Below are 55,739 nucleotides of genomic sequence, written 5' to 3'. Positions count from 1 at the left end.
AGCGGCATCAGCCAGGCCGCCGTACGCCAGGCCGCCGACTACACGTCGGGCCGTGAGCAGTTCGGTGTGCCGATCGCGACCTTCCAGGCCGTCGCCCACCAGCTCGCCGACTGCCACATCGACACCGAGGCGATGGAGGTCACGTACCTCAACGCGCTCTGGCGCGAGACGACCGGGCGGCCGTCCCGCGCGGCGGCGCACGTCGCGAAGTACTGGGCCGCCGAGGCGGGCGACCGCGTCGCGCGCACCGTGCAGCACGTGCACGGCGGCATGGGCGCCGACGTCACCTATCCGGTCCACCGCTACATGCTCTGGACCACGCAACTGGCCAACACCGCCGGCTCGGGGGCCTGGCACCTGCAGCAGCTGGCGGACCTCGTCGGCGAGGGGGAGCAGCTGTGAGCGGCACGCAGATCACCATCGAGCAGGTGAGCCTCGGCGACACGCTGCCGGCGCTCGAGATCCCGCTGACCCGGACCGTCATCGTCGCCGGCGCCCTCGCGACCCGCGACTACGAGGACGTGCACCACGACCCGGCCCAGGCCGAGCGTCGCGGCACCCCCGACACGTACATGAGCATCAACCACACCAACGGGCTCGTCGGCCGCTACGTCACCGACTGGGCCGGCCCCGCCGCGCGCATGGTGCGCCTGAGCACCCGCCTCGGCGTGCCGAACTTCCCGGGTGACGTGATGCGGCTGACCGGTGAGGTCGTCGGCGTCGAGGAGGACACCGTGCGCGTCGCGGTGCGTGGCATGAACAGCAAGGGTGGGCACGCCATCTCCGAGGTGACCGTGCGCCTGCCCCGCGGATCGGAGCAGTGACGTGACGTCCAACTTCCTGTCGGGTCGCACCGCGGTCGTCGGCATCGGCGCGACGGAGTTCTCGAAGGACTCCGGCCGCAGCGAGCTGCAACTGGCCGTCGAGGCCGTCTCGGCGGCCCTGGCCGACGCGGGCCTGAGCGCCGCCGACGTCGACGGCATGACGAGCTTCACCATGGAGACCAACCCGGAGAACATGATCGCCCGCAGCCTGGGCATCCCCGAGCTGAAGTTCTTCTCCCGGATCCCCTACGGCGGCGGCGGCGCCTGCGCCCCCGTCCAGCAGGCCGCCATGGCCGTCGCGAGCGGGGTCGCCGACGTCGTCGTGGCGTACCGCGCCTTCAACGAGCGCTCCGGCGTCCGCTTCGGGCAGGGACCTCCGCCGGCGAAGACCCAGGCCACCTCGGACAACGAGTACCGCTCCTGGATCAACCCGTACGGCCTGCTCACCCCGGCCCAGCACACCGCGATGTTCGCCCGTCGCTACATGCACAGGTACGGCGCGACCAGCGAGGACTACGGACGGGTGGCGGTGCTCGCCCGCAAGCACGCCGCGAACAACCCCAAGGCGTGGTTCTACGGCAAGCCGCTCACGCTCGAGGAGCACCAGGCCTCCCGCTGGATCGCCGAGCCGCTGCACCTGTTCGACTGCTGCCAGGAGACCGACGGCGGCCAGGCGATGGTCGTGGTCAGCGCCGAGCGTGCCAAGGACCTGCCCTCCACCCCGGTCTACATCCGGGGCGCGGCCCAGGGCCTGGGGCCCGACCAGTACCAGATGGTCAGCTACTACCGCGACGACCTGACCCGGATCCCCGAGGTCGAGCTCTGCGCCCGGCAGTTGTGGGCCCAGTCGGGGCTCGGCCCCGCCGACATGGACGCGGCGATCCTCTACGACCACTTCACGCCGTACGTGCTCAACCAGCTGGAGGAGTACGGCTTCTGCGGTCGCGGTGAGGCCAAGGACTTCATCGCCGACGGCAACCTGGAGGTCACCGGCTCGCTGCCGACCAACACCCACGGCGGCCAGATCGGCGAGGCGTACCTGCACGGCACGAACGGTGTCGCGGAGGGCGTCCGTCTCGTCCGGGGGACCTCGACCAACCAGCCCGACGGCGTCCGCAACGTCCTCGTGACCGCGGGCGTCGGGGTTCCCACCAGTGCACTGATCCTCTCCGCGGAGGGCTGAGACGCCGGCCACCACCACAGACCCGAAGGCCGTCAGCGACCCACGGATCCCGTCCGGCAGCCGTCGAACGGGACAACACCACCTCTGATCAGCCGGAGCGATTCGGCTCATGTTTAGGAAGGATGAGAATGGGCGTCAACATAAGGGCCCGCAAACGTGTGGTCGCGTTGATCAGCATCGGGGCTCTCGCGCTGGCCGGCTGCAGCTCGCCGGACAACTCCGGCAGCAGCAGCAGCGCCGCACAGGGCGAGATCGACACGTCGGCCGTGCTCAAGTTCGCGTCGGCGGGTCCGTTGCGTGACCTCGACCCGGCCGTCCAGACGAGCTACGGCGCCTGGGGCTACCTGTTCCTCGTCTGGGACCGGCTGACCATGCTCGACAAGGACGACAAGATCGTCCCGGGCCTGGCCAAGGAGTGGAACTTCGTCGAGGACGGCAGCGTCCTGGAACTCAAGCTCCGGGACGACGTGAAGTTCCACGACGGCACGCCGTTCGACGCCGAGGCCGTCAAGGTCAACATCGAGCGCGGCAAGACCCTCGAGGGCTCGACCCTCAAGAGCGACCTCGCCGACATCGAGTCCGTCGAGGTCGTCGACGCGACGACCGCGCGCCTCAAGCTGGTCAAGGGCAAGGGCGTCCAGTTGCCCGCGTCCTTCACCGGCACGGCCGGCATGATGGTCAGCCCGAAGGCGATCAAGGACGGCGCCGACATCAAGAACAATCCCGGGACTGCCGGTTCCGGCCCGTACATCGCCACCCAGCTCGTCCCCCAGGAGAAGCTCGTCCTCAAGCGGGCCGACAACTACTGGGACCCGAACGTCGGCCGTCTCGGCGGCATCGAGCTGCAGCGCGTGCCCGACGCCGCCGCCCGCCTCAACGGCCTGCAGAGCGGTCAGGTCGACCTGGCCCCGCTCAGCTCGGCCGGCGAGATCGCGACGGTGGAGAAGATCGTCACCCCGGGTAGCGGTCTCCAGCAGCACCAGGTGAAGTTCAAGAACGTCGTCGGCGTCTACATGCGCGCCAACAAGGGCGCGGTCGCCAAGCCCGAGGTCCGCCAGGCGATCGCCCACGCGGTCGACCCGGAGGCGATCAGCGCGCTCTTCAGCGGCTACTGCACGCCGACGCGCCAGGTCGTGCCCGAGACGGACCCGAGCCGCATCCCGAACTACACCTACCCGTACGAGTTCAGCGTGGACAAGGCCAAGGCCCTCGTGCAGCAGGCCGGCGGCGCCAAGGTGTCCGTCACCTTCGCGGCGGGCACGAACGCCGAGCAGCCGGCCAACGTCGTGCAGGCGTCCCTGCGGGCCGTCGGCATCGACGCGACGCTCAACCCCGTGCCCAACACCGAGAACGAGCCGCGCTTCATCGCCGGCGACTTCGAGCTGATGGTCGGCACGTCGTGGAGCCCGAAGGCCGACCCGGCGGCGACTGTGAACACCTACCTGCTGAACACGTACAAGCTCGCCGCGGACCCCTCGCTCATCGCGGACAAGGCGGCCGAGGCCGCCAACCCCACGCTGTCGATGGACAAGCGCGCCCCGCTGTACCAGGACATCTGGAAGACGACGCTCGAACAGGCCTGGTTCCTGCCGCTGTGCAACCAGACCAACGCGAACGTCTCGAAGGCGAACATCGTCGGCACCGACAACATCCCGATGTCGAACATCGGCATCTGGGACCTGCGCCACGTCGCCGTGAAGAAGTAACCGGTCGCTCCTGACCACCGGTGGCGTCGCCGCCGGACCACCCGCTGCGGCGGGGGCCGGCGGCGACACCACCGGCCTTGCCGGCACCAGGCCGTGTGAGGCGCAGTCCCAGGCACACGCTCAGAGTCGAGGTAGGACATGATCCGCTACGCCAGCAGGCGTCTACTCGCGGCAATACCCCTGCTGTTCGTCGTCCCGCTGCTCGTCTTCGCCCTGATCGAACTCGCCCCGGGCGACCCGGCCGTCGTGCTGGCCGGCGACGAGCCGACCCCGGATCGGGTCGAGGCGATCCGCGAGGAACTCAACCTCAACGCTCCGGTCCTGGTGCGCTACGCCATGTGGGTCGGCGACGTCCTGCGCGGCGACCTCGGCACGTCCTTCCTCTCCGATCAGACCGTCATCGAGCTGCTGACGCGGCGGATGGCCACCACGATGTCGCTGGTGCTCGTCGCGATGATCTTCGCCGTCGTGCTCGGTGCCACCCTCGCCCTCGTGGCCACGCTGCGCTCCGGCGGCATCGTCGACCGGGTCGTCAACGGGCTCGCCTCGGTCGCGATCGCCATCCCGGGCTTCTGGTTCGGCCTGGTGCTCGCCTCGGTCTTCGCGGTGGGGCTGCAGATGTTCCCGGCATTCGGCTACCAACCGCTGGCCGACGGCTTCTGGCCGTGGCTCTCGCACCTCGTCCTGCCGGGCATCGCCCTCGGTCTGCTCCCCGCGGCCGAGGTGACACTGCAACTCCGCTCGGCGCTCGGGCAGGTCATGAAGACCGACTACGTCCTCAACGCCGAGGCCAAGGGGCTGTCGCGCGCCAGCGTGGTGTTCAAGCACTCCCTGAAGAACGCGTGCATCCCCGTCGTCACCGTCCTCGGCTTCCGCGTCGCGGAGGTCCTCGCCGGATCGGTGACCATCGAGATGATCTACAACATGCCGGGCCTCGGCCGTACCGCCATCGAGGCGGTGCAGGGGCGTGACATCCCGGTGCTGCTCGGCTTCGTCCTGTTCAGCACGACCGTCGTCGTGCTCGTCAACCTCATCGTCGACATCTCCTACGGCTACTTCAACCCGAAGGTGCGGTCATGAGCACGAACCAGACCCCCTCGGCGCCGGCGCCGGGGAACGACCCGCACGACTCCGGCAGCCTCGCCGACACCGTCCGCGCCGAGGTGCCGACGGCAGCCATCGGCACGGGCGACCCGGAGCCGGTCGCCGCCCCCGGCATCCTCAAGAGCATCGTGCGTCGCCCCGCGACGATCGTGGCCGGCGTCTTCCTGCTCGTGCTGACCTTCATCGCGATCTTCGCCCCGGCCCTGGCGCCGTACGACCCCGACGTGCAGAACCTGTTGCTGCGGCTCCGGCCCCCGAACGCCGAGCACTGGCTGGGGACCGACGACTACGGCCGGGACGTGCTGAGCCGGCTCATCTTCGGGGCGCGGGTCTCGCTCTGGGCGGCGCTGCAGGCCGCGGCCGTCGCGCTCGTGCTCGGTCTGCCGCTCGGCATGGTCGCGGGCTACCGCGGCGGCTGGGTCGACGCGATCCTGACCCGCATCATGGACGCGCTCATGAGCGCCCCGTCGCTCGTGCTGGCGATCACCATCGTCGCGGTGCTCGGCGCCGGCATCACCAACGCGATGCTCGCCATCGGCCTGGTCATGGCCCCGCGCTTCTTCCGGGTGGCCCGCGCCGGCACGATGGACGTGCGGCACGAGACCTACATCGAGGCCTCGATCGCCCTGGGCTGCAGCACCGTACGTACCGCGGTGCGGCACGTGCTGCCCAACGTGCTGCCGCCGATCATCCTCGTCATCTCGGTGTCGCTGGGCACCGCCGTCGCGGCCGAGGCGAGCCTGAGCTTCCTCGGGCTCGGCGTCCAGGCCCCCGCGGCCAGTTGGGGCTCGATGCTCTCGACTGCTTCGTCGAACATGCGCCTCGCGCCGTACCTCGTTTGGCCGCCCGGCGTGATGATCTTCCTCGCCGTCCTCGCCTTCACCTACGTCGGTGACGGCGTCCGTCGCGCCCTCGTGCGCACCCGCTCGGGCAACTGACCGCCCGGCAACCACCAGGAGCTGACATGGCACGTGAAACGGCGTCCGGCGGTACCGCCGGCACCAGGACCGACGCCACCGGCGGGGCGGCGGACCTGCTGCGCGTGGAGAACCTGAACGTCGAGTTCCCCTCGCCCTCGGGCGGGTGGCAGACGACCGTCCAGGACGTCTCGTTCTCGCTCAAGCCGGGAGGGTCGATGGCCCTGGTCGGCGAGTCCGGGTCGGGCAAGACGGTGACCTCCATCGCGGTGATGGGCCTGACCGGGGCGACCGGAGGGCGGATCGCCTCGGGCCGGATCGTCTTCGACGGCGTGGATCTCACCGCGGGAACCCAGAAGCAGTGGCGGGACCTGCGCGGCCCGGGCATGGGCATGATCTTCCAACAACCGATCCGCAGCCTGAACCCGGCGTACACCGTCGGGGACCAGATCGCGGAATCGGTGCGCAAGCACCTGGGGATGAGCCGCAAGCAGGCCCGGGCCCGCGCCGTCGAGATGCTCGAGATGGTGCAGATCCCACGGGCGGCGCAGCGGGTCGACGACTACCCGCACGCGTTCTCCGGCGGCATGTGCCAGCGCGTGATGATCGCGATGGTCATGGCGTGCAACCCGCGCCTGCTCATCGCCGACGAGCCGACGACAGCGCTCGACGTGACGGTGCAGGAACGGATCCTGGAGCTGCTGCGCGACCTGCAGGAGCAGACCGGAGTGGCGCTTCTGTTCGTCAGCCACGACCTCGCGGTGGTGGCCGAGCTGTGCCGGGAGGTCGTGGTCATGTACGCCGGTGAGGTGGCCGAGAACGCGCCCTCGGAGCAGCTGTTCTTCAACCCGCGGCACCCATACACGTCCGGCCTGATCGGCTCGATCCCGAAGCCGGGCCTGAGCACCGACCGGCGGCTGCGCGCGATCCCCGGTGGCATCCCGGCGCCGGGCGCCTGGCCGCACGGGTGCCGGTTCACCAGCCGGTGCGAGTTCGCCGTGCCGGGGCGGTGCGACGTGGCCCACCCCGACCTGGTCCGGCTCGACGGCGCCGCCGAGCACCGTGCGCGGTGCGTGCGGGCCGCGGAGCTCTCTCTGGATGGAGTGACGGTCTGATGAGCCTGCTCGAAGTCGAGAACCTCACGAAGTCGTTCAGTTCCGGCCGGGACTGGCTCGGCCGGCGTACGAAACTGGTGCACGCGGTCAAGGGGGTGAGCTTCACCCTGGAGCGCGGTGAGTGCCTCGCGGTCGTCGGCGAGTCCGGCGCGGGCAAGTCGACGGTGGGGCGCATGGTGCTGCGCCTCATCGAGCCGAATTCCGGCTCGGTGACCTTCGACGGGGTCGACGTGCTGGCCACGAAGCCGAAGCAGCTGCGCGCGCTGCGCCAGCGGATGCAGATGATCTTCCAGGACCCGTACAGCTCGCTCGACCCGCGGATGACGATCAAGGACGCGGTCGCCGAGCCGCTCCTCGTGCACACCGACAAGGGCCGGAGCACGCGGGAGAAGGAAGCCGTCGAGCTGCTCGACAAGGTCGGCATCGGCTCGCGCTACCTGGAGCGCTATCCGGCCGAGCTGTCCGGCGGCCAGTTGCAGCGGGTCGCGATCGCCCGGGCGCTGACGATGAAGCCGAGCCTCATCGTCTGCGACGAGCCGGTCGCGGCGCTGGACGTGTCGGTGCGGGCGCAGGTGCTCAACCTGCTCCGGGACCTGCAGGAGGAGCTGGGTCTGGCGTACCTGTTCGTCTGTCACGACCTGGCTCTCGTCGAGGTCATCGCCGACCGGGTCATGGTGATGGCCTCCGGTGAGGTCGTGGAGACGGACACGACGGATCAGATCTTCGCCAACCCGCGGCAGGAGTACACGAAGAAGCTGCTCGCGGCGATCCCCGTGCCGCTGCCGCGCGATGCGCAGGGCAACCGGCTCGTCGCGCCCGGAAAGGTGGGCTGAACGGTGACCGGTACGACGGGACCGACCCGGACGCAACTGCTGGCGCAGTTCGCGACGACGCGCGACGAGGAGATCCCCGAGTCGGTACGCGACTACGGCAAGCTCGTCCTGCTCGACTCGCTCGTCTGCGGGCTGGCGGCGGTGCGGCTGCGGCGCAGCCGCATGGTCCAGCAGGTCGCCGCCCGGTTCGGCGGCCCGGCCGAGGCGACGGTGTTCGGGCTGGAGCAGCGGGTCGCGGCGATCAACGCCGCGCACGCCAACGCGGACATGATGAACGCGCTGGACGCGGACGACACCTTCTTCAACTCGGCGCACTTCGCGGTGTTCGGCGTCGCGGCCGGGCTGGCGGAGGCCGAGCGGCTGCACGCCGACGGGGCGAGCCTGCTGCGCGCGAGCATCATCGCCTTCGAGATCAACGCGCGGCTGAACCTGTCGACCTCGCTCATGGCCTTCGAGGACGGCCAGTTCCGCTGGTCGCCGCTGTCGTCGCACGGGTACGCCTCGATGGGTACGGCCGCGGCATGCGCTGTCGTCGGCGGCTGGGAGCCGGAGCGGCTGGCCCACGCGCTGGGCCTGGTCGCCTGGCTGGCCCCGCCGGCGAAGAACTCCTACATGGCCGAGCGGCGCTCGTTCAACGCGTTCAAGTACGGCCCGTACGGCGCGATCGCGCACGCCGGGATGCTCGGCGCGGCGCTGGCCGAGGAGGGCTACACCGGCGACCTGGACGTGCTGGACCGCACCCCGGGCTTCATCGAGGCGATGGGCTTCCTCGGCGGCGAGCGGCACGAGATGGTCGCCGGGCTGGGTTCGAAGTGGTGGATCAGCGAGACGTCGCTCAAGCCGTACCCGACGTGCCGTTTCACCCACGCGGCGCTCGACGCGATCCGCGCGTTCCCGAGCACCCACGGGGTGCCGGTGTCGCAGATCGAGTCGATGGAGATCCGGCTGAGCCCGGCGGCCTACCGGACGTTGCAGTTCCGGGAGCCGGCCCCGGCGATCCCGGACACGGTCGCCGCGCCGCTGGACGGCGCCTTCAACATGCCGTACGCCGCGGCGCTGGCGCTGCTCGGGCACGCCCCGGGGCCGCAGTGGTACGACCCCGAACGACTGGCCGACCCGGCCGTGTGGGACCTGGCGCGCCGGATCACGACGGCGCCCGACCCGGTGCTCGACGCGGAGTGGGAGGCCGACCTCCGGGAACACCCGGGCGGCCAGATCCGCCGGACCCGGGGCGCGCTGACGATCCGGGCCGGTGGCCGGGAGTACGTCGTCGAGTCGGACTTCGCCCAGGGCGACCCGTGGGACGACACGACGCGGGCGGACTGGGACTTCGTGGCCGGCAAGCTGGCCTCGTTCTGCGACGGGATCCTCGACGCGGGCACGCAGGAGCGGCTCGTCGAGGTGGTCCGGGGCATCGACGACGTCGCCGACGTCGCCGAGACGCTGTCCCCGCTGCTGGCGCGTGCGCGATGAGCCGACCGGACCGGATCGGCGCGGAGACGAGGTCGTTCGCCTCGTACGGGCGGTCGTGGCTGATCGTCATCCGCGGGCCGCGCGGGATGGCGTTCGACCGGTTTCTCGTGCGACGGACCGGGTTCTCGCTCGTGTCGTTGCAGTACGCGCTGGCGGGCCGGTTCCCGTACAACCCCACGCTGCTGCTGACGACTGTGGGCCGGCGTTCCGCCGAGCTGCGCGACGCGGCGCTGCCCTACGTGCCGTACGGGAAGGATCTGGTGGTCGTCGGCTCCAAGGGCGGCGGCCCCAAGGACCCGGCCTGGGTGGTCAACGCGCGTCATCACGAACTCTGCTGGATCGTGCTGCGGCGCAGGACGATCCCGGTCCGGGCGCGGGTGACCGACGGCGAGCGCGACCCGGAGCTGTTCGCGCACGTCGTGGCGCGCAAGCCGAACGTGGGACGCTACGCCGAACGGGCTGCGGGCTTCGGGCGGCAGATCCCGCTCGTCGTCCTGACCGCCGTCTCGGGGGAGTCGCTCACCTGAGCGGCTCAGCCGGTCGTGAGGACGATCCGCCCGACGAACTCGGACGCCTCCAGCCGGTCGTGCGCGACCGCTGCCTGCTCGAGCGGGTACGTCGCGGCGACCGCTGGGGCGGCGGTGACGGCGGAGAGGGTGAGGGCCTCGCGTAGCTGGCGTGCCACCGCCTCGGGCCCGGGCCGGCCGATGCCGCGCAGCGTCCAGCCCTTGACCATGAGGCGACCCAGGTGCAGGTGGGCGTGGCTGTCGGCGGTGACGCCGCAGGTGACCAGCCGGCCGCCGGGGGCGAGGACCTTGAGCACGTCGGACCAGAGGGTGCCGCCGACCGACTCGACGATGACGTCGACCTCGCCGCCGGGCAGGGCGGCACGCAGGGACTCGACGACGTCGGGGCGGTAGTGGTCCACGACGTCGAGAGCGCCGAGGGCGCGTACCGCGTCGGCCTTCGCCGGGGCACTGGTGCCGAAGACGCGCGCGCCCAGGTGGTGGGCGTACTGGACGGCGAAGGTGCCGACGGCGCCCGCGGCGGCGACGACGAGGACCCGTTCGCCGGGGCGTACGCCGGCGAGGTTGACGACCGCGTCGTAGGCGGTGCGTCCGGCGGTGGGCACCGCCGCGGCGCTGACGGCGTCGAGCGCGGCCGGTCGCGGGAAGCAGTGTGTGGCCGGGACGACGGCGAGCTCGGCGTGGGTGCCGGTGGTCAGCCCGACGACCGCGTCGCCGGGAGTGAAGCCGGTGACGCCGGGACCGGTCCGCACGACGGTGCCGGCGACGTCCCGGCCGAGGATCGTGGGGCCGGTGACCGCCATTCCGTGGGTGCCGCGACGGATGTAGGTGTCGACCCGGTCCAGGCTGGCCGCCTGGACCCGCACGAGCACGTGACCGGGGCCGGGCGCCGGGGCCTCGAGCCGGCCGAGACGCAGGCTGTCGGGGGATCCGGAGTCGACGACGTAGCTGGCGAGCACGCGATTCCTCTCAGGGCAGGGCGATGGTGGCGGAGGCGATGACGTGGTCGCCGAGGCTGTTGGCGCCGCGGACGTCGACGGTGACGAGCGTTTCGCCGGATGTCTCGTGCGCCGGCTTCAGGCCGGTGACGACGCCGTCGAGGGTGCAGGTGTCGCCGGGGTGGTTCTGCGCGGCGAGGCGGGTGCGGAAGTCGACGACGCGGGCCTCCGGTCCGGCCCAGTCGGTGAGGTAGCAGTTGACCAGGGCACTGGAGCCGAGGATGTTCATGTAGACGTCGCGGGCGCCTCGTTCGACTGCTGCGTCGCGGTCGAGGTGCACGTCGTTGAAGTCGAAGGTCGCGGTCGCCAGCGCCGCGATGGACAGCTGGGTGACGGGGATCGGCCAGGGGGCGAGGCGTTGCCCGATGCTCACCTCGGCCCCGGTGCGGGTGCTCGTGCGGCGCTCGGGCCGGGGCGCGGTGAGCACCGGCAGGACCTGTCCGTCGCGGGTGCGCTGGTGCGCCACGACGACCGGCATGCCGTCGTGCACGAGGTCGGGGCGCAGGTACACGACGTCTCCGCTGAAGCGGGTCCCGTCGGCGAGTTCGGCGCTGCCGACGAGGTAGGGGCGCTCGTCGAGGGGTGCGGCCGCGTAGCCGGGTTGCAGGTGCGCGGTCAGGGTGCCGGTGGTGCCGGCGGGCGGCGGGTCGACCGGGGCGGCGGCGACCGGGCGTACGGGGCGGGCGAGGCGGTCCCCTGATGTCGCCGCGCTCTCGGTCCGGGTCGCCGGGTTCCAGCGGAGCATCCGCAGGACGACGCGCCCGACCGGCTCGCCCTCGACGGTGCGGTAGTCGCTGACGAGGTCGACGAAGTGGCCCCGGCCGAGCCGGGTGGACTTCTCGGGGGAGACCGCGCCGATGGAGGGGAACTGTTCCAGGTGGTCGCCGGGGCGCAGCGGGCGTACGTAGGTGTGCTCCGTCTGCACCGCGGCCACCGAGGTGAACCCGCGCGTGGCGAGGACTTCGTTGACCCGGTCGAGGCTCTCGGCGTGGCGGTGACTGCGCCTGTTGCCGGGCAGGGTCCACATGTTCAGCGAGGTCGCCGGGGCCACGATGCCGCCCCAGACGGAGCGGGTGGCCCACTGTGGGTCCTGGTACGCGGGGTTCTCGTCGCCGACGGCGTCGCACCAGATGCGGATGGCCGCCTCGGTGATCGCGTCCTTGGCCCGGCGGGGCGGGTCGGTGAGGCCGATCAGAGCGTCGAGTCGGGCGCGGAAATCCGCGTCACTGCCGGTCATGGGGCTCCTCTTGCGGACAACGGTGTCAACCAAGCGCTTGCTTGACCATATGAGGGCGCTGCCCTAGGGTCAAGGCTCATAACACCGGCCGCGCCCGGCGGCGACACCGGACCGATCGTGCGTCACCAGCGCCCCGACCCGCGAAGAGGGCCGAGATGCTCCCGAGCACCCCAGCGACAGCCACCCGAGCCTTCTTCTCGTTTCCGAAGGTGACCGACCCCGCCCGCCATCGCGACTACAACGCGTGGCATCAGCTCGACCACCGCCCCGAGAACCTCGCCCTGCCCGGCGTCGTGCACGGCGACCGCTGGGTGCGTACCCCCGCGTGCGAGCGGCTCGGCAGCTACCCTGATCCCGCCCTCGCCGGCAGCCAGTACATGGCGATGTACTGGTTCGCCGAGCCGGCCGCGGACTCGGTCGCCGAGTGGAAGGATCTCGGCGACCGGGCGATCCACCAGGGCCGGCGTCCGGAGCTGGCCTGGACCGAACGGCCGATGACCCGCATGTTCCGGCCGGTCCAGGGCCACGTCGCCCCCCGGGCCCTCGTCACCCTCGCCGCGCTGCCGTTCCGGCCCCACCGCGGGGTGTACGTCGAGGTGAGCCAGGTCGAGACGTCCCAGCGCCCCGACGTGGCCGACCTGTCCCGGTTCGAGCACGAGACCCAGGTGCCCGACCTGCTCGCGCGCGACGGCGTCGCGGGCGTGTGGACCTTCCGTAGCGCCCCGAGCCGCAGCCGTCCCGACGGACCCGTCGTGCGGATCCGGCTCACCTACCTCGAAGCCGACCCGGTCGAGTTCACGCGGGCCCTGTCCGCGGACCCGCTGGTGGCCCCGCCCGCGGCGCTCGCCGGCACGGCCACCCCGCTGTTCACCGGGCCCCTGGCCACCATTACGCCCTGGGAGTGGGACTGGTTCGACGAGGCCGCCCCGGCGCCGGACCGCGGGGCATGACCGAGGCCACCGGCCTGCTCGGGCGCTACGGGCCCTGGGCCCTGGTCGTCGGCGGTTCCGAGGGGGTCGGCGCCGCGTTCGCCGAGCAGCTGGCCCGGGCCGGTCTCGGCATCGTGCTCGTCGCCCGCAAGCCCGCGCCGCTCGGGGAGGCCGCCGACCGGGTCCGGGCGCACGGGGTCCCGTGCCGCGTGCTCGCCCTGGACCTGCTCGACGCGGACGCGACCGCCCGGATCGTCGAGGCGGTCGCCGACCTCGACCTCGGCCTGCTCGTCCTCAACGCCGGCGCGAACACCTACCGCAGCCGCTTCGTCGAGGCGGACCTCGCCCGGGTCCGGGCCGTCATCGATCTCAACGTCACCCGCCCGCTCGAACTCTGCCGGGAGCTCGGCGCCCGGCTCGCCGCACGCGGCCGCGGCGGCATCCTCGTCGTCGGCTCCTCGGCCGGCTACCTCGGCCACGCCGACATCGGTGTCTACGCCGCCGCCAAGGCCTTCACCCGGATCTTCACCGAGGGACTGTGGCTCGAACTGGGACAGGTCGGTGTCGACGTGCTGCACCTGGTGCTGGGGCTCACGGCCACCCCCGCCATGGAGCGCGCCGGCCTCGACCTGACCGGCGCGGCCGACCCGGCCGACGTCGCCGCCCAAGGGCTGGCGGCCCTGGGCTCCGGCCCGGTACACGTCGTGCGCCAGCAGGCCGAGGTCGCCGCGCGGCGCTCCGGCCCGGACCGGGCCGCACTCGTCGCCGGCAACCACGGCGGGATGCGGGCGATGCTCGGCGGGCCGGGCCCCGACCCGCGCTGACCACCCGAGCCCGGTGGCCCGTGCGGAGGCTTCCGCTCACTGCGTGACGGTCCACCCGCCGTCGACGACGAGCAGCGCCCCGTTGACGTACGAGGCCAGCGGCGAGAGCAGGAAGAGGATCGGCCAGGCGATCTCGTCCGGCGTGGCCATCCGGTGGCTCGGCACCCGGGCCAGCACGGACTGCCCCGTCGGAGACCCGGCGAAGCCCCGCAGCCTCGGGGTGTCCACCATGCCGGGGGCGACCGCGTTGGCCCGTACGGCGTCGGCCCGGTGCGCGGCCAGGTGCCGGGTGTAGCCGACGATCGCGGCCTTCGCCGCGCTGTACCAGTCGGAGGCGGTGCCCACGACGTTGCCGGCGACCGAAGCGGTGTTCACGAGGGTCGCCCCGGGCGGGGCCTGTTCGAGCCAGGCCCGGGTCACCGACCGCACGCTGCCGACACACAGCCGCACGGCGTGGTCGAAGTCGAGCTCGGTCGCCGAGGACGGGCCGGCGTTGTTGACGAGGTGGCGCACCGGCCCGTACGCCGAGCAGGTCCCGGCGAGGGCCGCGCGCACGGCCGCCTCGTCGGCGACGTCGACCACGTGGGGGTCGACCACCCCGCCCGCCGCGCGGACGGCGGCGCTCACCGCCGTGAGGGCGGCGGCGTCGCGGTCCCACGCGGACACCACGAGCCCTTGCGCGGCGGCGGCCGCCGCGGTCGCCGCTCCGATCCCGCTGCCGGCCCCGGTCACGACGACGACGTCGCCCGTGCGGAAGCCGAGCCGTGGCGCGCCCGCGCCGGCCGCCGGCCGCGGGTCACTCATGGGGGCGCCCGGGGTCGCTGTCCGGGTCCGGCCCGGCCTCCGCAGCCGGACCGCCGGGCGGCCACGGGCGGCTGATCGGGTCGGACGCGTCGCGGGCTCCGCGCAGCGACGCCTCGGGGATCGGCCACTGGCCGGCGAGGTCGTCGACCCGCTGCCACTCCGAGACGGTGAGACGTTCCTGCACCCGCCACTCGCCCGCGCGCCGGGTGACGAGGTCGACGTAACGGAACCCGCTGATGATGTTGCCGCGCGGCGGCTCGGACGTGCTGCGCTGCAACGCGATGCCGTACGTCTCGGCCCGGGCCCGGTCCGGGTCGGTCGGGTCCAGCTCGACCAGGATGTTCGTCAGGTAGTGCATCGTCATGGTGCGCCGCGCCACGAGCGCGAAGACCATGTCCAGCGTCGCGTCCCGTTCGGCCACGGTCCCGCCGAGGGTGATCCGGGCGTCCGGGTGGAAGGCGCTCGCGGCCAGGTCCCGGTCCATGCGGTCGATCCCTCGCGCGTAGCGCAGCAGGGCCCGCTCGATGGCCCGCTCGGCGAGCAGCGCGTGCAGCTCGACCGGGCCGGCCGGGAGGGAGCGCGACGGGTCAGACACCGAAGCCTCCGTCGACGTCGAGCTTCTGCCCGGAGATGAAGCCGGCCCGGTCGCTGGCCAGGAAGCAGGCGGCCTCGGCGATGTCGAGGGCGCTGCCGAAGCGCCGCAGCGGAGTCGAGGACCGGGCGACGGCCAGGGCGCGTTCGTCGAGGTCCCCCGAGGAGATCAGCCGCTCGGCCATCCCGTCGGTGAGCATGCCCGGCCCGACGCTGTTGAACCGGATGCCGAAGCGGCCCTCCTCGTTGGCGAAGGCCCGTACGAGCGCCTCGACCGCCGCCTTCGGCGCGGCGGATAGGCCGTCCCGGGCGGGGTAGCGCGTCGTCGCCGCGGTCGTGATCGCCACGACGTTGCCACGGCTCTGGCGCAGGGCCGGGAGACAGGCCGAGACCAGCGTGAAGAAGGCGGTCGCGTCGTTGGCCACCTGCGTGGCGAACTGCTCGGTACGCACTGTGGACAGGTGCCGCATGGGCACGTGCGGTCCGGCCGCGTGCACGACCGTGTGCAGCGGCCCGGGGCCTGCGGTGAGCTCGGCCACGAGCGCGGCGGTGGCCTCGGCGTCGGTGAGATCGAGGTGGTGCGCCGAGTGCGTGCCGGACGCGACGGGCGGCAGCTCGTCGAGCACCTGCCGGGCGGCCGCGGCGTCGCTGCGGTAGGTGATCGCCACCGTCGAACCCCGGCGCGCCAGTTCGCGGGCGATGACCCGGCCGAGGCCGCCGGTGCCGCCGGTGACGAGCGCGACACCGGCGCGGTGGACGAAGTCGGCGGGCACGGGCAGCGCCGCCGGGGGTGCGGTCGGGGAGGACTGGTCGGTCACGACGAACTCCTGAGGAAGTGGGAGGGCCGGGAGAGTCAGGTCGCGGGGAGGGGGTCGGCGCGTCCGCGACGCAGCCACACGAGCACCGTGGCGGCCGTGGCCAGGCACGCGGCGGCGTACAGCATGAAGGCGGCGCTGGAGCCGAACCACGTGCTCAGCCCGCCGAGCAGGAGGGCGCCGAACGGCATGCCACCCCAGCCGAGGAAGTAGAGGCTCATCACCCGGCCGCGCTGCGCGTCGTCGACGACCTTCTGGACCACCGTCTGCAGGATCACCATGGCGCCGATGCTGAACATGCCGCACAGCAGCGCGGCCGCCGCGAGCACGGGCACCGTCGTGGCGGCCCCGAGCAGGGCGTTGCTCAGGCCGAGCAGAACGAGGGTGAGCGCGGCGTGCCACACGGTGGCGATACGCTCGGAGAGGCGGGCCACGACGAGGATCCCGAGGAGCGAGCCCAGCCCGGTCAGGGCCACGAGCATGGGGAAGACCGGGTCCGGGTTGTCCGAGGTCGCGGCCGCCCGGACGGGGAGCTGGGTGGTGAAGGCGCAGCCGAAGAACGCGTTGACCGCGACGATGACGAGGCAGAGCGCGGCCGGGGGGCGCTCGCGGGCGTGCCGGATCCCCGCGCGGACCTGCGCGGTCAGGCTCTCGCGGGCCACCGGGACGGTCGGCCGGACGCGACGGGTGCGGACCGCGAGCGCGGCGGCGGCCGCGGCGAGGGTGAGCGTCGCGTACATCACGAACGTGCCCAGCGGTCCCCAGGCCACGAGGATCAGCCCGGCGACCGCGGGGCCGATCGCGCGGGCGAGGTTGAGCCCGGCGGCCTGGATCGGTACGGCGTGGCCGAGCGCCTCGGCCGGGACGGTGTTGGCCACCAGGGCCTGGGTCACAGGGGACAGGAAGCTGATTCCGGTGCCGGCAAGGAAGGCGAGCCCGAGCATCACGGGCAGGGCGACGATGCTGGCCGCGATGGTCGCCGCGCAGACCCCGGCCAGGACTGTGGTCGCCAGGAGCACGCCGATCTGCAGCCGCCGCCGGTCGACGGCGTCGGCCAGCACCCCGGCCGGGATGGAGAAGAGCGTGAACGGCACGAGCAGGCAGAAGAAGAGCGCCCCCATCGTCGCCGGGGTGGCGTTGCTCTCGATGAGCACCGACTGGAAGGCGATGTTGCAGCCCCAGTAGCCGGCCTGGGACAACACCAGGGTCAGGAGTACGAAGCGGAAGTCTCGGAATTGCAGGGCCGAGAACATTTTCACGTCTTTCGCCATCCTTCTGTCGTTTCGGGGACCCTACCAAGCGCTTGCTTGCATCGCTAGTGTCGAGTGTGGTTTTCTTCCCGTACCTCGAGTGAAAGGGCGTGCCGTGAGCGGCTTCTGCGCAGGACGAACGGTGATCGTGACCGGTGCCGGACAGGGACTGGGCCGGGTCCACGCCCTCGAGTTCGCCCGGCAGGGCGCGAACGTCGTCGTCAACGACATCGAGAGCAGCCGGGAGGCGGCCCAGGCCGTCGTCGACGAGATCCGCGCACTGGGCGGTCGCGCGGTCGTCAGCGCCGGCGACGTCAGCGACTGGGCCTACGGTGAGCGGCTCGTACGCGAGACGGTCGAGACCTTCGGCGAGCTGCACACCCTCGTCAACAACGCCGGCATCAACCGCGACCGGATGCTGGTCAACATGAGCGAGCAGGAGTGGGACCTCGTCCTGCGGGTCGACCTCAAGGGACACTTCGTCCCGATGCGCCACGCCGCCGCCTACTGGCGCGACGCCGCCAAGGCCGGCCGCCGGATCGCCGCGCGCGTGGTCAACACGTCCTCCGGCGCCGGGCTCATGGGCAGCGTCGGACAGGGCAACTACGGCGCCGCCAAGGCCGGGATCGCCGCCCTGACCCAGATCGCGGCCGCCGAGTGGGCCCGCTACGGCATCGTCGTCAACGCGATCGCCCCCTCGGCCCGTACCCCGATGACCGAGGCCGTCTTCGCCGAGGCGATGGCCGCCCCCGAGGCGGGCTTCGACGCGATGGATCCGGCCAACGTCTCCCCCCTCGTGGTCTGGCTCGGCTCCGACGCCGCGCAGGCCGTCAGCGGCGCCGTCTTCGAGGTCGCCGGCGGCGAGGTCTCGCTCGCCGACGGCTGGCGCCACGGACTGGCCGCCAGCAAGGGCGCGCGGTGGGAGCCGGAGGAGCTCACCGACGTGGTCGCCGACCTCATCGCCCGCTCCGAGCCGCCGATCCCCGTCTACGGTGCCTGACATGGGTGCTGACGCAGCGCGGGCCACCGGCGTGCCGGTGAGCGACGAGCAGTTCCGGGCCGAGATCCGCGGCTGGCTCCAGGAGGCCCTCACCGGGCCGTTCGCCGAGGCGGTCGGCACCGGCGGCGAGGGACGCGAGCACGAGGCGCACGAGCTGCGCCGCGAGTGGGAGCGCCACCTGGGCCGGGCCGGCTGGATCGGCCTGTCCTGGCCCACCGAGTACGGCGGACGCCCCGCGACCCTCGCCCAGCAGGTCATCTTCCACGAGGAGTACGCCCGCGCCGGCGCACCCGGCCGGCTCGGGCACATGTCCGAGCAGCTGCTCGGCCCGACCCTGCTCGCCTTCGGCACGCCGGAGCAGAAGGCACGCTTCCTGCCCCGCATCACCAGCGGCGAGGACATCTGGTGCCAGGGCTACTCCGAGCCCGGCGCGGGCTCGGACCTCGCCGGGGTGCGCACCCGCGCCGAGCGCCGGGGCGACCACTACGTCATCACCGGGCAGAAGGTGTGGACCTCGCTCGCGCACCTGGCCGACTGGTGCTTCGTGCTGTGCCGCACCGACCCCGGCTCGACCCGCCACGCCGGGCTGTCCTACCTGCTGGTGCCGATGGACCAGCCCGGAGTGACGGTGCGTCCGATCACCCAGCTGACCGGCACGAGCGAGTTCAACGAGGTCTTCTTCGACGAGGCCGTCGCGGCCGTCGAGCACCGCGTCGGCGCCGAGGGCGAGGGCTGGAAGGTCGCCATGGGCACCCTGGGCTTCGAGCGCGGCGTGTCCACCCTCGGCCAGCAGATCGGCTTCCGCCGGCGCCTCGACGCCGTCATCGCCCGGGCCCACTCCAACGGCGCCTGGCAGGAGCCGGCGCTGCGTGACCGCCTCGTCGACGCCTACATCGGGCTCGAGGTGATGCGGCACTCGGCGGTGCGGCTGCTCGCGTCCGCCGGTGACGGGCTGTCCGGCCTGGAGGCGTCGATCTCCAAGCTCCAGTGGGCCACGTGGAACCGCTCGCTGGGCGAGCTCGCGGTCGACGTCGAGGGGGCCGGGGCGCTGCTCACCGGGCCCGGGTACGAGCTGGACGACGCCCAGACCCACTTCCTGTTCAGCCGCGCCAACACGATTTACGGCGGTTCGAACGAGATCCAGCGCAACATCATCGCCGAGCGCCTGCTCGGCCTGCCCCGATGAGGTGAGGACGATGACCGGATCGCACGCCGAGCCTCGTGCCGTGGCCGAGACGTCGCAGACGGAGGCGGATCTCGCAGAGATCCGTGCCTCCGTGGCCGAGGTGCTCGACGGGCAGGCCGATCTGCGCCGAACCCACGAGGTCATGGTCGGGGAGCAGGGCTGGGACCCGAAACTGCACGACCTGCTCACGGCCGAGCTGGGCCTGCTCGGCCTCGTCGTACCGGAGCACCTCGGCGGGCTCGGCCTCGACGTGCCCGCCGCGACCGCCGTCATCGAGGAACTCGGGGCCCGGCTCGTGCCGGGCGCGCTCGCGACGAGCCTCACCGCGATCCTCGCCGCCCGCGCCCTCGGCCCGAGCGCCGAGCCCCTGCTGGCACGCGTCGTGGACGAGCAGCTGACCCTGGCCGTCGCGCTCGCCGAGGACGGCGCGGGCTGGGATCCCGGACAGACCGCCACCCGGGCCACCGGCGCCGGGGACGAGTGGGCGCTGACCGGGACGAAGACCCTCGTCGCCGGGGCCGAGGCCGCCCGGGTCGTTCTCGTCACCGCCCGGAACGAAGGTGGTGAGCCCGGCGTCTACGCCGTGGACCTGGCCGCCGACGGGGTGGACGTGCGGACGCACATGACGCTCGACCAGACCCGGCGGCTGAGCACTGTGCGCCTGCGCAGGGCCGCCGCCATTCGGGTCGACGCCCCCGGCGGCGAGGGGGCCCGGGTGCTGCTGGACCACGTGCGCGCGATGCTCGCGCTGGAATCGGCGGCCGCCGCCCGCGCCTGCCTCGACCTCACCGTCGACTACCTCAAGGTCCGGGAGCAGTTCGGCCGCCCGATCGGGTCGTTCCAGGCCCTCAAGCACCGCTGCGCCGACCTCGCCGTCACGGTCGCCGGGGCGCGGGCCACGGCTGACCACCTCGTCACGACGCTACGCACCGGGGCCGCCACCCGATCGCACGACGCGGCACTGGCCAAGCTCGTGTGCGCCGACACGCTGATGACCGTCGCCGCCGAGGCGATCCAGTTGCACGGCGGTATCGGGTTCACCTTCGAGCACCACGCGCACCTGTTCTTCAAGCGCGGCAAGTCGACCCAGCTGCTGGCCGGTTCTCCGGCGGCGGTCCGCGCCGAGGTGGCAGCGCTCGCCGGCCTCTGAGCCGGCCGCCGGAGTCCACGGCCGGCAGGAGCGGAAATGACGGAGGGGCCGCACCGAACCGGTGCGGCCCCTCCGCCGTACATGCCCCGCGCGCTCAGCCGAGCGGACCGGCGCCGGGCGGCTGGGCGGCCAGGTGCCGCGACGGGATCTCCCCACCACCGTCGATGACGATCTCCGTGCCCGTGACGTAGGCGGACAGCGGCGAGACGAGCAACAGGCAGGCCGCGGCGATGTCGGCCGGGGTCGCCATCCGCCGCATGGGGATCGTCCGCGCCACGCGATCCTGCCCCGCCTCGTCGCCGTAGTAGAGATGCGACAGCTCGGTCTGTACGAGACCCACGGTCACCTGGTTGACCCGTACGGCGGGCGCGAAGTCGAGCCCGAGGCACCGGGTCAGCATCGTCAGGCCCGCCTTCGCCGCGGCGTACGCGGCGGTGTCCGGGGCCGGGTTGGCTCCGGCGACCGAGCCGATGTTGATGATCGTGCCGCTGCCCTGACGCTGCATGACCTCGTTGGCCTGCTGGGCGACGTAGAACGGGGCGAGCAGGTTGAGCGTGACGACCGCCGAGACGAAGCGGGGGGACACCGTCGCGGTGTCGGCGCTCGGTGCGCCGCCGGCGTTGTTGACCAGGATGTCGAGCCGGCCGAACCGGTCCACCGCCGCGGCGACGAGTGCCTTGGCCTGCTCGGGATCGCGTACGTCGGACTGGACGAAGACGGGCGTGCGTCCGTCGATCTCGGGCAGTTGCTCGGGCTCGCTGCGGCCGCACACGATCACCCGCGCCCCGGCCTTGAGGAAGGCGCGGGTGATCTCGGCGCCGATGCCACGGGTGCCTCCGGTGACGACGGCGACCTGGCCGGTCAGGTCGACGCCGCCGGGCGTCGTGGGGGACTGGGTCATCAGAGCCTCTCGATGATCGTGACGTTGGCCTGGCCGCCGCCCTCGCACATCACCTGCAGGCCGTAGCGGCCGCCGGTGCGCTCGAGCTCGTGCAGCAGGGTGGTCATCAGCCGGGCGCCGGTGGCGCCGAGCGGGTGGCCCAGGGCGATCGCGCCGCCGTTGACGTTGACCCGCTCCGGGTCGGCTCCCGTCTCCTTGAGCCAGGCGAGCACGACCGAGGCGAACGCCTCGTTGATCTCGAACAGATCGATGTCGTCGATCGACAGCCCGGTGCGCTTGAGCGCGTGGGCGGTGGCGGGGATGGGGGCGGTGAGCATCAGCACCGGGTCGTCGGCGCGTACCGACAGGTGGTGGATCCGGGCGCGCGGGGTCACCCCGTGCTCGGCCACGGCCTGCTCGCTCATGACGAGCAGGGCGGCCGCGCCGTCGCAGATCTGGCTCGCCACGGCGGCGGTGACCCGGCCGCCCGGGGTCAGCGGGTCGAGGCCGGCCATCTTCTCCAGGCTCGTGTCGGCGCGCGGGCAGGTGTCGGTGTCGACGTCGCCGACGGCGCGGATCTCGCGGCTGAAGCGGCCCTCGGCGATGGCCCGCAGGGCCCGCTCGTGGCTGCGCAGGGCGAAGCGCTCCATGTCCTCCCGGCTGACGCCCCACTTCTCGGCGATCATCTCGGCCGAGCGGAACTGCGAGATCTGCTCGTCGCCGTAGCGCTTGCGCCAGCCGGTGGACCCGGAGAAGGGGTCGTCGAAGCCGTACTGCCGGCCGGTGAGCATCGCGGCGGAGATGGGGATGGCGCTCATGTTCTGCACGCCCCCGGCGACGACGACGTCGTTGACTCCGGCCATGACGGCCTGGGCGGCGAAGTGCACCGCCTGCTGGCTCGACCCGCACTGCCGGTCCACCGTGACGCCGGGTACGTGCTGGGGGAGCCCGGCGGCGAGCCAGGCGGTGCGGGCGATGTCACCGGCCTGCGGGCCGATGGTGTCGACGCAGCCGAACACGACGTCCTCGACGGCGTCGGGGTCGACCCCCGAGGAACTCATGAGGCTGGTGAGCGCGGCGGCGCCCAGGTCGGCGGAGTGGATGTCGGCGAGCGCGCCGCCGCGTCGCGTGACGGGGGTGCGGACGGCGTCCACGATGTATGCCTCTGCCACCGGGTTTCCTTCCTTCACATGCCTCACCGGTCGGTGCCGGAGGTCGGATCGGTTGAGTCGGCGTGGCTCGCTGACGCTGGTCGCCGGCGTTGCCACCGCTAGTCTAGCAAGCGCTTGGTTGGTAGTCTGTGCTTCGTTCCAAACAAGTGACCGGCTCCGCGTGAGGAGATGTGCGTGAGTGACGTGTTGACCACGATCCCCGCCCTGCTGCGGCAGGCCGCGCAGGACGCCGCCGAGCTTGAGGCCCTGGTCGACGGGGACGTGCGGATGACCTTCGCCGAACTCGACGCGGCCGTCACCCGGTTCGCGCGGGCCGCGGTCGCGCACGGTCTCGAGCCGGGGGACCGCGTCATCGTCTGGGCTCCGAACAGTGCCGACTGGGTCGTCAGCGCCCTCGGCGTGCTGGCCGCGGGGGGCGTGCTGTGCCCCGTCAACACCCGCTTCCGGGGTGAGGAGGCGCGGTCCGTCATCGCCAAGGTCCGGGCCACGATGGTCGTCCTCGACGACGCCTTCCTGGACGTCCACTACCTGGCCGCGCTGCGCGGTGACGGGCCGCCGCCGGCCGCCGGCCGCCCCGTGCCGCTGCTGCCCTCGGTGCGTACCGTCGTCGACCTGTCCGCCACCGGCCGCGAGCAGACCGATGACGGCGTGTGGTCCCTGGCGGCCTTCACCGCGCTGGCCGACCGGGTCGACCCCGGAGTCGTCGACGCACGGATCGCCGCCCTCGCCCCGGAGAGCGTGGCCGACATCCTGTTCACCTCCGGCACCACCGGCTACCCCAAGGGCGCGATGGTCTCGCACGCCTCGAACCTGCGCGTCGACAGGGAGTGGGCCCGCCTCGTCGGGCTGCGGCGAGGCGACCGCTATCTCATGGTCAACCCGTTCTTCCACAGCTTCGGCTACCGGGCCGGCATCCTGGCCAGCCTCCTCATGCGCGCCACCATCATCCCGGTCGCCGTGTTCTCCGTCGAGACCGTGCTGCGTCTCATCGAGCAGGAACGGGTCACGGTCTTCCCGGGCGCGCCCACCGTTTACACCTCCCTGCTCGAACACCCCGACCTCGGCACATACGACCTCAGCTCGGTACGCCTGGCCGTCACCGGGGCCACGATCGTGCCGGTGCCGCTGCTGCGCCGGATGCGCGAAGAACTCGGCTTCCGCGACGTCATCACCGCCTACGGGCTGACCGAGACGTGCGGCACCGCGACCGTGTGCCCGCCCGACGCCGGCCTCGAGCGGATCTCGACCAGCTGCGGGCGGGCGATCCCGGGCACCGAGTTGCGGATCGCCGGCCTCGACGGACAGGCGCTGCCGGCCGGTGAGTCGGGCGAGATTCTCGTGCGTGGTTACAACGTGATGGCGGGCTACTTCGAGGACCCGGACGCCACGGCGCAGGCCATCGACGAGGACGGCTGGCTGCACACCGGTGACGTCGGCTGGGTCGACGAGGACGGCTACCTGCGCATCACCGACCGGATCAAGGACGTCTACATGGTCGGGGGCTTCAACGTCTACCCCGCCGAGGTCGAGCGCGTGCTGTCCGAGCATCCCGCCGTCTTCGACGTCGCGGTCGTCGGGGTCCCCGACGCGCGGATGGGCGAGGTCGGCAGCGCCTTCGTGCAGACCGTTCCCGCCTGGAGCGGGGACGAGTCGGCGCTCGTCGACGAGCTCGAGGCGTGGTGCCGGGAGCGGCTGGCCAACTTCAAGCGCCCGCGCAGCTTCACCGTCGTTCCGGCGCTGCCCCGAACCGCGAGCGGAAAGATCCAGAAGTTCAAGCTCACCGGGTGAGCCCGGCGCTCGCGGGCCCCGTCACCGGGATGCGGCCCGCGAAGGCGCTTCGTGCGGGCAGGCCCGACGCCCCGACCAGATCTGACACCGACGGCACCGCCGTCACGGGCGCCAGCCCGAGAACCGGAGGACTCCATGCAGGACGCAGTCATCGTCGCCGCGGCGCGCTCGCCGATCGGCCGGGCCTTCAAGGGGTCGTTGGCCTCGATGCGGGCCGACGACCTGGCCACCCAGATGGTCCAGGCGGCCCTGGCCCAGGTGCCGGCGCTCGACCCGGCCCAGATCGACGACCTCATGCTCGGCTGCGCGCAGCCGGCCGGCGAGCAGGGCTGGGGCCTCGGGCGCGTCGTAGCGGTCGAGCTCGGGCTCGACCGGGTCCCCGGCACGACGGTGCAGCGTTACTGCGCGTCGAGCCTGCAGACGACCAGGATGGCGCTGCACGCCATCCGCGCCGGTGAGGCGGACGTGCTCGTCTCCGCCGGGGTCGAGGTCGTCTCGCACTTCGCCGCCGGCAAGTCCGACGGCATGCCGGACACGAAGAATCCGATCTTCGCGGCGGCGGGGGAGCGCACCGCCGCCCGCGGGCGGGGTGGCGCCGGCCCGTGGACCGACCCACGCGACGCGAACGAGCTGCCCGACGTCTACATCGCGATGGGCGAGACCGCCGAGAACGTCGCGAGCCACCGCGGTGTGAGCCGCGCCGAGCAGGACGAGTGGGCTGCCACGAGCCAGCAGCGGGCCCGGGCCGCGATCGAGTCGGGCTTCTTCGCCACCGACATCACGCCGGTGACCCTCGCCGACGGCACCGTCGTGGCCACCGACGACTGCCCTCGCGCCGGCGTGACGGCCGAGTCGCTGTCCGGCCTCAAACCGGCCTTCCGGCCCGACGGTACGGTGACAGCGGGCAACTGCTGCCCGCTCAACGACGGCGCAGCCGCGCTCATCATCATGTCCAGCCGCAAGGCTGCCGAACTCGGCGTCACGCCGCTGGCCCGGATCGTGTCCACGGGCGTCTCGGCGATCTCGCCGGAGATCATGGGTCTCGGCCCGGTCGAGGCGTCGAGGCGGGCCCTCGCGCTGGCCGGGCTCTCGATGGCCGACATCGATCTCGTCGAGCTCAACGAGGCGTTCGCCGCTCAGGTGGTCCCCTCCATCTCGGACCTCAAGGCCAACCCCGAGCGGGTGAACGTCCACGGTGGCGCGATCGCCCTGGGCCACCCGTTCGGTCAGACCGGAGCGCGGATGACGACGACGCTCATCAACGGGCTGCGGGCCCGCGACGGCCAGTTCGGCCTGGAGACGATGTGCACTGCCGGTGGGCAGGGCATGGCGATGGTCATCGAGCGGCTGTCCTAGGCGGGTGTGCCGACGTCCCCGGTTCGACCGGGGACGTCGGCCCCTGGCTCATGCCACCACGCCGAGTGGGTCGGTCGGGCGAGGGTCAGTGCCGGCGCAGCGCCGCCGCGAGGGTCGCCGTCCGGCCGGCGACGGCCGCCGACTGCGCGGCGAACGAGGCCGCGGTGCGGTCGCCGCCGCTCATCGCGCCCTGCGTGATCCTGGTGTACACGCCCTCAAGGATGCACGCGGTCTTCCACCAGTTGTAGGCGACGAAGTAGTCGATCCGCGCCGGATCGGTGCCGGTCGCGAGGCAGTACCGGGAGAGTAGTTCGTCCCGGTTCGAGAAGCCGGGCAGGACCGTGGCCGGGTCGTACAGCGCGCGGGCCGGGTCGTCGGCCTGCGCCCAGTAGACGAGCAGTTGGCCGACGTCGGCCAACGGGTCTCCGACAGTCGTCAGCTCCCAGTCGAGTACGCCCTGGACCCGCCACCGCGAGTCGAGCATGCAGTTGTCGAGCCGGAAGTCGCCGTGCACGATCCCCGAGCGGGACTGCTCGGGCGCCGCGGCCACGAGATGCTCGTGCGCGGTCTGCAGATCGGGCAGGTCGCGGATCCTGCTCCGCTGCCAGTTCTCGTGCCAGCGCCCGAGCTGCCGGGTGATGTAGTCACGGCGGCGGGCCAGACCCCCCAGCCCGATGACCTCCGGGGCGAGCCGGTGCAGGGCCACGAGAGCGTCGACGAGCGTGGGGCCGATGAGCGCGCGGTCGGCCTCGGTGGTGAGCCGCTCGACGTCGGCGGGGCTGCGCAGGATCACGCCGTCGAGGTGCTCGAGTACGACGAGAGGGGCGCCGGCCACCTCGCCCGTCTCCTCGACGGCGAGCACCCGCGGCACTGGGAGGTGGCCGTGCAGACCGCGCAGGATCCGCGCCTCGCGCAGGACGTCGTGCGCGGTGGCCGGGTGGTTTCCGAGCGGTGGGCGGCGCAGCACGACGACGTGGCCGGCCGCGTCGGTGGTCCGGTAGGTCAGGTTGGAGCGCCCTCCGGCGATGACCTCGTGCCGCAGGTTCCCCTGCAACTCGGGCACCGCGCGGCCGAGCCAGGCGTCGACGCCCGCCGGGAGCCCGGCGTGCCGGGTGGTGTCGATCGGGGCCGGACCTGTCCGGGCGTGACCTGCTGCCGTCATGGGTGCGCCTCCTCTTCAGGCGTCACCCTAGCAAGCGCTTGGTTGTTTCGGCATGCCGCGCCGGTCACCGTCCGGACACCCGGACGCGGGCGGCCCGCGCTCAGTCGTGGGCGAGGATTCCGTCGAGGAACACCGAGACGAAGTCGTCGGCGAAGTTCGCCATGGAGTACGACGGGGTCGGCTTGAACCAGCGGACCGAGAGCCACAGTGCGTCGCGCAGCATGCCGTGCAGCACGCGTACCGGGATGTCGGTGCGGAAGTCGCCGGTGGCGATACCGGCCTCGAGCACCTGGATCCAGGCCCGCTGGATCATGGCGGCCGCTTCGCGGATGTGCTCGTAGCCCTCGATCTTGGGCAGGTAGCCGCTCGAGTTCTGGTATATCTCGGTCGCGTGCGGGTGGGCCTCGATGTTGGCCAGGGAACTCGTGACGAGCTTGCGCAACTGGGTCGCCGGCTTCTCCTCGGACGCCAGGACTTCGCCGTAGCGGTGGGTCAGGTCGGTCAGGTAGTCCGAGATGATCGCGTTGACCATTTCGTCCTTGGACTTGAAGTGGTGGTAGAGGCTGCCGGAGAGGATGCCGACCGAGTCGGCGATCTCGCGGACCGTCGTGGCATCGATTCCCTTGGCTGCGAACAGGTGCGCGGCGTTGTCGAGGATGACCGAGCGTCGGTCCTGGGTCGTCGACATATGGGTGCTCCCGGTTCCTCGAGCATATGTGTTGGTCAAGCGCTTGCTTTATATCACTTCGATGCCTTCAGCATGATAAAGCCAGCCTCCCTTGACCGGGGGGTCACGAAATGCCTATGGTGCAGCCAACCAAGCGCTCGTTCGGTTGCCGGAGCCCGCGCTGCGGAGCCCGGCCGGCGAGAGGGGTTGCCCGATGTCCGACCCGAAGACCGGCTCGCTCGCCGGCCGCGTCGTCCTCGTCACCGGTGCCGCCAACGGGTTGGGGGCGGCATACGCGCGCGGCATCGCCGCGGCCGGGGCCCACGTGGTCGCCGTCGACGTCGACGCGGAGGGACTGCAGCGGCTCAGCGGGCAGCTCGCCGCGGCTGACGGCCGGGGCTCGACCAGGGTCGCCGACGTCGCGGACTGGGCGAGCGCGCACGACATCGTGCGTGACTGCCTCGCCGAGCACGGCAGGCTCGACGGCCTCGTCAACAACGCCGGCGTCTTCGCCATGGCCCGCGCCGGCGCCGAGTCCGAGGCCACTGTGCGCCGGATGCTCGAGGTCAACGTGCTCGGCGCCGTCGCCTGGGGAAACGCCGCTGTCGCGGTGATGCGTACCCAGGGTCACGGGGTCCTGGTCAACGTCACCTCGGGCGAGCAGATGGGCCGCGCCGAGACCGCCGTGTACGGGGCGACGAAGGCCGCGATCGCCACGCTCACCTACGCGTGGGCGGCCGAACTCGCCGAGGCCGGGATCCGCGTCAACGCGATCTCCCCGAACGCCCAGACTCAGATGGCGGAGGTCCTCGCGCAGTTCCGCGGCGTACCGAGCGGGCAGAACGCGGGGATCGCGCCCGAGGCCAACGTGCCGCTGCTGCTCTACCTGCTCTCCGACCTCAGCGTCGAGCTGACCGGCCAGGTGCTGCGCTCCTACGGCCCCGAACTCATGCTGACGACCCAGCCGGCGCTCGCCGAGCCCGTGCTGCGGCAGGCGGCGTGGACCCCGGAGCGCATGGCCGAGGCCGTCACGGCGCGGCTGCGGCCGCACCTGGCGCCCCTCGGGGTGCGCCGGGCGCGCATCGAATACCTCGACTGACCCGGCGTCCGATCCCCGGACGACCGCCGAGCCGACAGGAGCCCGATGTCCGTCACGACCAACCCGGTCTGCGTCAGCGGCATGGCCGCGATGTCCTGGGACCTGCCCGAGGAGATCGCGATGTACCGGCGTACCGGTACCGACCTCGTCGGCCTGCAGCGCAGCAAGGCCGCCTCCTTCGGCGTGGCGGCTCTCGGCGACCTGCTCGCCCGGCACGACGTACGGCTCGGCTATCTCGTGCACAGCTTCACCGCCCATCCGGACGACGAGTCGGGCTGGGCGCAGCAGGTCGCGGCGTTGCAGGAAGGCGTCATCGACGCCCGCAGGCTCGGCGCCGACCTCGTCTACCTCACCTCGGGCCCCTCGGCGCACCTGACGTGGGAGGAGGCGGCCGGCCGGTTCGCCGAGCGGATCGCTCCGGTCGTGGCCACCGCCCGCGAACACGGGGTGCGCCTGGGTGTGGAGAACACCCTGCCGGTCAAGTGCGACCTCAGCTTCACCCACACCGCGCGGGACGCGCTCGCCCTGGCCGACCTCTGCGGCATCGGCATCTGCCTCGACCTCTACTGCTGCTGGCAGGAGCGGGGCCTGACCGACCTCGTCCGCGATCGGGTTGGTCAGGTCGAGTTGCTGCAGGTGTCCGACTTCCGGGTCGGCACCTCGACCTTCCCGAACCGGTGGGTGCCCGGCGACGGCGACCTGCCGATGGCCGGTCTGCTGGCGAGCGTGCTGCGGGCCGGCTACACCGGCATCGTCGACGTCGAGTTGATCGGCCCGGCCATCGAGGCCGAGGGCGCCGAGCCGGCGGTGACCCGTTCGGTAACGTGGACGCGCGAGCAGATCGCGGTGGCGCGTCCCTGAGCGCTCAGGGCGCGTCCGCCCACCGCGGCGCGCGCTTGGCGACGAACGCGGCCGCGCCCTCGGCGGCATCGGGCCCGGCGAGCAGTTCGAGGGTCGCGAGCCGGTTGACCGCGGCGAGGTCGCCCACGCGGGGGTCCAGGCTCAGGTGCATGAGCCGCTTGGTCGCCCGTACCGCCGCGGGGGAGTGGGTCGCGATCCGGGCGCCCAGCTGGAGCGCGCGCAAAAGGACCTCGTCGGCGGGGACCACGGCGTTGACCAGGCCCAGCTGGTGGGCGCGGGCCGCGGGAAGCGGTTCGGCAGTCAGCCCGAGTTCCAGGGCTACGGCGACCGGCACGCGACGGGGCAGGTCGGTGCCGCCTTCGGTGGCGGCGATGCCGCGCCCCACCTCGGGCAGTGCGAAGTAGGCGTGCTCGGCCGCGACGACGAGGTCGCAGGCGAGGGCGAGTTCGAAGCCGCCGCCGACGGCGGGCCCGTTGACCGCGGCGATGACCGGCTTGCGGTAGCCGCCGCGCAGCAGCGTCAGCGGGCTGCGGGTCACGTCGACCAGGCGCCCCTCGGCCGCGGCGCGCAGGTCCATCCCCGCGCTGAAGGACAACTCGCCGGTGCCGGTGAGCACGACCGCGCGTACGCCCGGGTCCGCGTCGTAGCCGAGCAGGGCGTCGGTCATCGCCAGGAGGGTGTCGGGGTCGAGGGCGTTGCGTACCTGCGGCCGATTGATCCTGATGACTCCCACCGCGCCGACGCGCTCTTGCACCACGGTGTCCATCTTTCGTCCTCCTTCGCAACAGGGTCTTGACCCTCTCCCTGTGGCTGTTAGGGTACCAACCAAGCGCTTGCTACATGGCGACCCGGCCGCGGAGGCTCGGCACGCGACTCGCCCTTTGCGCTGCTCACCAGCCGTCGGGCAGTGCTCCGACAGACGCAATGATGAGGGACACATGGCCGACAAGACTCTGACAGCCCGCGACGTCGTGTCGCGGCTCGATTCCGGGATGACCATCGGCATCGGGGGCTGGGGCTCACGGCGCAAGCCCATGGCCCTCGTCCGCGAGATCCTGCGGTCCGACCTCAAGGACCTGACCGTCGTCAGCTACGGCGGGCCGGACGTCGGGCTGCTCTGCGCCGCGGGCAAGGTCCGGAAGGTCGTCTTCGGTTTCGTCTCCCTCGACAGCATCGCCCTCGACCCGCACTTCCGCGCCGCGCGGCAGAACGGCGCCGTCGAGGTCGCCGAGTACGACGAGGGCATGCTCCAGTGGGGGCTCTACGCCGCCGGCATCCGCCTGCCCTTCCTGCCGACCCGCGCCGGGCTCGGGTCGGACGTCCTGAAGCACAACCCCGACCTCAAGCTCGTGCAGGACCCGTACGGCACCGAGCAGCTCGTGGCGATGCCGCCGCTGCGCCTCGACGCGGCCCTCGTGCACATGAACCGCGCCGACGCCCAGGGCAACGGCCAGTTCCTCGGGCCCGACCCGTACTTCGACGACCTCTACTGCCTCGCCGCCGACCAGGCCTTCATGTCCTGCGAGCGGATCGTGCCCACGGCCGAGCTGAGCGCCGCCGGGCACTCGGCGACCATCAAGATCAACCGCCAGCTCGTCGCCGGCGTCGTCGAGACCCCGAACGGCGCGCACTTCACCTCCTGCGCCCCCGACTACGAGCGCGACGAGGCCTTCCAGCGTGAGTACGCCAAGGCCGCCGGCGACCCGCAGGCCTGGGCCAAGTTCGAGAAGCGGTACCTGTCCGGTACCGAAGATGACTACCAGGCGGCCGTCGCCGCCCGAGCCGAGGAGGTCGCATGAGCAGCGCCGGCACCGAGTCCGTGCACCAGTCCACGGGCAGCGCCACCACCGCCGACGCGCCGGTGACCCGCGCCGAGTACTGCGCGGTCGCCGTGGCGGACACGTTCGCCGGCGACGGCGAGTCCATCGCCAGCGCCTTCGGCACGATCCCGGCCATCGGCGTCCGCCTCGCCCGGCTCACCGTCGCCCCCGACCTGCTGCTCACCGACGGCGAGGCCCACTTCGTCTCCGGCTCCTGGGAGATCGGCGCGGACCCGCACGCCACCGAGGGCGTCGTCATCGAGGGCTGGAGCCCGTTCCGCACCATCTTCGACCTCGTCTGGCACGGCAAGCGGCACGTCATGATGATCCCGGTCCAGATCGACGGGCACGGCAACACCAACATCTCGGCCATCGGCGACTACGCCCGGCCCAAGGTCCAGCTGCTCGGCGTGCGCGGCGCCCCCGGCAACAGCATCTACCACCCGACCAGCTACTGGGTGCCCAACCACTCCACGCGCAGCTTCGTCGCGACCGTCGACATGATCTCCGGCGTCGGCACCGACAGCGCCCGGGCCGCCGGCCCGGCCGCGAGCGCGCACCACGACCTGCGGCGCGTCGTCACCAACCTCGCGGTCCTCGACTTCGGCGGCCCCGACGGCACGATGCGCCTGCTCAGCCTGCACCCCGGCGTCACGCTCGACGAGTTCCGCGCGGCCACCGGCTGTGCCGTGCACATCGAGGGGGAGGTGCCGGCCACCCGCGAGCCGAGCGCCGAGGAACTGCGCCTCATCCGCGAGGTCATCGACCCCCGCTCACTGCGCGACCGCGAGATCCCGGCATGAGCCAGGGCCGCGGGATGCACCCGACGCTGCGTACCCGGGCGACCGACCTGTTCGGGGTGCGGTACCCGATCGTCCAGACCGGCATGGGCTACGTCTCCGACGTGCGCCTGACCACCGCGACGGCCAACGCCGGCGGGCTGGGCATCCTCGCGGCCGGACTGCTCACCTACGACGAACTCGTGGCGGCCGTCGAGCAGATCCAGGCCGGCACGGACGCGCCGTTCGGCGTCAACATCCGCGCCGACCAGCCGGACGTCGTCAAGCGCATCGACCTGCTCATCTCCGCCGGCGTCAAGGTCGTCTCCTTCGCGCTGGCCCCCAAGCAGGAACTCATCGCCAAGTGCAAGGACGCCGGCCTCGTCGTCGTTCCGTCGATCGGCGCGCGCCGCCACGCCGAGAAGGTCGCCGCGTGGGGCGCCGACGCCGTCATCGTGCAGGGCGGTGAGGGCGGCGGCCACACCGGCGGGGTGCCCACCAGCCTGCTGCTGCCCCAGGTCGTCGACGCCGTCGACATCCCGGTCATCGGCGCCGGTGGCTTCTTCGACGGTCGCGGCCTCGTCGCCGCGCTCGCCTACGGCGCCGAGGGCGTCGCCATGGGCACCCGCTTCCTGCTCACCAGCGACTCGCCGGTCCAGCCGTCGGTCAAGGACGTCTACCTGTCCAAGACGGTCAACGACACAGTGCTGACCCTGCAGGTCGACGGCGTGCCGCAGCGCGTGCTGCGCGCCGGCACGATCGAGGAGCTGGAGCGCACCTCCGCCGCCGGCCGGCTGCTGCGGGCCGTACGCAACGCCCTCGCCTTCCAGAAGCTGTCCGGCACGCCGTGGGGCGACATGGTCCGCGAGGGCCTGGCCATGCGCAAGGCCCACGGCCTGACGTGGAGCCAGGTCGTCATGGCCGCAAACGCTCCGATGCTCTACCGGTCGGCCCTGCTGGAAGGCAAGACCGACCTCGGCGTCATGGCCACCGGCCAGGTCGTCGGACTGATCGACGACGTCCCGAGCGTCGCCGAGCTCATCGACCGCATCATCGACGAGGCCACCCGGACCCTCGACCGGCTCGGCGTGCCCGCGCCGGTCGCGTCGGCCCCGGCCGGGCACAAGGAGGACTAGTCATGGGAGCACTGCAGGGACGCGTCGTCGTCGTCACCGGTGCCGGCCGCGGCCTCGGCCGTGAGCACGCCCTGCTCGCCGCCGCCGAAGGCGCCTCGGTCGTCGTCGCCGACACCGGCGCCGCCGCCGACGGCACCGGCAGCGACCCCTCGGTCGTCGAGGCCGTCGCCGCCGAGATCACGAACGCCGGCGGCCAGGCCGTGGCCAGCACCGCTGACGTCGCCACCACCGAGGGCGCCCGCGAGCTGCTCACGCTCGCCCGCGACACCTACGGACGCGTCGACGGCCTCGTCAACAACGCCGGCATCCTGCGGGACCGGATGTTCGTCAACATGAGCGAGGACGACTGGGACGCGGTGATCCGTGGCCAGCTCCGCTCGACGTTCGCGCCGTGCCGGGTGTTCGCCGACCACTGGCGCACCGAGTCCAAGGCCGGCAACCAGCCGGTCGCCTCGATCGTCAACGTCTCCTCGACCTCCGGCATCATCGGCGCCGTCGGGCAGACGAACTACGGCGCGGGCAAGGCCGGCATCGCCGCCCTCACCGTCATCCTCGCCCAGGAGATCGGCCGCTACGGCGTACGCGTCAACGCGATCGTCCCGGTCGCGCGTACCCGGATGACCCAGGACCTGCCCGGCATCGGCGAGATGGTCGCCGCCCCGGCCGACCCCGCCGCGTTCGACGTCTACCACCCCGGCAACGTCTCCCCGCTCGTCGCCTGGCTGCTCACCGCCGACGTGCCGGTGACCGGCGAGGTGTACTACGCCAAGGGCGGCGAGATCCGTCGCTGCGCGCCGTGGAGCTACGACTGGACCATCGACAAGGGCGCCCGCTGGACCGTCCAGGAGATCGCGAAGGAGATGGCCGCCCGTGTCTGACACCGGTCACACCGACGTCGCCGACTGGGCCGGCCCGGCCCACGGGCTGCTCTCCGGACGCTCGGTGCTCGTCACCGCCGCCGCCGGCACCGGCATCGGCTTCTCCACGGCGCGCCGTGCCGCGGAGGAAGGCGCGCGTGTCGCCATCAGCGACCGCCACGAGCGCCGCCTCGCCGCGTCGGCCGACGAGATCGAGCGCCTCACCGGGACCCGGCCGCTCGCGGTGCCCTGCGACGTCACCGACCAGGCCCAGCTCGACCACCTCATGGACACCGTCGCCGCCGAGTTCGGCGGCATCGACGTACTCGTCAACAACGCCGGGCTCGGCGGCACCGCGGCGGTGCAGGACATGACCGACGAACAATGGGACTCCGTCCTGTCGGTGACCCTGACCTCGACGTTCAAGGCGACCCGGTCGGTGCTGCGGCACATGATCCCGGCCGGCAAGGGGGTCATCGTCAACAACGCCTCCGTCATCGGCTGGCGCGCGCAGAAGGGGCAGGCGCACTACGCCGCGGCCAAGGCCGGAGTCATGGCGCTGACCCGCTGCGCGGCCCTCGACGTCGCCGAGCACGGCATCCGGGTCAACGCGGTGTCCCCGAGCATCGCGATGCACGCCCACCTGGCCAAGGTGACCAGCGACGAGCTGCTCGCCCAGCTCTCGGACCAGGAGGCGTTCGGCCGGGCCGCGGCGCCGTGGGAGATCGCCAACGTCATCGTCTTCCTCGCCAGTGACTACTCGTCGTACATGACCGGCGAGGTCGTGTCCGTCTCGAGCCAGCACCCGTGACCACCCGCTGCGCGCCGGCGACCGGGCCGGCTCGCAGCGGACCAACGAAAGGAGCTCGTCGTGGCCAACCCCGACGCGCAGGGCGTCACCGGCGCCCCCTTCCGGCTCGACGTCGAGCGCGGCAAGATCCGCGAGTTCGCGCTGGCCACCGGAGCGGCTGACGCGGCCTACCTGCGGGAGGAAAACCCGGTCGTACAGCCGACGTTCCTCACGACGTCGTTCTTCTGGCAGGGCGAGGACTCCAACCCGTGGTCCGCGGTCGAGCTCGACCAGCAGCGCGGCCTGCACGCCGAGCAGCAGTACACGTTCTTCGGCGAGCCGCCCCGCGCCGGCACCCGGCTCACGTGCCAGTCGCGCATCGGCGAGATCTACACCAAGGTGGGGCGTCGCGGTGGGGAGATGACCTTCGCCGTGATGTACACCGACTTTCACGACGAGACCGGGCGTCTCGTCGCCCGCGCCAAGCTCACCGGTGTCGAGACGGCCCGCCCGCCGGCCACCGGGGACGCGACGCAGGACGGAGCGTCCGCATGAGCGACACGACGGCCACCGCCGAGCCCCGTACGACCGAGGTCGTCCTGCCCGTCCCGGCGACCCCTCCGGCGCGCGCCTACGGCCCGGTGACCCGCACCGACTTCGTCCGCTACCAGGGCGCCTCGGGCGACATGAACCCGATCCACCACGACGAGGTCTTCGCCAGGGCCGCGGGGTTCCCGAGCCCCTTCTCGGTGGGCATGTGGCAGGCCAGCCTGCTCGGCACCTACGCCACCGACTGGCTCGGCGGCGCCAACGTGCGTGACTTCCGTATCCGGTTCCTGGCCCAGGTGTGGCCCGGCGACGTCCTCACTCTCGAAGGCGTTCCGCTGCGCACCTACGTGCTCGACAGTGAGGACGGCCGTGAGGGCCGCGTCGACGTCGAGCTGACCTGCCGGCGGCAGACCGGCGACACGGCCGTCACCGCGTGGGCGACGTTCGTGCTGCCTCTCGACGCCGCCGCTCCTGACGCCGCAGCCGAGGCCGGCGAGCAGCCCGAGACCACCGAGGAGCAGGGATGAGCCCCACGAGCCACGCGTCGGTGACGACGACAGTGCACCCCGACGGGATCGCCGAGATCGTCGTGGACAACCCGCCGGTCAACGCGCTGCCGGTGGCCGGCTGGTTCGCGCTCGCCGCCGCCCTCGACGCCGCGGGCGTCGACGAGTCGGTGCGGGTCGTCCTGCTGCGCGCCGAGGGCCGCGGCTTCAACGCCGGCGTCGACATCAAGGAGATGCAGCACACCGACGGCTTCACCGCGCTGCTCGGCGCCAACCGCGGCTGCTACGCCGCGTTCAAGGCCGTCTACGAGTGCCCCGTTCCGGTCGTCACCGCCGTGCACGGCTTCTGCCTCGGCGGCGGCATCGGCCTGGTCGGCAACTCCGACGTCATCGTCGCCTCCGACGACGCCACCTTCGGCCTGCCCGAGGTCGACCGCGGCGCCCTCGGCGCGGCCACCCACCTGTCCCGGATGGTGCCCCAGCACCGGATGCGCGCCATGGTCTACACCTCGGCCACCGCCACCGCCCAGGAGCTGCACGCGTACGGCTCGGTGCACAGTGTCGTACCCCGCGAGCAGCTGCGCGCGGCGGCGATCGCCATCGCGACCAGCATCGCCGAGAAGGACCCCACCGTGATCCGGGCCGCCAAGGCCTCGCTCAACGGCATCGACCTGTGGGACGTCAACCGCAGCTACCGCTTCGAGCAGGGCTTCACCTTCGAGCTCAACCTCACCGGGGTCGCCGACCGGATCCGCGACGAGTTCGCCGGCACCGACAAGGCGGCGCGCCCGGGCAGCGAGGGCTGAGCCGTGCGGTCGATGCTGGTCCGCGAGCTCGGCGGTCCCGAGGTGCTCACGCTCACGGACGGGCCGGCGCCGCAGCCCGGACCGGGGCAGGTACTCGTCGACGTCGCCGGGGCCGGGGTGAACTTCCCCGACGGCCTCATCGTCGCCGGCACCTACCAGACCAAGCCGGAGCTGCCGTTCGTGCCCGGCTGCGAGGTCGCCGGCACGGTCGCGGCGCTCGGCGACGGGGTGACCGGCCCGCCCGTCGGCACCCGCGTCGTCGGCTTCTGCGGCATCGGCGGCTACGCCACCCAGGTGCTCGTCGACGCCCGCATGGTGCACCCGCTGCCCGAGGGCGTCGACCTCGTCGAGGCCGGCACGATCCCGGTCGTCTACGGCACGTCGTACCACGGGCTCGTCGACCGGGCCGGCCTCGCGGCCGGCGAGACGCTGCTCGTGCTCGGCGCCTCCGGCGGCGTCGGCCTCACCGCCGTGCAGATCGGCAAGGCTCTCGGCGCGACAGTGATCGCGGCCGCGTCGAGCCAGGACAAGCGTGACCTGTGCCTCGCGCACGGCGCCGACCACGCCATCGGCTACGACGACCTGACCGCGACGGTACGTGCGTTGACCGGCGGCACCGGCGCCGACGTCGTCTACGACCCGGTCGGTGGCGACGCCGCCACCGCGGCGCTGCGTGCCCTCGCGTGGGCCGGGAGGTTCCTCACCGTCGGCTACGCGGCGGGCACGATCCCGCAGGTCAAGCTGAATCGGCTGCTGCTCACCGAGGGCGCGGTGCTGGGGGTCCTCTGGGGCGCCTGGGCCCGGCGCGACCCGGCGGCGAACGCCGCCAACATGACCACGGTGCTGGAGTGGATCGCCGACGGCCGGCTGAGGCCGCACGTCAGCGAGGTCTTCCCGCTGGAGGAGGCCGCCCGCGCGCTCGGCACGGTGCTGAACCGTGGCGCTCGCGGCAAGATCGCCCTCCGCATGAGCTCAGGCAAGGAGTGACGGTGGCTGACGCGACCGACCTGACCCGGATGGACCTCGGCCCCGGCCCGCGCGCGAGCGAGCTGCTCGCGACGTTGCGCACGTTCATGGCCGAGCACGTCTACCCCGCCGAGAAGGTGTACGCCGCCGAGCTCGCCGCCGCGGCCCGCGAGAACGGCGGGGTGTCCCACGTCCTGCCGCCGGTCGTCGAGGAGCTGAAGGCGACCGCGCGCGAGCTGGGGCTGTGGAACCTCTTCCTGCCTGACCTGTCGGGCCTCACCAACATCGAGTACGCCTACCTGGCCGAGGAGACCGGGCGCTCGCCCTACCTGGCCCCCGAGGCGATCAACTGTGCCGCGCCGGACACCGGCAACATGGAGCTGCTGCACATGTTCGGCACGCCCGAGCAGAAGCAGCGGTGGCTCACCCCGTTGCTCGACGGCACGATGCGCTCCGGCTTCTCGATGACCGAGCCGGACGTGGCGTCCTCCGACGCGCGCAACATCTCCACCTCGATCGTGCGCGACGGCGACGAGTACGTCATCAACGGACGCAAGTGGTGGACGACCGGCGCCGCCGACCCGCGCTGCGCCATCCTCGTGCTGATGGGCAAGACGGACCCGCAGGCGGCCGTCTACCGGCAGCAGTCCATGATCCTCGTGCCGGTCGGCACCCCCGGGGTGACGATTCTGCGTTCGCTGCCCATCTTCGGTTACCACGACCAGCACGGGCACTGCGAGATCCGGTTCGACGACGTGCGGGTGCCGGTGACGAACCTGCTCGGCGCCGAGGGCGACGGGTTCGCGATCGCCCAGGCCCGCCTTGGCCCGGGCCGGATCCACCACGCGATGCGCTGCCTCGGCATGGCCGAGCGGGGCCTCGAGCTGATGGTGCGCCGCACGATGGCCCGCGAGGCGTTCGGCGGCCGGATCTCCGACCAGGGCGTGGTGCGGAACTGGATCGCCGAGTCCCGCATGGAGATCGAGCAGGCCCGCCTGCTCGTGCTCAAGGCGGCGTGGCTCATCGACCAGGTCGGGATCCAGGGCGCCGCGACCGAGATCGCCGCGATCAAGGTCGTCGCGCCCCGGGTCGCCCGCAACGTGCTGGACCGTTCGATCCAGGCGCACGGCGGCGGCGGGGTCACCGACGACTTCCCGATCGCCCGGATGTGGGCGAGTGCACGCATCCTCGGCATCGCCGACGGCCCGGACGAGGTGCACCTGCGTACGGTGGCGCGTACGCAACTGCGTCGCTACCGCGACACGCCGCCGACGGTCCTCGCCGGGACGGGACGGGACTGAGATGGATCTGACCTGGTCGGCGCAGGACGAGCAGTTCCGTGCGGAGGCCCGCGACTGGCTCGCCGCGAACGTGCCGCGGCAGCCGCTGCCCTCCGGGGACACCGCGGCGGGCTTCGCCGCCCACCTGGAGTGGGAGCGGGCACTGCACGCGGACCGGTGGTCGGTCGTGTCGTGGCCCGAGGAGTACGGCGGCCGCGAGGCCTCGATCTGGCAGTGGCTCATCTTCGAGGAGGAGTACTACCGGGCCGGCGCGCCGCAGCGGGTGACGCAGAACGGCATCTTCCTGCTGGCCCCGACGATCTTCGAATTCGGCACGAAGCAGCAGCAGGACGAACTGCTGCCGCGGATGGCGTCGGCGCAGGACCTGTGGGCCCAGGGCTGGTCGGAGCCGGGCGCGGGCAGCGACCTGGCGGGGATCAGCTCCCGGGCGGTGCGGGACGAGCAGGCCGGCGGGTGGCGCCTGAGCGGGCAGAAGACCTGGTCGACCCGGGGCGCGTTCTGCACCCACCTGTTCGGGCTGTTCCGGACCGACCCGCAGGCGCAGCGGCACCGGGGACTGACGTACTTCCTCGTGCCGTTGGACGCCCCGGGCGTGACGGTGCGCGGGTTCGACCGGCTCGACGGTGACGAGGGCTTCGCCGACGTGTTCTTCGAGGACGCGTTAGTACCGGACTCGGCGGTCCTCGGCGGCGTCGACCAGGGCTGGTCGGTCGCGATGTCGACGACCGGCTCGGAGCGGGGACTGACGCTGCGCTCACCGGGGCGTTTCCTCAAGGCGGCAGCCGCGCTCGTGGCGCTCGCGGGCGAGCGGGGCGAGGCGGCGACCGACCTGCTCCGCGACCGGGTGGCGCGCTCGTGGATGCAGGCGCACGCCTACCAGCAGTTCACGCTGGCTCAGGTCACCGACATCGTCGAGGGTCGCCTGGCCGGCGCGCGTTCGAGCCTCAACAAGGTCTTCTGGTCCGAACTGGACATCGCGTTGCACGAGACGGCGCTGGAACTGCTCGGCCCGGACGCGCTCGTTGACGGCCCGTGGACCCGCGGCTACCAGTTCTCGCTGTCGGGTCCGATCTACGCGGGCACCAACGAGATCCAGCGCAACATCATCGCCGAGCGCCTGCTCGGTCTGCCGAGGAGGTGACCAGGCGTGCGTTTCGCTCCGACTGACGAGCAGCGCGAGCTGGAGGCCGTCGTCCGCCAGGTGCTCACCGACCGGTGCTCGCCGGCGACGGTACGCGCCGGAGCCGGATCGGCGCAGGTGGCCGCACTGGCCGAGAGCCTGGCCGGTCTCGGTGTGGCGGGGCTGCTGGTGGCCGAGAACGACGGCGGGCTGGGCCTGGACGAGAACCACGTCGTGTCGGTCTTCGAGCAGATCGGGTACGCCGCCGCCCCGCTGCCGCTCGCGGCGACCCTCGCTGTCGCTCCGGCGGTACTCGCCTCGGGCGCCCCGGACCTGCTGGCGAAGCTCGTCGCGGGGGTGCTCACGGTCGGCGCCGACCCTGCGGTGACCGGGCATGTCGCGTTCGGTTCCGGTGCCGACCTGGTGCTGCGTGGCGGCTTCGGTGGGACGGGACCCATCGAGATTCTCGACGTGTCCGACGCGGCGGCGTCGACGTCGCCGTCGCTGGACGTCGCGCTGGACCTGACCGGGTACGCCGACGCGCGGCTCGTGGCGACAGTGGACGACCCGCAGGTGGTGCGGCTGGCCTGGGAGCGGGGGGTGCTGGCGACCTCGGCCGAACTCGTCGGGCTGTCCCGGCGGATGCTCGAACTCACCGTCGAGCACGTCCGCACCAGGGAGCAGTTCGGGGTGCCGATCGGCAGCTTCCAGGCGGTCAAGCATCACCTCGCCACCGCGTTGCTGCACCTGGAGTTCGCCGCGCCGGTGGTGGCGACGGCCGGGTTCGAGCTGGCCGCGGGCGTCCCGGGCCGGCTGCGTTCCCTGGCCACGGCCAAGGCGCTGGCGTCCGAGGCGGCGCACGTCGTGGGCCGGGCCGCTCTGCAGTGCCACGGCGCGATCGGTTACACCACCGAGTACGACCTGCACCTGTTCCTCAAGCGGTCGTGGGCTCTGGAGTCGTCGTGGGGCAGCGCCGCCTGGCACCGGGCGGCTCTGCTGGAGGACCTCGGTGTCGGCCTGACCGGGGTGCGCCCCGCGTCCTGACCGCGGGCCCCGCACGACGTACACCCGATCCGCGAGAAGGAGATCCAGATGAGCGAGACCAGCGGCGTGGGCCCGCAGGCGGCGGCGGAGGTCGTCCGGTACGAGACACGGGGGCCGGTGGCCGTCGTGACGATGAACCGGCCGGAGTACCGCAACGCGCAGAACTCGGCGATGACCTACGCGCTCGACGACGCGTTCTACCGCGCGGCCGCGGACGACGAGGTGAAGGTCATCGTCCTGGCGGGCGCGGGGAAGCACTTCTCGGCCGGTCACGACATCGGCACGCCGGGCCGGGACATCGATTCGTCGTTCGACAGGCGTGCCGGCCTGTGGTGGGACCATGTCGGTAAGGCCGGGGCCGACAGCCGGTTCGCCCGGGAGTCCGAGGTGTACCTCGGGATGTGCCGCCGCTGGCGTGAGCTGCCCAAGCCGATGATCGCGATGGTGCAGGGAGCGTGTATCGCCGGGGGCCTCATGCTCGCCTGGTCATGTGACCTGATCGTCGCCTCGGACGACGCGTTCTTCGCCGATCCGGTCGTACGCATGGGCATCCCCGGGGTCGAGTACTTCGCCCACCCGTGGGTGCTGGGTCCGCGCTTCGCCAAGGAGTTCCTCTTCACCGGTGACCGGATGCCGGCGGCGCGCGCCGCCGAACTCGGCATGGTCAACCGGGTGGTCGCCAGAGACGACCTCGAGGCGGAGGTCATGGGGCTCGCCGCCCGGATCGCGCAGATGCCGCGTCTGGGTCTTGCGCTGACCAAGAAGGCGGTCAACCAGGCCGAGGACCTCATGGGCCTGCGGGACGGGATGGATTCGGTGTTCGGGCTGCACCATGTGGCCCACGCGCACAACGCCGAGGTGGGCAGTGACTCCCTCGGTGGCCAGGATGCCCGGAGCATGCGTGACGCCGCGAGACAGGAAGGGTGATCGAAGCGCGATGAATATCGTCGTACTCGTCAAGCAGGTGCCCGATTCGGGCGCGGACCGCAGCCTGCGTGCTGACGACAACACTGTCGACCGCGGTTCGGCGAACAACGTGATCAATGAGATGGACGAGTACGCCATCGAAGAGGCGTTGAAGATCAAGGAAGCGCACGGTGGCGAGGTCACCATCCTGACGATGGGTCCGGACCGGGCGACCGAGTCGATCCGCAAGGCGCTCTCCATGGGTCCGGACAAGGCTGTGCACGTCGTCGACGACGCGCTGCACGGTTCCTGCGCGGTGGCCACGTCGAAGGTGCTCGCCGCCGCGCTCGGTCAGCTCAACGCCGACCTGGTCCTGTGCGGCGCGGAGTCGACCGACGGCCGGGTGCAGGTCATGCCGCACATGATCGCCGAGCGGCTGGGTGTGGCCGCCCTGACCGGCGCGCGCAAGCTCACCGTGGACGGCGCGAACCTGACCGTCGAGCGGCAGACCGAGGAGGGCTACGAGGTGGTGACCGCCTCGACCCCGGCCGTGGTCTCCGTGTGGGACACCATCAACGAGCCGCGCTACCCGTCGTTCAAGGGCATCATGGCGGCGAAGAAGAAGCCGGTGCAGACGCTGTCGCTGGGTGATCTGGGTGTGGCTCCGGGCGAGGTGGGTTTCGACGGCGCGACCAGTGCTGTGGTGGAGCACGCGAAGCGGCCGCCGCGTTCGGGTGGCGAGAAGATCACCGACGAGGGCGAGGGCGGCGTGAAGCTGGTCGAGTTCCTTGCTGCCGAGAAGTTCGTGTGAGGGGTCTGGACATGTCTGAGGTTCTCGTCGTCGTCGAAGCCACCAAGGAATTCGGCGTCAAGAAGGTCACCCTGGAGATGCTCACCCTGGCCCGCGAGCTGGGCACCCCGAGCGCGGTCGTTCTCGGCGGCGCCGGCGCCGCCGCCGCGTTGAGCGCGAAGCTGGGTGAGTACGGGGCGGAGAAGATCTACGCCGCCGAGGGTGAGGAGATCGACGGCTACCTGGTGGCCCCGAAGGCGACAGTGGTCGCCGACCTCGTGAAGCGGGTGCAGCCGGTCGCGGTGCTGTTGGCGTCGTCGCAGGAGGGCAAGGAGATCGCCGCGCGGCTGGCGGTGAAGCTGGACAACGGCATCCTGACCGACGTCGTCGGCCTGGCCGCTGACGGCACTGCCACGCAGGTGGCGTTCGCCGGTTCCACGATCGTGAAGTCGAAGGTGACGAAGGGCCTGCCGCTGGTCACGGTGCGGCCGAACTCGCTGAACCCGGTTCCGGCCGCTGCCACTGCGGCGGTGGAGCAGCTGTCGGTGTCGGTCACCGACGCGGACAAGCTGGCGAAGGTGGTGGAGCGGGTCGCGGAGCAGAAGGGTTCCCGCCCGGAGCTGACCGAGGCGTCGGTGGTTGTGTCCGGTGGTCGGGGTGTGGGTAACGCGGACAACTTCAAGTTGGTCGAGGAGATCGCTGACCTGCTCGGCGGTGCGGTCGGCGCGTCCCGCGCGGCGGTGGATTCCGGTTACTACCCGCACCAGTTCCAGGTCGGTCAGACCGGTAAGACGGTGTCCCCGCAGCTGTATGTCGCGCTGGGTATTTCCGGGGCGATCCAGCACCGGGCCGGTATGCAGACCTCGAAGACCATCGTCGCGGTCAACAAGGACGCCGAAGCGCCGATCTTCGAACTCGCCGACTACGGCGTGGTCGGAGACCTGTTCAAGGTCGTCCCGCAGGCCGCCGAGGAGATCCGCAAGCGCAAGTGACACAGTCGTGTCGGTCATGCTCTGGATGGAGGACGGCGGATGGTGGGGGCAGCAGCGATGCGGGTCGAGCCCGATGATGTGACGTCGGACTGGACGCGTCCGGGCGTGTTTGAGGTGGCCGCCGGGGTGTACCGCATTCCGCTGCCGTTGCCGCAGGACGGTCTGCGATCGGTGAACGTGTACGCCCTGGCGGCTGACGACGGCCTCGTGCTGGTCGACTCGGGCTGGGCCATCACGGCGGCCCGACAGACATTGGACGCGGCCCTGGCTGCCCTGGGCGCGGGCCTTGCGGACGTCCGTCGGTTTCTCGTGACGCACGTGCACCGCGACCACTACGCGATGGCCGTGGCCGTACGGCGCGAGTTCGGCACGACAGTGAGCCTCGGCGAGGGCGAGGAACCCTCCATCCGCGAGCTGTCGACTCCGGATCACCGGCCGATGTCCGAACACTGGCAGGGGCTGATGCGATGCGGTGCGGGCGAGATCGTCGAAGCGCTGCGCGCGCGGGCCGAGTCGGCGCCGCATGATCCGACGGACTGGGCGGCGCCGGACGACTGGTTGGCCGGGGGGACCGACGTCGTCCTGCCGACCAGGACGCTGCGCGTGGTGGCGACCCCTGGACACACCCGTGGGCACGTCGTCTTCCTCGATCGCGACGCGGAGCTGATGTTCACCGGCGACCACGTACTTCCCCACATCACACCGTCAATCGGCTTCGAGGCGGCGGCCGCGGCGCTGCCACTCGGGGACTACCTGGATTCGTTGCGGCTGGTCCGGTCTCTGCCCGACCAGCGGATGCTGCCGGCGCACGGCCCGGTCGGCCCGAGTGTCCACGCGCGCGTCGACGAACTCCTGCACCATCACGCGAAGCGACTCGACCAGGCGTGCGGCGTCGTGCGTGACGCGATGACGGCCTACGAGGCGGCGGGTCAACTGAGCTGGACCAGGCGTGAGCGTGCCTTTGCCGACCTGGACCTGTTCAACCAGATGCTCGCCGTCACCGAGACGGCCGCCCACCTCGACCTGCTCGTGGCGCAGGGGCGGCTGAAGGCTGCCGACGTCGACGGGGTGCGCCGCTACGCCCCGGCGTGACCGCTCTGGACAATCCCGTTGGAGCCGGCAGTGGTGGGCAGAAGCGCGGTCATCACTTGGGTGCTCGTGGCAATCCGGCACCGATGATGACCATGGACCTCCGGGTTGCCAGCGGCTCCGACGTGTATGTCTGATTTGCGCGGCTGGCAATGCCGCTCCGGGTGTCGTCGCACGAGTTGGCCCGTCGCGGTCAGCCGGCCGGTCGTTGCCATAGCCCAGGTGCTCGGTCATCTCAGCCTTCAGGGCGCTCTCCAGCACCGTTTTGGGTCAGCCCGGACAGCAACCCGTCCGGGCAGTCCCCGGACCGCGGGACAGCGGCGATGGACCGGGCCATATAACAATGCCATCCGGACGGCTGAGCGGCTGCCGGTCGATAACGTTACAACTCTGGGTGAGCAACGTGCCTTGCGAGGATCAAGGGGAGGGGCGTATGGAACCTTGGGCCTTGGCGCAGGTGGATCAATGGCTTGACTGGGTGCACGACCGCCACGACGAGTTCGACTACCGCTACATCTACTTTGCGTACCTGGCGGCTCGTCACCCTGATCCGCGTGACGACGAGATCACCCTGACCGTTGAGCCCAACGGTGGTGTCGTGTTGCAAGCGGGCAACGATGACCGTGGACTGCGGCTGACGAGCGACGACGAGCGGTCCCAGTTCAGCGATCACCTTCGGCAGCGGTACTGCCGAGACCGGTATCCGAGCATGCGGGAGTGGGAGCAAGCCCGGCATGCGGACTTTCTTGAAGAAGCCCAGTGGCGGTACGGACGGTAATCGGCTCTCCCATACCCCACCATCGCGGGTAGGCGGTTAGGCTGTCGCCGCAACTCCTGTGACGTAGCGGTGCGTGCCTGTAATGCCGACTCGGCAGTGAACAGAGGAACCACTCCGTACCTCAGCTGCCCGACGCCCTATCTCCCGCATCCGGCTGGGCGTGGAACGAATGGACCGGGTCATGATGTTCATCAGCCCGGTCGGCTCGATGCAGATTCGGAGGTCTGAGCGAACCGTTCGTCGGACAGCCTTCCAGAGCCGTGGAGGACGCCCGGGAACTTTTCTACTTCTTGCAGGGCACGAGTCGTCAACTGTCCTTCCAGGACTTGGCTAGGCTTTCGTGCTCGGCTAAATTGCCGCGCATGGCAGCCAGGAAACTTGCTTTCGTCGATGCGGTGCGGCTGCTTGGCGGCGAGACGGACGAGGCGGGCTGGCTCAGTCGGTTGGCCGGCGTAACCGCAGGAGCGGTCACAGTCGGGACGGTGGGTGGAGTCGACCTCTTTGCGTTGCGCGATGAGCTGGTCACCTGGGGCAACGCAGTGGTAGGTCGGATTCATGAGCGGGCGTATGGGCTGGGTCGGTTTGATCGGACGCAGCGCCTGGTGGCCGCCCACTCGGTGATCGTGGTGACATCGTTCTTCGAGGCTCTGGACCAGGTGCTTGGCGACCTGCCAGAGCTAGACCCGACCCGTGCGAGGCTGACCAGAGACGAGCAGGTAGCTCTGGCAACCAAGACGTCAGCGGCGCAAAGTTACTCAGAGATGGTTTCGGCGCTGATCGACCAGCCGCTACCCATGCCCGCCGCGCATCTGCCATTCGAATCCACGCTGGCGGCGCTGGATCAGCATTACCGGACGGTGGCAGGCCGTGTGCATGCCTTCCTCACTGGCCTCAGCGCGTACGACCGGGCACCGATGCATGAGGCAGCGCGACTGATGCGGGAGCAATTGCCCAGCGTGGCGCTGGACCGGTACGCGGAGGCGTACCGGATGCTCGCGGCCCAGGTTCCGGAGTTCAGGGTGTGGTCGGGCATGGTGGAGGCACAGGCCACCCGTACGGCCCTGGCCGAGGCTGTCGCGGCCCTGCGGGCGGAGCTGAGCGCGCTGCGCGAGACGGGGAACTCAGCGGTCGACAGTGTTCGTGCAGGCCTCGGTGCACGGCACCGTGCCCGGCTCCAGCGTTCCGTCCTCAGCTCGTCTGAGGCTCCCGACCATGTCACCTTCCCCACGCTGGCGCAGGCGTACGTCAAGCCCAAAGGGCTGGTCTCCGTGGCGGGCCCGACTGATCTTCCTGCCACCGAGACCTGGTGGCAGAACGTGCCGACCGTCGCCGATGTGCTGGACTTCCTGTTGGGACACCTGACCGGGCGAGGGGCGATCGAGCAGCCGGCGGTGATCCTGGGGCAGCCGGGGTCAGGCAAGTCGGTGCTGACCGAGGTGCTCGCCGCCGACCTACCCGAGAGAGAGTTCCTCGTCGTCCGGGTGGAGCTGCGCAACGTCCACGCGGACTCGTCCGTCCAGCAGCAGATCGAACGGGCCCTCTACCAGACCCTCGGCGAGGCGGTGAGCTGGCCGGAGCTGGTGCGGCGAGCGGGATCGGCATTGCCGGTCGTTATTATGGACGGTTTTGACGAGCTACTGCAGGCCACCGGCGTCGATCGTGCCGACTACCTTGAGCAGCTCCAGGAGTTCCAGCTTCGGGAAGCTGACCTGCAGCGGCCGGTCGCAGTCCTGGTTACGAGTCGGACGGTGGTGGCGGATCGAGCTCGTTTTCCGCCCGGCACCGTGGTCGTGCGTCTTGAACCTTTCGACGATGCGCAGATCACCGCATGGCTCGAGATGTGGAACGCTGTGAACAGCACGGGCTTGCGGCAACGCGGCCTTGACGTCCTGGCTGCGGAGACTGTGATGCAGTACGGGGAGTTGGCTCGGCAGCCGCTGCTGCTGCTCCTGCTCGTCCTCTACGACGCCGGCGCCAATGCCTTACAGACTGCTGACCAGGGTATCGGCCGGGTGGACCTCTACGGGCGGCTCTTCGCCGACTTCGTATCTCGGGAGGTCGACAAGCACGATGTCGGTCTCACCTCCGAGCAACGGAATGCGGAAGTCGAGCGGGAGTGGCGGCGGCTGTGTGCCGTGGCGCTGGCAATGCTCAACCGGGGCGGCGACGTGATCGCCGAAGCGGAGCTTGAGGCGGATATCGTGCACCTGCTGAATCCGGAGGACCTCGGACGCGCGCGGCCTGATTCCTTGCGAAAAGCACTCAGCGTCGGGCAGCTGCTCGTCGGTCGGTTCTTCTTCATCCACGAGTCGCAGGCTAGCCGTGGCACCGAAACCGTAGAACGCAGCTTCGAGTTCCTGCATGCGACGTTCGGTGAGTTCCTGGCTGCCCGCCAGATTGTTCACGCGCTGACTGAACTGGCCGAGGACCGTTCCCGCCAGCGTCGGCGACCCGGCGCGCTCCTCGATGCCGGTTTCTTCTATGCAGTCACTTCATTCATCACCGTTGCCCGTCGAGCGCCACTGTGGGAGTTCACCCGAGGGCTTGTGGAACGGTTAGACCTGGACACGCGTCAACGGTGCCGGAAGTTGGTGATGGAACTGCTCGCTGACTCCGGCTACCCCCACCCACGTTGGTCGCTCGCCGAGTACGAGCCAAATCGCAAGCCGGTGGCTGCACGGCACGCCACCTACTCGGCCAATCTCGTCTGCTTCGCCATTCTTCTCTCGGGCGAACCGGTGGACGCCACGGAGTTGGTGGGCGAGCCGGTGACGATGCGGTGGCGGGCGCAGGCGCTGCTGTGGCAGAGTCAGCTGGATCTGGAGGACCGTAAGCGCCTGTGGCAGACGCTGAGGGTGGAGTGGGACTTGGCCACGAACCCCGCAACGTTGAGCGTACGCGCCGAGGACGGCGCACCGGTGTGGGTGTTCGAGTCCCTTCCATGGCCAGCGGACGACCGGCCCGACACAACTTTGATGAGCACCGTCGAAAACGTCAGCCTAGACAGCGATTCCCAGGTAGGGCGAGCCCTGCGTCGCTCGGCCTTCGTGCAGACCGCAATGGACGTACGCGAGCACCTATACGTGTTACTTCCCTACTGGCGGCTGTGTGGCGACACCACCGTGTCAGTCGAACACCACACGCTCGAATCTGCTGCCGCCGGGCTGTTCCAGTTGCTCCTGAGCCCAATGACGTCGAGGGACGAAACGGGCGACCGGGAGCGGCTGTACAGGACTGCGTTAAGGCACCCCAGTCCTCCCCACCGTCACCTCGCCTTGGCCCAACTCGCCCGCGATGCGGTGTACCTCCACGAGGACACCATCGCCAGGCTGCTCAGCCTGCCGTCGTTGGACGATCCAGATGACAGGGCTATGGCGAACGCCGCGGCTCAGCTGAGCAAGTTGGCCCGTGAAGCCCACACTCCCCAGGAGACCGCAGCCGCCCTCTTGGCGCATGCCGAGCGCATAGATCCGCTCCGGGTACTTATGACTCTCCTGGGCCTCGGCTCGCTGCTCGAATCGCAGACAGCCGCGTTCGGCATGGCGGCACAGTCGGCATCCGAGCACCGCGCTCGGACGCACGAATGAGGTCTCCACGGCCAGTCCAGACCTCCCCGCCGGTCCAGTTGCACGGCGCCTCGTGGGCGACGCCGAGTTTTCGGCTTACGTCAAGGATCATCGGCCCGGGGTGGAGCACCCAGCGCAGCGCGCCCGGCGACGAAGGGCTGTCTCGCTAACGGCACCTCTCTGTGTCAAGGCATCGGCAGCAGAGAGGTGCCGTAAGATCCGCACTCCCTCTGGCGGAGCGGTGGATCGACGACTGGCGTCATTTCCGAACGACACGACGCAACTAGCTGTTGCCTGAACGGCCCGGACTGCTGGTTCGGGAGACCGCGTAGGCCGAGTCGGTCGAGTCCGTAGATCGCAGCAAGCACGACCTCCTCCATAAGCCGGCCTGACGTTGCATCATCGCCGGATGAGCGGGCGGCGGCTTTCGACCTCCACTTGGAGGAGGTGTGGTCCGGGTGCTGCGCCGGAGTCGGCTGTGGCGCTTGAGCTGACTCAGGCGCCGTGAGTCTGGGCGGCAGCGAGCGCCGAGCTGAGAACCGGCACGCCTATCGTGGCGATCCAGAGGTCGCCGACGGTGACGTGGCTGCACTGGCCTTCATGGCCCGGGTAGAGCAGTGCAGCTAGCTGCACGCGGAGTCGGTGGGCATAGGTACTCAGCTGGTAGAGCTCGTCGGCCTTCGGTTTGGCCTGCCAGTGCCGGTACTTGGCGTCGTACACCGCCACGGGCTTGTGCTGTTCGTCGAGGATGACGAAGTCCGCGTATGCGGTCATCGGCTGTGCGTCGTCGGTGAGCGCCACGGGGTGTTGAGCCGAAATTCGGTGTCCGGCTGGTAGCTGGTTCGCGAGCCAGCGGCCGACGTAGCTCTCCCAGACCTTCGTCATGTTGAACAGGACCGTGACGCCGGAGGCACCGGCGGCGGTCGGAAGCACGGTTTGGCCGGCGAGGACGAGCAATGCCAGGGCGTGAGCTTCTCGGTATCGCGGCGGTACGAAGGTCGGGCGGCGCTGCATCAGTCGTTGAGGGTCTGCGACCCGCGAGATCGAGGTGAAGCATGGGCTGAGTGCTCGCAGCCGGGCCGACAGCGCCTGATCGGGGTAGTGCTGCTGTAGGAGTACTCGGTGCGCGGCGGCGATGGTCTGGTTGAGCTGAATGTCCTGAGTCAGGCGCTTGGCCTTGGTTAGCAGGCGGTCGGGGCGCCCGAGATACTTGGCGAGGTGGGTAGTCACATCGGGGCTGCCAGGGTAGGGCGACCGGGTGAAGGTTCGAGCTTGGTACTCCTTGGCTAAGCCAAATCCGACCAGGCGTTCTGTCTCCCGAGCGAAGGCGGTGGCGATGAGATCGACCAGGCCACGGCCGGCGCTGCCAGCGGCTGCGGTGTCGCGTAGCAGCACGGGCGGGCGTGTGGCAAGCTGCAGCAGCTCACGGAGATCCGCGAATGGAAAGCGGCTGGCGATGTCGACCGTGCGCAGGGAACCGAGCGTGAATCGTCCAACGTACGGCCCTGGTTGCACGTCATAGAGCCCGGGCTCCCCAGACGGCAGGATCTGCTGGATGATCCGGGGCTCGTCCCGTCGGGCCGTCGAGCCGCGGGTCAGCCGTGCCAGTTCGCCGGCTTCCCGCTCGGTGAGCGCGACCCGGCTGACCTCGTATTCGCGCAGGTGCAGCATTCAGCTTCGCTCGGCGATGAGGGCGCGGATATCGACGTCCAGCCGGTCCAGGTCTTCTGGCCGCTCGAACCAGTGCTCTGCCAGGTACGGGTACAGCTGATAGGACCAGATGGCCTCGGCTCTTGCGGCGTCGATCTGCTCGACCATCCAGTACGAGTGGCCAGGGCTGACCGGTGACTGGCGACCAACCCGGTCGCGGATCATCCGGAACATGCCGAGCAGCAGGTCGGCGTCCACGTCGGAGCGTCCGCTGGACCACCTGGCGAGAACGTCATCGCTGGGGTGCAGGTGGAAGGCGTTGAACCTGCGGCGCAGGGCGAAGTCAACGAGTGCGAGGCTGCGGTCTGCCGTGTTCATGGTCCCGAGGATGATGACGTTGGGTGGCACCGAGAACTGCCGTTGCGAGTACGGCAGGACTGCTGGTTTGACAGCCCGGTACTCGAGCAGGAAAAGCAGCTCACCGAAGACGGCAGCAAGGTCAGCTCGGTTCATCTCGTCGATGACGAGCACGAACACGTCATCGGGTGGGCCCTTGCGTGCCCGCTCGCACAGCTTCAAGAACACCCCATCGCGCGGGGTGTAGCGCAGGGCGCCGCCGTCGGCCAAGTCGGGCCGCAGGCCTTCGACGAAGTCTTCGTAAGAGTATGCCGGGTGGAACTGCACGAGTTCGACATGGTCGGGCGAGGTCGCGAGGTGATGGGCAAGCTTCAAAGCGACCCACGTCTTCCCGGTCCCAGGGGGCCCGAAGAACACCGCTTGACGCATCGGTCCGTGGAGCGCCGCAACCCACTTGTCGATCTGCTCCACGGGCAGGAAGCACTGGTCTGCCACCTGTTCAACGGTGAGTCGTCCGCTCGGGGGAACGTCGATAACCGTCGCTGTTTCGGCAGCGGGCCCTGCGACGCTTGGTGCGGTGGCGGCCCGCATGATGTTTGTGAGCACCGCGTCCGCTTCTTGCGGCGCGACACCATACTGTTCACGCCACGTCCGCAGGGACTGACAGAAGCGCTCGTAGCCGACCTGACCGTCCGCCCGGAAGGTTTTGCCGGATACGTGAGCGAGGCCCTTCATCGTGGCATTGATACAGACCCCGAACTGCTCCGGATCGCGTAAATACAGCAGCATGCTCGGCAACGACGAGCCTGCACCGGGCAGCACCGAACGGTCGGTGAACATGCGGCCGAGCAACGCCAATGCCTCGTCGGCCGGAGAGGACCACAGCTCCGCGACGACGCGGTTGAACCGGTCGATGTCTTCGGTCAGCTTGTTCATCACGGCCCCGGCGAAGCCGGGCGAAAACCGGTCCAGGCGCACCTGGCCGGTCTTCTCATGCCGGTTGAACAGCCGCCCCAGCTGCAATGCCTCGTCGACGCTCATGGAGCCAGCGCGTTTGTCGAGTAGGTCGCGGGCATCCGTCTCGGCCTCGACACGTGCCGCCACGAACCGCTCGCCGAAGATCTCCCGAACCTCGGCTAGCGATTGGGGTGTCGTGCCAAGTGCTGACTGGGTATCGTTCCCCATCGCTCTCCCTGCGATCCAGTGGGCCCACTACGAATTGCGGCGTCAGCGAGAAGCCTACGCCCGCTGCCCGAACGCGCAGACCACGCCGAAGGGGGATCTGGGACTGGCTTGATGAAGCCACCTCGCATCGGCCTGACATCGGGCATCAACTGATGGATCCGCGGGTTGCCGACTCACTGGCTCTACTCGGCGCAGCTTCCGTCGCGGCCGCAGCGGGTCCTCGACCGGGTCGCAGTCGAGGGCGGTGGGCCACGTGCCACCACCGGGCAGTCGCGCCGGAGCTCATTGAGCTGGCGAAGGCGCGGGGCGGGATCGGTGGAGTCACCGGGCGCCGCGTCGCGCAGCAGCGCGACCGTGGCCCGCAGCTCACGCAGGGCGTCCCGGCCCGTGCCCGTGCCCGTGCCTGAGCCAACGCCGCGCGCGCCGCGTCTGGACGCTGGTCGAAGGCTGCCACAGCCACTCCCGTCTGCACGTTCACCGCCGCTATCTGGTGCGCGACCACGTCGTGGAACTCCCGCGCCAGCCGCAACCGCTCCTGCTGCACTTCCGGTGCGCCTCCCGTTCCCGGGCTGCGGCGCCCGCGCCTCCCGCACGGCGAACTCGGCAAGCAGCTCCCGGCGCCCCCTCCCACCTCGCCCAGCAGTAACGCGACTCCGGCCACAGCATGTCCGCGACCGGAGCGCTGGATCGGCCGCCGACCGGTGCACGCTTTGTCGACGCCGGGCTTCGGCTTGGTGCTGTCGACCCGCTGATGGCACGCTGCCGAGATGGGAGACCAGCCAGGAGGACCGCTCACCGACTCCGAAGTGGCAACCATGTTCCGCTTGCTGGCGCGGTTTGCTGAGCACGATCTGGACCAGTGGGACAACTGGCGACTGAACACGTCCCACGGGCCGGTATACATCAATGTCAGCCGAGCGCTGGGACCGGGCTGGCGGGACGACATGTTCACCCCTGTCTGGCCGCTGCTCCCACGTTTCAAGGAGGCCGGCCGGGGCGACGCCTCCGGCGGGTAGGGCCTTCGGCGCTACGGCGCGAGAGGGCCGGGACGATCTCCGTCGAGCTCATTTTCCGGAAGTTCCCGCATCGGCGAAGGGTTTCCGTCCTACTGGTGGCAGCGCCAACCAGCCAGCGCCGACAGGGAGGGGCTCGATCATGAAGGTCGTCGTCATCGGTGGCAGTGGGCTCATCGGCTCCAAGCTCGTGAAGATCCTCGATGCTCAGGGCCACGAGGTGGTGGCGGCCTCGCCGAAGACCGGTGTGAACACGCTGACCGGCGAAGGTGTGGCGGAGGCGCTGGCCGGCGCCGGCGCGGTCGTCGACGTGTCGAACTCGCCGTCACTCGAGGACAGCGCGGCATTGGAGTTCTTCGAGACGTCCACGCGGAACCTCCTCGCCGCCGCCGCGGACGCCGGGGTGGGGTACTACGTGGCGCTGTCCGTCGTGGGTTCCGAACGGCTTCCGGACAGCGGATACATGCGGGCGAAGGTCGCCCAGGAGAAGCTCATCGCGGCGTCCGGACTCCCGTATTCGCTGGTGCACGCCACCCAGTTCTTCGAGTTCCTTAAGGGCATCATCGACGCCGCCACGGACGGCGACACCGTGCGCCTCGCGCCGGTGCTCATCCAGCCGATGGCGGCGGACGACGTCGCCGCCGCGGTGGCCGAGGTTGTGGTCGGCACGCCGACGAACACGGTGGTCGAGGTCGGCGGTCCGGAGCAGTTCCGCCTCGACGAACTGGCACGGTCCGTCCTCGATGCTCAGCGGGATGCTCGTTCGGTGGTGGGTGACTCCGGTGCCCGGTACTTCGGTGCCGCGCTGGCTGAACGCTCGCTGGTCCCCGCCGACGGGGCCCGCATCGCGGGTACGCGCCTGGACGAGTGGCGAACGCGGGCGAGCCACGGTCAGTAATCCGGCGCGAGGGCCCGGGCCAGAAGGACCGGTCCGGCCCGGACGCCGATACGCGATGCTGCTGTCGTCCGACGCATCGGGGCTCGTGCCGGTCGACAGGCCCTACGTGAGACGCACCCCTTTGGACGTCAGGTATTCGATGAGCCCTTCGGCCGAGCTGACCAGATGGTCGGTCATCATGTGCTCGACCCGTTCCCCGTCGCCTGCCCGCATCGCCGCGAGAATTCCCTCATGGTCGGCGTTGGAACGCTTCCTCCACTGCGGCACTTCGAGCAGGTAGTCGCGCGGCACGTTCAGCGACACCACCCTGATCGCGGCCATCAGCTTGCGGGAACCGGAGAGCTTGTTGATGTGCCGGTGGAACTGCCAGTTCAGGTCGGCGAGGTTGGTGCGTTCGGAGTTCTCGTGGTAGCTCTCCATGCGCCGGTGCAGGTCTTCGAGTACCGCGTAGTCCGCTTCGGTGGCGAATTCCATCGCCCGCCGCGCGGCGAGCCCGTTGAGCATGCCCTCGATGAGGAACGAGTCGCGCAGGTCAGCCTTGTTCAGCGGCGCGACGACTGTGTGGCGGCCGCCGTCGAGTTCGAGCAGACCGTCGTAGACCAGCTCGCGCAGGGCGTCACGCACGGGCATTCGGCTCGTGCCGAAGTGTTCGCAGAGTTCCTGCTGCGACAATCGTGTGCCGGGCAGCAGCCGGCCGAAGAAGATGTCCTGCCGGAGGGCGGCCGCGATCTGGGTGCCCAACGGATCTCGCTGGATCACCGCTCGGGCGCTGGCGCTGCTGTCGATGCCCACCTGTCCGCCTCTCTCACGTGGTGAACGTGTGCACGTTATCCGGTGCCGGGGAGGATTCACGAATTTGCCATGCCCAATGGGCGAGTATGGTCCGACGCGGCCTATCCGGCTCGGCCGGATTCGGTGATGTCGGCGAGCCTGCGATGCAGGCGAACCGCGTGCTCGAAGTCCGGTACGGCACCGTCGCCGGCCGCCAGCAGGTCGTACGCCTCGGCGACCGGGCCGGCCGGCGCGGCCAGGCCGGATGAGTGGTCGTAGCGGGCCGGGACGGGCAGGTCGGTGAGCTGGCGGTCGTCGTCCCGCCCGCCGCGGATGCGGACGGGCCCGTGCTGCAGGTGCCCGGGGCAGGTCACGAGCAGTTCGCCCGCGGTCCCGGTGATCTCCCAGCGCAGTCCGTCGCCGCGAGTCGGTCCGCCCCGGTAGTGGACGGTCGCCACGGCGTCGTCGTCGACGAGCCCGACCGCCACGACCTGGTCGTCGGTGCGTTTCTCCGCGATCTCGCCGGTACGGGCGTGGCGTACCCGGGGGAGCCGGTTGGCGGTCAGGGCGCGTATCGGGCGCAGCTCGCCGAGGACCGCGCACAGCGCGTCGACCGCGT

General features: G+C 71.0%; 54 protein-coding genes and 1 pseudogene (2 of these 55 running past the window's edge). 39 read left to right on the top strand and 16 right to left on the bottom strand.

The genetic code is table 11. The features are described 5' to 3' along the window. The 10 genes from ACSDG8_RS04800 to ACSDG8_RS04755 form a co-directional block, all read left to right on the top strand. On the top strand, positions 1-402 hold the 3' portion of the coding sequence (locus ACSDG8_RS04800) for an acyl-CoA dehydrogenase family protein (protein ID WP_439427684.1). 726 nt of this gene lie to the left of the window's left edge; only the last 402 of its 1,128 coding nucleotides appear in the window; its start codon lies off the left edge, out of view; its stop codon occupies positions 400-402. Further along, entirely contained in the window at positions 399-824 is a 426-nt protein-coding gene (locus tag ACSDG8_RS04795; protein ID WP_439427683.1) for a MaoC/PaaZ C-terminal domain-containing protein, read from the top strand. The genes ACSDG8_RS04800 and ACSDG8_RS04795 overlap by 4 nt, the downstream gene beginning before the upstream one ends. Position 825: 1 nt before the next feature. After that, positions 826-2,007, top strand: coding sequence for a lipid-transfer protein (locus ACSDG8_RS04790; RefSeq protein WP_439427682.1), 1,182 nt, complete (start codon positions 826-828; stop codon positions 2,005-2,007). A 128-nt stretch (positions 2,008-2,135) separates the two neighbouring features. Then, complete coding sequence (locus tag ACSDG8_RS04785) at positions 2,136-3,713, top strand: ABC transporter substrate-binding protein (protein ID WP_210890782.1); 1,578 nt, start codon at positions 2,136-2,138, stop codon at positions 3,711-3,713. A gap of 138 nt (positions 3,714-3,851) precedes the next feature. Further along, complete coding sequence (locus tag ACSDG8_RS04780) at positions 3,852-4,793, top strand: ABC transporter permease (protein ID WP_210890784.1); 942 nt, start codon at positions 3,852-3,854, stop codon at positions 4,791-4,793. After that, entirely contained in the window at positions 4,790-5,755 is a 966-nt protein-coding gene (locus ACSDG8_RS04775) for an ABC transporter permease (RefSeq protein WP_210890786.1), read from the top strand. The genes ACSDG8_RS04780 and ACSDG8_RS04775 overlap by 4 nt, the downstream gene beginning before the upstream one ends. Before the next feature lie 26 nt (positions 5,756-5,781). Next, complete coding sequence (locus ACSDG8_RS04770; protein WP_210942721.1) at positions 5,782-6,849, top strand: ABC transporter ATP-binding protein; 1,068 nt, start codon at positions 5,782-5,784, stop codon at positions 6,847-6,849. Next, positions 6,849-7,682, top strand: a complete 834-nt coding sequence (locus ACSDG8_RS04765; protein ID WP_439427681.1) for an ATP-binding cassette domain-containing protein — start codon at positions 6,849-6,851, stop codon at positions 7,680-7,682. The genes ACSDG8_RS04770 and ACSDG8_RS04765 overlap by 1 nt, the downstream gene beginning before the upstream one ends. Positions 7,683-7,685: 3 nt before the next feature. Then, positions 7,686-9,155, top strand: coding sequence for an MmgE/PrpD family protein (locus ACSDG8_RS04760; RefSeq protein WP_439427680.1), 1,470 nt, complete (start codon positions 7,686-7,688; stop codon positions 9,153-9,155). Next, the gene (locus ACSDG8_RS04755; protein WP_439427679.1) at positions 9,152-9,682 is read left to right on the top strand and encodes a nitroreductase/quinone reductase family protein; all 531 of its coding nucleotides are present in this window, start codon (positions 9,152-9,154) and stop codon (positions 9,680-9,682) included. Before ACSDG8_RS04760 ends, ACSDG8_RS04755 begins: the two co-directional genes overlap by 4 nt. A 5-nt stretch (positions 9,683-9,687) precedes the next feature. Here the strand turns inward: ACSDG8_RS04755 and ACSDG8_RS04750 are convergent, their stop codons facing one another. After that, positions 9,688-10,641, bottom strand: coding sequence for a quinone oxidoreductase family protein (locus tag ACSDG8_RS04750; protein ID WP_439427678.1), 954 nt, complete (start codon positions 10,639-10,641; stop codon positions 9,688-9,690). 10 nt (positions 10,642-10,651) lie between these two features. Beyond that, a complete protein-coding gene (locus tag ACSDG8_RS04745) occupies positions 10,652-11,917 on the bottom strand; it encodes an FAS1-like dehydratase domain-containing protein (RefSeq protein ID WP_439427677.1) in 1,266 nt (421 codons plus the stop codon). Between the two features lie 209 nt (positions 11,918-12,126). Here ACSDG8_RS04745 and ACSDG8_RS04740 point away from each other — a divergent pair, with 209 nt between their 5' ends. Further along, positions 12,127-12,867: a hypothetical protein gene (locus ACSDG8_RS04740; protein ID WP_439427676.1), complete on the top strand. Its 741-nt coding sequence runs from the start codon at positions 12,127-12,129 to the stop codon at positions 12,865-12,867. Continuing rightward, positions 12,864-13,670, top strand: coding sequence for an SDR family NAD(P)-dependent oxidoreductase (locus ACSDG8_RS04735; RefSeq protein ID WP_439427675.1), 807 nt, complete (start codon positions 12,864-12,866; stop codon positions 13,668-13,670). Before ACSDG8_RS04740 ends, ACSDG8_RS04735 begins: the two co-directional genes overlap by 4 nt. 36 nt (positions 13,671-13,706) lie before the next feature. On the opposite strand, the gene ACSDG8_RS04730 is transcribed toward ACSDG8_RS04735, so the two are convergent. Genes ACSDG8_RS04730 through ACSDG8_RS04715 form a run of 4 tightly spaced genes read right to left on the bottom strand, consistent with a single transcriptional unit; the run spans position 13,707 to position 17,133 of the window. Further along, entirely contained in the window at positions 13,707-14,474 is a 768-nt protein-coding gene (locus ACSDG8_RS04730) for an SDR family NAD(P)-dependent oxidoreductase (RefSeq protein ID WP_210890803.1), read from the bottom strand. Next, a complete protein-coding gene (locus ACSDG8_RS04725; protein WP_439427674.1) occupies positions 14,467-15,069 on the bottom strand; it encodes a nuclear transport factor 2 family protein in 603 nt (200 codons plus the stop codon). Before ACSDG8_RS04725 ends, ACSDG8_RS04730 begins: the two co-directional genes overlap by 8 nt. Then, positions 15,062-15,883, bottom strand: a complete 822-nt coding sequence (locus ACSDG8_RS04720) for an SDR family NAD(P)-dependent oxidoreductase (protein ID WP_210890807.1) — start codon at positions 15,881-15,883, stop codon at positions 15,062-15,064. The genes ACSDG8_RS04725 and ACSDG8_RS04720 overlap by 8 nt, the downstream gene beginning before the upstream one ends. 35 nt (positions 15,884-15,918) lie before the next feature. Further along, a complete protein-coding gene (locus tag ACSDG8_RS04715) occupies positions 15,919-17,133 on the bottom strand; it encodes an MFS transporter (protein ID WP_247677944.1) in 1,215 nt (404 codons plus the stop codon). Positions 17,134-17,272: 139 nt separating this feature from the next. Between ACSDG8_RS04715 and ACSDG8_RS04710 the strand changes: the two genes are divergently transcribed. From ACSDG8_RS04710 to ACSDG8_RS04700, 3 genes are read left to right on the top strand one after another with little or no spacing between them, the layout of a single operon-like run. After that, positions 17,273-18,130, top strand: coding sequence for an SDR family oxidoreductase (locus ACSDG8_RS04710; RefSeq protein WP_439427673.1), 858 nt, complete (start codon positions 17,273-17,275; stop codon positions 18,128-18,130). A gap of 37 nt (positions 18,131-18,167) precedes the next feature. After that, the gene (locus ACSDG8_RS04705; RefSeq protein WP_210891586.1) at positions 18,168-19,316 is read left to right on the top strand and encodes an acyl-CoA dehydrogenase family protein; all 1,149 of its coding nucleotides are present in this window, start codon (positions 18,168-18,170) and stop codon (positions 19,314-19,316) included. Between the two features lie 10 nt (positions 19,317-19,326). Continuing rightward, complete coding sequence (locus ACSDG8_RS04700) at positions 19,327-20,466, top strand: acyl-CoA dehydrogenase family protein (protein WP_210890813.1); 1,140 nt, start codon at positions 19,327-19,329, stop codon at positions 20,464-20,466. A gap of 94 nt (positions 20,467-20,560) precedes the next feature. Here ACSDG8_RS04700 and ACSDG8_RS04695 read toward each other — a convergent pair whose 3' ends face one another. Both ACSDG8_RS04695 and ACSDG8_RS04690 read right to left on the bottom strand, forming a co-directional pair. Further along, positions 20,561-21,367: an SDR family oxidoreductase gene (locus ACSDG8_RS04695; RefSeq protein WP_210890815.1), complete on the bottom strand. Its 807-nt coding sequence runs from the start codon at positions 21,365-21,367 to the stop codon at positions 20,561-20,563. Beyond that, entirely contained in the window at positions 21,367-22,518 is a 1,152-nt protein-coding gene (locus tag ACSDG8_RS04690) for an acetyl-CoA C-acetyltransferase (RefSeq protein ID WP_210890818.1), read from the bottom strand. Before ACSDG8_RS04690 ends, ACSDG8_RS04695 begins: the two co-directional genes overlap by 1 nt. 183 nt (positions 22,519-22,701) lie before the next feature. Here ACSDG8_RS04690 and ACSDG8_RS04685 point away from each other — a divergent pair, with 183 nt between their 5' ends. Together ACSDG8_RS04685 and ACSDG8_RS04680 are read left to right on the top strand one after the other, a co-directional pair. Next, positions 22,702-24,306 (top strand): FadD3 family acyl-CoA ligase, encoded by a 1,605-nt coding sequence (locus tag ACSDG8_RS04685; RefSeq protein ID WP_210891588.1) that lies wholly within the window; start codon positions 22,702-22,704, stop codon positions 24,304-24,306. A 135-nt stretch (positions 24,307-24,441) separates the two neighbouring features. Then, the gene (locus tag ACSDG8_RS04680) at positions 24,442-25,662 is read left to right on the top strand and encodes an acetyl-CoA C-acetyltransferase (RefSeq protein ID WP_210890820.1); all 1,221 of its coding nucleotides are present in this window, start codon (positions 24,442-24,444) and stop codon (positions 25,660-25,662) included. An 85-nt stretch (positions 25,663-25,747) separates the two neighbouring features. Here the strand turns inward: ACSDG8_RS04680 and ACSDG8_RS04675 are convergent, their stop codons facing one another. Together ACSDG8_RS04675 and ACSDG8_RS04670 are read right to left on the bottom strand one after the other, a co-directional pair. Beyond that, complete coding sequence (locus tag ACSDG8_RS04675; protein WP_210890822.1) at positions 25,748-26,824, bottom strand: phosphotransferase family protein; 1,077 nt, start codon at positions 26,822-26,824, stop codon at positions 25,748-25,750. Between the two features lie 100 nt (positions 26,825-26,924). After that, positions 26,925-27,512 (bottom strand): TetR/AcrR family transcriptional regulator, encoded by a 588-nt coding sequence (locus tag ACSDG8_RS04670; RefSeq protein WP_210890824.1) that lies wholly within the window; start codon positions 27,510-27,512, stop codon positions 26,925-26,927. A gap of 193 nt (positions 27,513-27,705) precedes the next feature. Here ACSDG8_RS04670 and ACSDG8_RS04665 point away from each other — a divergent pair, with 193 nt between their 5' ends. Together ACSDG8_RS04665 and ACSDG8_RS04660 are read left to right on the top strand one after the other, a co-directional pair. Then, entirely contained in the window at positions 27,706-28,590 is an 885-nt protein-coding gene (locus ACSDG8_RS04665; RefSeq protein ID WP_210890826.1) for an SDR family NAD(P)-dependent oxidoreductase, read from the top strand. A gap of 45 nt (positions 28,591-28,635) precedes the next feature. Further along, a complete protein-coding gene (locus ACSDG8_RS04660; RefSeq protein ID WP_210890828.1) occupies positions 28,636-29,451 on the top strand; it encodes a sugar phosphate isomerase/epimerase family protein in 816 nt (271 codons plus the stop codon). A gap of 4 nt (positions 29,452-29,455) precedes the next feature. Here ACSDG8_RS04660 and ACSDG8_RS04655 read toward each other — a convergent pair whose 3' ends face one another. Beyond that, positions 29,456-30,217 carry an enoyl-CoA hydratase/isomerase family protein gene (locus ACSDG8_RS04655; protein WP_210890830.1) on the bottom strand — a complete coding sequence of 254 codons (762 nt, stop codon included), beginning with the start codon at positions 30,215-30,217 and terminating at the stop codon, positions 29,456-29,458. A gap of 172 nt (positions 30,218-30,389) precedes the next feature. Between ACSDG8_RS04655 and ACSDG8_RS04650 the strand changes: the two genes are divergently transcribed. The 18 genes and pseudogenes from ACSDG8_RS04650 (at position 30,390) to ACSDG8_RS04565 (ending at position 49,267) form a co-directional block, all read left to right on the top strand. Further along, on the top strand, positions 30,390-31,250 hold the full coding sequence (locus ACSDG8_RS04650; protein ID WP_210890832.1) for a CoA transferase subunit A: 861 nt from the start codon (positions 30,390-30,392) through the stop codon (positions 31,248-31,250). Further along, positions 31,247-32,074 (top strand): CoA-transferase subunit beta, encoded by an 828-nt coding sequence (locus ACSDG8_RS04645; protein ID WP_247677899.1) that lies wholly within the window; start codon positions 31,247-31,249, stop codon positions 32,072-32,074. The genes ACSDG8_RS04650 and ACSDG8_RS04645 overlap by 4 nt, the downstream gene beginning before the upstream one ends. 14 nt (positions 32,075-32,088) lie before the next feature. Then, positions 32,089-33,186, top strand: coding sequence for an NAD(P)H-dependent flavin oxidoreductase (locus tag ACSDG8_RS04640; protein WP_439428030.1), 1,098 nt, complete (start codon positions 32,089-32,091; stop codon positions 33,184-33,186). Positions 33,187-33,188: 2 nt separating this feature from the next. Then, positions 33,189-34,064, top strand: coding sequence for an SDR family NAD(P)-dependent oxidoreductase (locus ACSDG8_RS04635; RefSeq protein WP_210890834.1), 876 nt, complete (start codon positions 33,189-33,191; stop codon positions 34,062-34,064). After that, positions 34,061-34,854: pseudogene (locus ACSDG8_RS04630) on the top strand (SDR family oxidoreductase). Before ACSDG8_RS04635 ends, ACSDG8_RS04630 begins: the two are co-directional and overlap by 4 nt. A 60-nt stretch (positions 34,855-34,914) precedes the next feature. Continuing rightward, positions 34,915-35,388 (top strand): FAS1-like dehydratase domain-containing protein, encoded by a 474-nt coding sequence (locus tag ACSDG8_RS04625; RefSeq protein WP_210890838.1) that lies wholly within the window; start codon positions 34,915-34,917, stop codon positions 35,386-35,388. Further along, on the top strand, positions 35,385-35,909 hold the full coding sequence (locus ACSDG8_RS04620) for a MaoC/PaaZ C-terminal domain-containing protein (RefSeq protein WP_210890840.1): 525 nt from the start codon (positions 35,385-35,387) through the stop codon (positions 35,907-35,909). The genes ACSDG8_RS04625 and ACSDG8_RS04620 overlap by 4 nt, the downstream gene beginning before the upstream one ends. Beyond that, positions 35,906-36,694, top strand: a complete 789-nt coding sequence (locus tag ACSDG8_RS04615; RefSeq protein ID WP_210890842.1) for an enoyl-CoA hydratase family protein — start codon at positions 35,906-35,908, stop codon at positions 36,692-36,694. Before ACSDG8_RS04620 ends, ACSDG8_RS04615 begins: the two co-directional genes overlap by 4 nt. A gap of 12 nt (positions 36,695-36,706) precedes the next feature. Further along, positions 36,707-37,681: an NADPH:quinone oxidoreductase family protein gene (locus ACSDG8_RS04610; RefSeq protein ID WP_210890844.1), complete on the top strand. Its 975-nt coding sequence runs from the start codon at positions 36,707-36,709 to the stop codon at positions 37,679-37,681. Between the two features lie 29 nt (positions 37,682-37,710). Continuing rightward, complete coding sequence (locus ACSDG8_RS04605) at positions 37,711-38,961, top strand: acyl-CoA dehydrogenase family protein (protein ID WP_439428029.1); 1,251 nt, start codon at positions 37,711-37,713, stop codon at positions 38,959-38,961. Between the two features lies 1 nt (position 38,962). Then, complete coding sequence (locus tag ACSDG8_RS04600) at positions 38,963-40,102, top strand: acyl-CoA dehydrogenase family protein (protein ID WP_210890846.1); 1,140 nt, start codon at positions 38,963-38,965, stop codon at positions 40,100-40,102. A gap of 6 nt (positions 40,103-40,108) precedes the next feature. Beyond that, the gene (locus tag ACSDG8_RS04595) at positions 40,109-41,125 is read left to right on the top strand and encodes an acyl-CoA dehydrogenase (RefSeq protein WP_210890848.1); all 1,017 of its coding nucleotides are present in this window, start codon (positions 40,109-40,111) and stop codon (positions 41,123-41,125) included. A 48-nt stretch (positions 41,126-41,173) separates the two neighbouring features. Continuing rightward, positions 41,174-42,052 (top strand): enoyl-CoA hydratase, encoded by an 879-nt coding sequence (locus tag ACSDG8_RS04590; protein WP_210890850.1) that lies wholly within the window; start codon positions 41,174-41,176, stop codon positions 42,050-42,052. Between the two features lie 10 nt (positions 42,053-42,062). Then, positions 42,063-42,842, top strand: coding sequence for an electron transfer flavoprotein subunit beta/FixA family protein (locus ACSDG8_RS04585; protein WP_210890852.1), 780 nt, complete (start codon positions 42,063-42,065; stop codon positions 42,840-42,842). Between the two features lie 11 nt (positions 42,843-42,853). Then, the gene (locus tag ACSDG8_RS04580) at positions 42,854-43,813 is read left to right on the top strand and encodes an electron transfer flavoprotein subunit alpha/FixB family protein (protein WP_210890853.1); all 960 of its coding nucleotides are present in this window, start codon (positions 42,854-42,856) and stop codon (positions 43,811-43,813) included. 57 nt (positions 43,814-43,870) lie between these two features. Next, positions 43,871-44,905 (top strand): MBL fold metallo-hydrolase, encoded by a 1,035-nt coding sequence (locus tag ACSDG8_RS04575; protein WP_210890855.1) that lies wholly within the window; start codon positions 43,871-43,873, stop codon positions 44,903-44,905. A 430-nt stretch (positions 44,906-45,335) separates the two neighbouring features. Next, entirely contained in the window at positions 45,336-45,680 is a 345-nt protein-coding gene (locus tag ACSDG8_RS04570; RefSeq protein ID WP_210890858.1) for a hypothetical protein, read from the top strand. A 260-nt stretch (positions 45,681-45,940) separates the two neighbouring features. Next, positions 45,941-49,267 (top strand): NACHT domain-containing protein, encoded by a 3,327-nt coding sequence (locus tag ACSDG8_RS04565; RefSeq protein WP_210890860.1) that lies wholly within the window; start codon positions 45,941-45,943, stop codon positions 49,265-49,267. Positions 49,268-49,741: 474 nt separating this feature from the next. On the opposite strand, the gene ACSDG8_RS04560 is transcribed toward ACSDG8_RS04565, so the two are convergent. From ACSDG8_RS04560 to ACSDG8_RS04550, 3 genes are all read right to left on the bottom strand, one after another. Then, positions 49,742-50,917 (bottom strand): 5-methylcytosine restriction system specificity protein McrC, encoded by a 1,176-nt coding sequence (locus tag ACSDG8_RS04560; RefSeq protein WP_210890862.1) that lies wholly within the window; start codon positions 50,915-50,917, stop codon positions 49,742-49,744. Further along, a complete protein-coding gene (locus tag ACSDG8_RS04555; RefSeq protein ID WP_210890864.1) occupies positions 50,918-52,438 on the bottom strand; it encodes an McrB family protein in 1,521 nt (506 codons plus the stop codon). It abuts the gene before it with no gap. A 145-nt stretch (positions 52,439-52,583) separates the two neighbouring features. Next, on the bottom strand, positions 52,584-53,255 hold the full coding sequence (locus ACSDG8_RS04550; protein ID WP_439427672.1) for a histidine kinase dimerization/phosphoacceptor domain-containing protein: 672 nt from the start codon (positions 53,253-53,255) through the stop codon (positions 52,584-52,586). On the opposite strand from ACSDG8_RS04550, the gene ACSDG8_RS04545 reads away from it, so the two are divergent. Both ACSDG8_RS04545 and ACSDG8_RS04540 read left to right on the top strand, forming a co-directional pair. Beyond that, on the top strand, positions 53,254-53,454 hold the full coding sequence (locus ACSDG8_RS04545) for a hypothetical protein (RefSeq protein WP_210890867.1): 201 nt from the start codon (positions 53,254-53,256) through the stop codon (positions 53,452-53,454). The genes ACSDG8_RS04550 and ACSDG8_RS04545 overlap by 2 nt on opposite strands. Before the next feature lie 139 nt (positions 53,455-53,593). Continuing rightward, the gene (locus ACSDG8_RS04540; protein WP_210890869.1) at positions 53,594-54,349 is read left to right on the top strand and encodes an SDR family oxidoreductase; all 756 of its coding nucleotides are present in this window, start codon (positions 53,594-53,596) and stop codon (positions 54,347-54,349) included. 102 nt (positions 54,350-54,451) lie between these two features. Here ACSDG8_RS04540 and ACSDG8_RS04535 read toward each other — a convergent pair whose 3' ends face one another. Next, positions 54,452-55,141 (bottom strand): GntR family transcriptional regulator, encoded by a 690-nt coding sequence (locus tag ACSDG8_RS04535; RefSeq protein WP_210890871.1) that lies wholly within the window; start codon positions 55,139-55,141, stop codon positions 54,452-54,454. A gap of 101 nt (positions 55,142-55,242) precedes the next feature. Then, positions 55,243-55,739 carry the 3' portion of a Gfo/Idh/MocA family protein gene (locus ACSDG8_RS04530; protein ID WP_210890873.1) on the bottom strand. Its footprint extends 562 nt past the window's final position, so 497 of the gene's 1,059 nt are visible here — the last part of the coding sequence; its start codon lies beyond the right edge, outside the window — the gene reads right to left on this strand; the stop codon is at positions 55,243-55,245.

The organism is Micromonospora sp. LA-10 (genome assembly GCF_051853095.1).
GTDB lineage: Bacteria > Actinomycetota > Actinomycetes > Mycobacteriales > Micromonosporaceae > Micromonospora > Micromonospora echinospora_A.
Note: the sequence above shows the minus strand (reverse complement) of the source record. Positions and strands in the feature narration are given on the sequence as shown.

What these genes read in the sequence shown, in the direction of transcription:
- ACSDG8_RS04635 (WP_210890834.1), top strand. Translation starts at nt 33,189, where the DNA reads ATGGGAGCACTGCAGGGACGCGTCGTCGTCGTCACCGGTGCCGGCCGC.
- ACSDG8_RS04605 (WP_439428029.1), top strand. Translation starts at nt 37,711, where the DNA reads ATGGACCTCGGCCCCGGCCCGCGCGCGAGCGAGCTGCTCGCGACGTTG.
- ACSDG8_RS04600 (WP_210890846.1), top strand. Translation starts at nt 38,963, where the DNA reads ATGGATCTGACCTGGTCGGCGCAGGACGAGCAGTTCCGTGCGGAGGCC.
- ACSDG8_RS04670 (WP_210890824.1), bottom strand. Translation starts at nt 27,512, where the DNA reads ATGTCGACGACCCAGGACCGACGCTCGGTCATCCTCGACAACGCCGCG.
- ACSDG8_RS04555 (WP_210890864.1), bottom strand. Translation starts at nt 52,438, where the DNA reads ATGGGGAACGATACCCAGTCAGCACTTGGCACGACACCCCAATCGCTA.
- ACSDG8_RS04570 (WP_210890858.1), top strand. Translation starts at nt 45,336, where the DNA reads ATGGAACCTTGGGCCTTGGCGCAGGTGGATCAATGGCTTGACTGGGTG.
- ACSDG8_RS04585 (WP_210890852.1), top strand. Translation starts at nt 42,063, where the DNA reads ATGAATATCGTCGTACTCGTCAAGCAGGTGCCCGATTCGGGCGCGGAC.
- ACSDG8_RS04680 (WP_210890820.1), top strand. Translation starts at nt 24,442, where the DNA reads ATGCAGGACGCAGTCATCGTCGCCGCGGCGCGCTCGCCGATCGGCCGG.
- ACSDG8_RS04615 (WP_210890842.1), top strand. Translation starts at nt 35,906, where the DNA reads ATGAGCCCCACGAGCCACGCGTCGGTGACGACGACAGTGCACCCCGAC.
- ACSDG8_RS04695 (WP_210890815.1), bottom strand. Translation starts at nt 21,367, where the DNA reads ATGACCCAGTCCCCCACGACGCCCGGCGGCGTCGACCTGACCGGCCAG.
- ACSDG8_RS04645 (WP_247677899.1), top strand. Translation starts at nt 31,247, where the DNA reads ATGAGCAGCGCCGGCACCGAGTCCGTGCACCAGTCCACGGGCAGCGCC.
- ACSDG8_RS04610 (WP_210890844.1), top strand. Translation starts at nt 36,707, where the DNA reads ATGCTGGTCCGCGAGCTCGGCGGTCCCGAGGTGCTCACGCTCACGGAC.
- ACSDG8_RS04660 (WP_210890828.1), top strand. Translation starts at nt 28,636, where the DNA reads ATGTCCGTCACGACCAACCCGGTCTGCGTCAGCGGCATGGCCGCGATG.
- ACSDG8_RS04755 (WP_439427679.1), top strand. Translation starts at nt 9,152, where the DNA reads ATGAGCCGACCGGACCGGATCGGCGCGGAGACGAGGTCGTTCGCCTCG.
- ACSDG8_RS04655 (WP_210890830.1), bottom strand. Translation starts at nt 30,217, where the DNA reads ATGGACACCGTGGTGCAAGAGCGCGTCGGCGCGGTGGGAGTCATCAGG.
- ACSDG8_RS04780 (WP_210890784.1), top strand. Translation starts at nt 3,852, where the DNA reads ATGATCCGCTACGCCAGCAGGCGTCTACTCGCGGCAATACCCCTGCTG.
- ACSDG8_RS04640 (WP_439428030.1), top strand. Translation starts at nt 32,089, where the DNA reads ATGCACCCGACGCTGCGTACCCGGGCGACCGACCTGTTCGGGGTGCGG.
- ACSDG8_RS04735 (WP_439427675.1), top strand. Translation starts at nt 12,864, where the DNA reads ATGACCGAGGCCACCGGCCTGCTCGGGCGCTACGGGCCCTGGGCCCTG.
- ACSDG8_RS04650 (WP_210890832.1), top strand. Translation starts at nt 30,390, where the DNA reads ATGGCCGACAAGACTCTGACAGCCCGCGACGTCGTGTCGCGGCTCGAT.
- ACSDG8_RS04665 (WP_210890826.1), top strand. Translation starts at nt 27,706, where the DNA reads ATGTCCGACCCGAAGACCGGCTCGCTCGCCGGCCGCGTCGTCCTCGTC.
- ACSDG8_RS04590 (WP_210890850.1), top strand. Translation starts at nt 41,174, where the DNA reads ATGAGCGAGACCAGCGGCGTGGGCCCGCAGGCGGCGGCGGAGGTCGTC.
- ACSDG8_RS04540 (WP_210890869.1), top strand. Translation starts at nt 53,594, where the DNA reads ATGAAGGTCGTCGTCATCGGTGGCAGTGGGCTCATCGGCTCCAAGCTC.
- ACSDG8_RS04580 (WP_210890853.1), top strand. Translation starts at nt 42,854, where the DNA reads ATGTCTGAGGTTCTCGTCGTCGTCGAAGCCACCAAGGAATTCGGCGTC.
- ACSDG8_RS04620 (WP_210890840.1), top strand. Translation starts at nt 35,385, where the DNA reads ATGAGCGACACGACGGCCACCGCCGAGCCCCGTACGACCGAGGTCGTC.
- ACSDG8_RS04675 (WP_210890822.1), bottom strand. Translation starts at nt 26,824, where the DNA reads ATGACGGCAGCAGGTCACGCCCGGACAGGTCCGGCCCCGATCGACACC.
- ACSDG8_RS04560 (WP_210890862.1), bottom strand. Translation starts at nt 50,917, where the DNA reads ATGCTGCACCTGCGCGAATACGAGGTCAGCCGGGTCGCGCTCACCGAG.
- ACSDG8_RS04775 (WP_210890786.1), top strand. Translation starts at nt 4,790, where the DNA reads ATGAGCACGAACCAGACCCCCTCGGCGCCGGCGCCGGGGAACGACCCG.
- ACSDG8_RS04745 (WP_439427677.1), bottom strand. Translation starts at nt 11,917, where the DNA reads ATGACCGGCAGTGACGCGGATTTCCGCGCCCGACTCGACGCTCTGATC.
- ACSDG8_RS04550 (WP_439427672.1), bottom strand. Translation starts at nt 53,255, where the DNA reads ATGGTTGCCACTTCGGAGTCGGTGAGCGGTCCTCCTGGCTGGTCTCCC.
- ACSDG8_RS04715 (WP_247677944.1), bottom strand. Translation starts at nt 17,133, where the DNA reads ATGTTCTCGGCCCTGCAATTCCGAGACTTCCGCTTCGTACTCCTGACC.
- ACSDG8_RS04545 (WP_210890867.1), top strand. Translation starts at nt 53,254, where the DNA reads ATGTTCCGCTTGCTGGCGCGGTTTGCTGAGCACGATCTGGACCAGTGG.
- ACSDG8_RS04765 (WP_439427681.1), top strand. Translation starts at nt 6,849, where the DNA reads ATGAGCCTGCTCGAAGTCGAGAACCTCACGAAGTCGTTCAGTTCCGGC.
- ACSDG8_RS04770 (WP_210942721.1), top strand. Translation starts at nt 5,782, where the DNA reads ATGGCACGTGAAACGGCGTCCGGCGGTACCGCCGGCACCAGGACCGAC.
- ACSDG8_RS04575 (WP_210890855.1), top strand. Translation starts at nt 43,871, where the DNA reads ATGCGGGTCGAGCCCGATGATGTGACGTCGGACTGGACGCGTCCGGGC.
- ACSDG8_RS04700 (WP_210890813.1), top strand. Translation starts at nt 19,327, where the DNA reads ATGACCGGATCGCACGCCGAGCCTCGTGCCGTGGCCGAGACGTCGCAG.
- ACSDG8_RS04730 (WP_210890803.1), bottom strand. Translation starts at nt 14,474, where the DNA reads ATGAGTGACCCGCGGCCGGCGGCCGGCGCGGGCGCGCCACGGCTCGGC.
- ACSDG8_RS04785 (WP_210890782.1), top strand. Translation starts at nt 2,136, where the DNA reads ATGGGCGTCAACATAAGGGCCCGCAAACGTGTGGTCGCGTTGATCAGC.